The organism is Arthrobacter sp. ISL-30 (assembly GCF_018613855.1).
GTDB lineage: Bacteria > Actinomycetota > Actinomycetes > Actinomycetales > Micrococcaceae > Arthrobacter.
In genome coordinates, this window is sequence record NZ_JAGGPK010000015.1 from 1 (window position 1) to 57671 (window position 57671).

Below are 57671 nucleotides of genomic sequence, written 5' to 3' on the forward strand. Positions count from 1 at the left end.
CCCCGAATCGGCCCACCAGGTCACCTGGCTCATGGGTGACCGCGGCCTGCCCGCTTCCTGGCGCGAAATGCAGGGCTACGGCTCGCACACCTACCAGTGGATCAACGCCGACGGCGAGCGATTCTGGGTCAAGTACCACTTCAAGTCCAACCAGGGCGTGAAGACCATGACCGGTGATGAAGCAGAGGCCCTGGCCGGCTCCGACGCCGACTACTACATCCGCGACCTGCAGGAAAACATTGCCGCCGGCAACTTCCCCTCCTGGGACCTGCACGTGCAGGTCATGCCGTACGAGGACGCCAAGACCTACCGCTTCAACCCGTTTGACCTGACCAAGGTGTGGCCGCACGCGGACTACCCGCTGATCAAGGTCGGCACCATGGAACTGAACCGGAACCCGGAGAACTACTTCGCGCAGATCGAGCAGGCCACCTTCGCGCCGTCGAACTTCGTCCCGGGCATCGCCGCTTCACCGGACAAGATGCTGCAGGCACGCATCTTCTCCTACGCCGACGCACACCGCTACCGCGTGGGCACCAACCACGCCCAGATCCCGGTGAACCAGCCCAAAAACCAGGTCAACAACTACAGCCAGGACGGCGCCGGACGCTACCTGTTCAACGCCCCCTCGGTCCCGGTCTACGCACCGAACTCCGTCGGCGGCCCGGCTGCCGTTGAGCCGCAGAACCCGGCCGGCGGCTGGGAGAACGACGGCGAGCTCACCCTCGCCGCGCACTCCCTGCACGCCGAGGACAGCGACTTCGGCCAGGCCGGAACCCTGTACCGCGAAGTGTTCGACGAGGCCGCCAAGGCCCGCCTGCTGGAAACCATCACCGGTGCCGTGGGCGGCGTGAAGAGCCCGGGCATCAAGGAACGCACCATCCAGTACTGGACCAACGTCGACGCCGAACTCGGCGCCAAGCTCCGGGCAAACCTCGGCGCAGGCCAGGGCGAATCCGCTGCAGAAGCAGCCAACAAGCTCTAAGCCCCAGAGGCTCCTGAAGCAAAGTCAACACCCCGTCACGGATTTTCCATGGCGGGGTGTTGCCGTTTCCGGGCGCGATTTCCACATAGGGCGATGAACCACTTTCCGCGTCCGTCGCCCCTCCCTACGATCCATTTATGGACACTTTCTCAGGGATCCCGGGCGAAGCCTTCCGCTTCTACTCAGAGCTCGAACAGAACAACAACCGCGACTGGTGGCTGGAACACAAGGACATCTACGAATCCTCCATCAAGGAGCCACTGATGCTCTTGCTGGCGGAGTTGGAGGAAGACTTCGGCCCGGGAAAGGTATTCCGGCCCAACCGCGATATCCGCTTCTCCCAGGACAAGTCTCCCTACAAGACCTATCAGGGGGCGTTCGCGGCCAAGAAGGAAGGGACCGGCTATTACTTACAGCTCAGTGCGGACGGGCTGCTGATCGGCGGCGGCTGCCACACCCATTCCCCTGCGCAGATCGCCCGCTACCGTGCCGCCGTGGATGCACCGGAGAGCGGAAATGCCCTTCAGCTAATAGTGGATGAGGTGGCTGCGGCGGGCTTCGCAATCGAAGGTGAGAAGCTCAAGACCGTTCCCCGTGGACTCGATAAAGACCATCCCCGCGCGGAGCTCCTCAAGCACAAGTCCCTCTCGGCCGGGATGACGCTCGGAGAGCCCGACTGGCTGTCCACGCCGGCCGCGGCCAAGGAGGTTCGAGAGCGCTGGGAGAAGCTACGTCCGCTGGTTGAATGGATGAGCGAACATGCAGCGCCGTAGTCGAGCGCTCTAGAAGGAAACAAACCCAAAATGGAAGAACCCCTCATACGGAAGAACCCCCTCGGGCAGGGGCCCGAGGGGGTTGATCTTCCCACAGTGCTGATAGCAACCAGTAGGAAGCTTGCTAGACCTTCGTGAGGTCGGAATCGTCCACGTCGTCGGATTTGTTGACGGCGGCTTTGGCTTCGGCGAACTTCTCGTTGAGGCGTGAGTGGCGCTGTCCATAGGAGAAGTAGATTGCGACACCGATGACCAGCCAGATAGCGAAGAAGATCCAGGTCTCCACGGCCAGGTTGGTCATGAGGTAGATGCAAAGCAGGGCTGACACGATCGGCAGCACTTTCCCGAACGGCACCCTGAAGGCCGGCTTCAGATCCGGGCGCTTCTTGCGAAGCACCAGGATGCCCAGGCTGACCATGACGAACGCGGAAAGCGTTCCGATGTTGATCATTTCCTCGAGGAGGTCCACATTCGTAAGCCCGGCCACGAGGGCCACGGCAGCACCACACAGGATCTGCAGGCGTACCGGGGTGGAACGCTTGTCGCTGGTCTTTGAGAGGGCGCGCGGGAGCAGGCCGTCGCGGCTCATTGCCAGCACCACGCGGGACAGGCCCATGAGGAGCACCATGATGACGGTGGTCAGACCCACAAGGGAACCGAAGGCGATGACCTTCGCAGCATCCGTGTTGCCGACGGCCTCGAATGCCGTGGTGAGGGTCGGGTTCTTGACCTCGGCCAGCTGCGTGTAGGAAACCATGCCAGTGAGCGCCAGCGAGACAAGGATGTAGAGCAGCGTGACCAGGGCCAGGCCGCCGAAGATTCCGCGAGGCAGCGTCTTCTGCGGGTTCTTGACTTCTTCGGCGGATGTGGCCACGACGTCGAAGCCGATGAAGGCGAAGAAGACCAGGGCCGCGCCGGCAAAGATGCCGAGGGTTCCGTACTGGGCAGGGGCGGCGCCGGTCAAGAAGCCGAAGAACGATTGCTTCATGACGTCGGCGGCGCCTGCGTTGGCTGTGGGCTCGGATGTTGGGATGAAGGGCGTGTAGTTGGAGAACTTGACATAGGTGAAGCCCACAACGATCACGAAGAGCACGACGCCGATTTTGATCAGCGTGAAGATGTTGCCGACGCGGGCGGACAGCTTGGTCCCCAGGACAAGCAGCACCGTGAAGATGGCAACAATCAGGAACGCGCCCCAGTAAAGATCTACTCCTGCAATATTGATGGCCGGAGGCATCTCTACGCCCATGAGGCCGAATACCTTGCTGAGGTAGATGCCCCAGTATTTGGCGATGACGGCCGCGGCGGTGAATAGCTCGAGGATCAGGTTCCAACCGATGATCCAGGCCAGGACCTCACCCATGGTGGCGTAGGTAAAGACGTAGGCGGAACCTGCCACGGGGATAGCTGTGGCGAATTCGGCGTAGCACATGATCGCCAGGGCGCAGGTTAGGGCGGCTACGGCAAACGAGATGGTCACCGCGGGGCCTGCGAAGTTGGCTGCGGCCTTGGCACCGACGGAGAAGATCCCGGCGCCGACGGCGACGGCGACTCCCATGATCATCAGGTCCCAGGTGCTCAGGGAGCGTTTGAGCTTGCGTCCCGGTTCATCGGCGTCAGCGATTGACTGCTCGATTGACTTGGTCCGGAAAAGGTTCATAAAGGGTCCACAATCTTGAGGGGTGTTTTAGAAACGGACTCATCAAGATTAGTGTCCAATTGGTGGACGGCCACATTTGTCCCAGGATGTGAGACGCTGCGCTCACTTTGAAAGTGATTCGAGTGCCGACGGGCAGGCTAGCCGCAGTGAGTCAGTAGCTTGCTGAATACCCCGCAACGAGGGAGCCGCTAACGGACTCTGTGAGCACCGTGTTCAGAGTCGCTTCAACTGGAACGGGATGCAGTTCTGGTACCGGATGCAGTTCTGGTACCGGAGGCAGTGCGGGAACCGAAAGCGGTACAGGAACCGAAGGCAGTACGGGAACCGGAGGCGGTACGGGAACCGAAAGCGGCACAGGAACCGGAGGCAGTGCGGGAACCGAAAGCGGTACGGGAACCGAAAGCGGTACAGGAACCGGAGGCAGCCCAGATACCGGAGGCAGTGCGGGAACCGGAGGCAGCCCAGATACCGGAGGCAGTACGCGGGCAGGTGTCGGAGCGGGCACAGGAGCCGGAGCAGGCGCGAGTTGCGGGACGGGGTCTTGCAACGGAGTCGTCGTGTTTTGAGCCTCGGCGAGCAGTTGTTCGGCGGCAGGATCATCAGGCAACGGCGGCTCGCCGGCTATTGGGGCCGTCGTCGTCACGCCAGGCTGCTCCTCAAGGGCGCGTTCCGATGGCACAGGGAGCACCGGGCCAAGGCCTTCCATCGGAGGAAGCGCCGACGGTGAGGGTGACGGGGCGCTGGCCTGCGCTGAAGGCAGTGGCTCGCCTGCGCTCGGTGGGACATAGCTCGGGGCCGCAGCATGGGGAACGTTGTCGTTCTCCGGACCGGGTGGGGGTTCGCCCGGGCCCAGCTGGACGCCTACAAACAACGTCGTTCCGACCATGACCGCAGTGCCGGTGGCACCACCCACACCAGCGTGGGTTCGTACCAGATCCAGGCCCCTGGCCACGCCCAGCCCTAAACCTGCCACGCCCTGCTGTGCTCCCGCCAGGATACCGACGGCGGCACCCCCGGCCGCCGCCTTGCCCGCAATCGGAAACGCAACCCCGGCCACAAGGGGGAAGACGATCCCGCGGATGCCGGCGCCTACGTCCTGGATCTGAAGATAGAGGCCGAGGCATTTCTTGCATCCATCCAGGTGCTCGCGCACCTGGGTCGCCTGTCGATCCGTCAGGCCATTCCGGGCGTAGGCTCCCAGCTTTGCCGAATACCGGGCGCAGTCGGAGTCGGCAAGCGAGTGCGCAATGTGCTGCTGGAGGTACGCCTGGCGAAGGCCTTCCCGGGCTCGAACCGCAAGTGCCGATACGGCGTTGGCAGACAGTCCGAGCATGGGCGCAACGGCTGCCGGCTGCATGCCGTCGACTTCTGTGTACCACAGCACGGCCTGCCAGCGCTCAGGCAAGGAGCGGAAGGAGGCGGCCACGGTTTTTGATTCGAAAGACTCAAGGACCGGGTCCGTGAAGCCGATGGGAGCCTCGAAGGTAGCCAAGTCCTCGCTGAGGCTCTGGCGCCTGTCCTGACTGCTCTTGTGCGCAGCGAGCCTGGCGATGGACGTGAACAGGTAGGCCCGGAAAAATGCGTCGGGGCCGCCTCCCGATTGGAGTGTGGCGAGGACGTTGGCAAATGCCTCCGCGGTGAGATCCTCGGCGTCGGACCAGTTCCTGGCGTACCGCCGGGCCAGTCCTGTGGCGGCTCTATTGTGCCGCTCAAAGAGCTGGGCGTACGCACCGGTCTCTCCGTCGCGAACCCTTGCAATGAGCTGGGCGTCACTGGGATCGGCCGGTTGGCTACTTTGTGCTGTATCGCTGGGCATGATGCATCCTCCACGGAATGCCACGTTCCCCAGCGCTCAACGGACACTTCTTGTCCAGTTTAAGGGCGCGCTAAAAGTTCCGGCAGGGAAAGTTCTCCAAAAAATCAAAAAAATCGCGTCATAAGAACGCGGCCGCCACCTCTTAACCGGTAAGACGCCGGAAGCTCGGTAACAAGCGTCGCCCGGCATGCTGGGGGTGCCGGGGAACGCGGAACGAAACACGGGGCCCCTGTACAGGAATGGCATGTACAACAGGGGCCCCGCGGCCGATTTAGGGTCGATCGATTAAGATTCGGGCGGTCCAGGGCCGATCAATCAAGGTTCGGTCGGTCCAGGGCCGAGTGAGGTGCGATCAATCCGGCCAATCCATAAGGGTGGAGCGGATTAGGAAGCGCTTGCCCTCGGGGGACTCCACAGAGAATCCGCTGCCTCTGCCCGGAACCACGTCAACGGTGAGGTGAGTGTGGCTCCAGTAGTTGAACTGCTCACGGGACATCCAGAACTCGAGGGGCCGCGGCTCGCCCGCCTCACCGATGTCGAAGAGTCCCAGCAGCACGTCGGAGCCTCCCGTAAGGAACTCCCCGGCCGGGTAGCACATGGGCGAGGATCCGTCGCAGCAACCACCGGACTGGTGGAACATTAACGGGCCGTGCTGCACCCACAAGCTCCGGAGCAGCTCAACCGACGAGGCGGTGAGCGCCACCCGGGAAAAATCTTCCCCGGGCAGCGTCACAGCGGCATCCAGCCTGGTCGCAGTCACTAGAACCTCAGCACCACGCGGCCGTCGATCTTGGCATGCTTCATCTCTTCGAACACGGCGTTGACTTCGGATAGTTCACGGGTGGACACCGTGGGATGGATCTTGCCCTGGGCATAGAAGTCCAGCGCCTCCTCAAGGTCCTGGCGGGTGCCAACGATTGAGCCGCGCACCGTCAGGCCTTTCAGGACGATCTCGAAGATTGGTGCCGGGAAGTCGCCGGGTGGAAGGCCGTTGAACACAATGGTTCCACCACGGCGAGCCATGCCGATGGCCTGTCCGAAAGCCGAGGGGTGAACGGCAGTAACCAGGACGCCGTGCGCGCCGCCCGTCTCGCGCTGGATAACCTCGGCGGGGTCTTCCTCCAGGGCGTTGACGGTAACCTCGGCGCCGTGTCGCCTGGCAAGCGCCAGCTTGTCATCGGCAATATCGACTGCGGCTACCCGCAATCCCATGGCGACGGCGTACTGGACGGCGATGTGTCCGAGGCCTCCGATGCCCGAGATGACCACCCACTGCCCCGGCTGGGCCTCCGTCATCTTCAGGCCCTTGTAGACAGTGACGCCGGCGCACAGCACGGGGGCAACCTCTACAGGATCCGAACCAGCCGGGATCCGGGCGGCGAATTTCGTGTTGACCAGCATGTATTCGCCAAAGGAGCCATCCACGCTGTAGCCGCCGTTCTGCTGCGACTCGCAGAGGGTTTCCCAGCCTGTGCGGCAATACTGGCAGTCCCCGCACGCGGACCAGAGCCACGCGTTGCCCACCAGGTCCCCGACCGCGACGTCCGTTACGCCCTCACCGACCTCGACAACCTCACCCACGCCTTCGTGGCCCGGGATAAACGGCGGCGCCGGCTTGACCGGCCAGTCACCTTCGGCCGCATGGAGGTCCGTGTGGCACACCCCGGAGGTGATCAGGCGCACCAGCGCCTCGCCGGGACCCGGCGTCGGCCGTTCCAGTTCCTGGATCTGCAGTTCGCGGCCGAATTCCGTTACTACTGCTGCGTTCATCGTCGTCATTGGCGATTCTCCTTGAAAAGTGGTGTTGCCCTGCATTTGTGCTGGCCTAGAAGAAGCCGAGCTTGTTTTCGGAGTAGCTGACCAGGAGGTTCTTGGTCTGCTGGTAGTGGTCCAGCATCATGGCGTGGTTCTCACGTCCGATGCCGGAGGACTTGTAGCCGCCGAAAGCGGCGCCCGCCGGATAGGCGTGGTAGTTGTTGACCCAGACGCGACCAGCCTGGATTTCGCGGCCCGCGCGGTAGGCGACGTTGCCGTTGCGGGACCAAACGCCGGCGCCGAGGCCGTAGAGGGTGTCGTTCGCGATCCCGATGGCGTCGTTGTAGTCGCTGAAGCGGGTCACGGAGACCACCGGGCCGAAGATTTCCTCCTGGAAGATCCGCATCCTGTTGTGGCCCTCGAAGATGGTCGGCTGGACGTAATAGCCGTCAGCGAGCTCGCCGGGCAGTTCGGCGCGGGCGCCGCCGGTAAGGACACGGGCGCCTTCCTGCTTTCCGATGTCGATATAGGAAAGGATCTTTTCGAGCTGGTCGTTGGAGGCCTGGGCTCCAACCTGGGTGTCCGTGTCCAGAGGGTTCCCCTGGATGATCTTCCGCGTTCGGGCCAGGGCATCGGCCATGAAGGTATCGTAGATGCCTTCCTGGACCAGGGCCCTGGACGGGCAGGTGCAGACTTCGCCCTGGTTGAAAGCGAACAGCGTGAAGCCCTCAAGGGCCTTGTCATAGAACGCATCGTTGGAAGCGGCGACGTCGTCGAAGAAGATGTTCGGGCTCTTGCCGCCGAGTTCCAGCGTGACGGGGATCAGGTTCTGGCTTGCGTACTGGCTGATCAGCCGGCCTGTGGTGGTTTCGCCGGTGAAGGCGATCTTGCGGATCCGGGGGCTGGACGCGAGCGGCTTTCCGGCTTCGACGCCGAATCCATTCACCACGTTGACCACTCCAGCCGGCAACAGGTCGGAGATCAGTTCCATGAGGACCAGGATCGACGTCGGCGTCTGTTCCGCCGGCTTGAGGACGACGGCGTTGCCCGCCGCCAGCGCCGGGGCCAGCTTCCACACGGCCATCAGGATCGGGAAGTTCCAGGGGATGATCTGGCCTACGACGCCGAGCGGCTCGTGGAAGTGGTAGGCGGTGGTGTCGTCGTCGAGCTGGGAGAGTTGGCCTTCCTGGGCGCGGATGGCGGAGGCAAAGTAGCGGAAATGGTCCACTGCGAGCGGGATGTCGGCGTTGAGGGTTTCGCGGACAGGCTTGCCGTTGTCCCAGGTTTCGGCAACGGCGAGCAGCTCCACGTTCTCTTCGAGCCGATCGGCAATCCGGTTCAGGACGGCGGCTCGCTCTGCCGCCGAGGTCTTGCCCCACGATGGCGCAACCTTGTGCGCGGCATCCAGCGCCAGTTCGATGTCCTCGGCGGTTCCACGGGCAACCTCGCAGAAGGCCTTGCCCGTGACCGGCGTGATGTTTTCGAAGTAGTGGCCCTTGACCGGGGCCACCCATTCGCCGCCGATCCAGTTCTCATAGCGGTCCTTGAACGTGACCTTCGAACCTTCGGTTCCGGGCTGTGCGTAGACGGTCATTGCTAGCTCCTTTGCTGTGCATGATGGTGGCTTTCGCCGTCGCCTTCAGCCTAGGAGCGGGCAGGTTGCAGTCAGGTTGCAACCTTGTGGGTTATCCGCCGAGGTGCGAGTTCTCGGCGCTTTCGCTGGATGAAAGCCGCGAGAGCTCGCACCTCGCCGGGGGTTATCGGGCGGCGAGCTCGGATTCGAGGCGCTCGACATCCGCCACGAGGGCTGCGCGCTTGGGCGAGCGCGGCGGAAGGAGCCGAAGGGCCGCAACCCGAACTTCGACGTCGTCCCTGGCCTCGGGCAGCTCAAGGTACTTCAGCAGGGACTCCACACTGCCGTCCGCCAGGAGCGCTTCACGCAGCAGCCCGGAAACACGAAGGCGCAGCTGCACGACGCCGGGCGCCTCCGAGCGCGGCAGCACTGAGCCTTTGTAGATTTCCAGCGCGATGCGGTGCGCCCCGCGTTGCAGGCACGACAGTACCTGCCCGGCGTCGGGGGCGAGGTCGAGGGTCAGGCGGTAGGGCCTGGATTCGGGGACGGCGGCGGGCTCCAGCTGCTGCAGCACCTTGCGCAGGCGCACCATTTCAGCTCGAAGGGTCACGGTTGAGCCCTCTCCGGGGTACAGGAGTTCGCACAGTTCCTCCACGTTGAGGCCCTGTGGATGGCTGCCGAGGATGGCAAGGATTTCGCTGTGCCTGGCGGACAGCGGCACGGTTCGTCCGCCGAGGCTCAGCAGCGCCTGGTCACGGCCCAGGAGCTGCAGGCTATTCCGGTACAGGCTCGCACGCGCTTTGCCGTCCGCTCCGTGAGCAGCCGCCTGGGAAGCGCCGACGTCGGCTCCCGGGCTCCGCCGTCGGGCACGCCTGCTGACCTCCGCCGCTGCCACCTGGAGCCGCTCCACGCGCAGCTGCGCCTGGGCAGCTGCCACAGTTGCCTCGACGAGCGTGAGGGTGTGGGCGGCAACTGCTGTTTCCGTGCCCGTGATGTCCACGACGCCGAGCAACGCGCCGGAGTCGGGGTCATGGAACGGCACGGCCGTGCAACTCCAGGGGTGGACGGACCGCTTGTAGTGTTCGGCGCCGGAGATCTGGATGCCGCGTCCCAAGGCGAGCGCGGTGCCCGGGGCACTGGTTCCGACGGCGGCCTCGGACCAGTCAGCGCCGGCCACGAACATCATGCCTTCGGCCCTGCGCTGTAGCACTGGATCCCCTTCCACCCACAGCAGGCGGCCAATCTCATCGCCGACCGCCACCAGGAGCCCGCTATCGTGGCTTGGCTGGACGAGCAGCTTCTGGATGACGGGCATGATGGTGGCCAAGGGGTGCTGCCGGCGGTACTCCTCAAGCTCTTCCCGGTCCATGACCAGCGGGGCCTCGGGCTGGTCGGGGTTTGCCTGCAGCTGTGCGGAACGCTGCCAGGACTCAGCAATCAGGTTCCTGAGGCCCGGAGGTAAGCCGAATACATCCTTGCTGGCACCCAGGAGTTCATGGCCTGCGAGGGCGTGCCGCTGCAGGGACGCAGCAGATGCGGAGTGGCGGGCATTCATCATTGAACTTCCTTGTCGAAGTGAACTTCCCTGGCAGAGGTTTAGCCGACGGGGCGTTGTGAGGCCACTTTAGCGTCTTCAACAAATCTGACCCTCTTTGGCAGGAAAATTGCCGAAAAAGCCCGGACACGGCAGCGTGTCGATGTTCAATCTCAAAGAGGGTCAAAAGTGTGCGGACCCGGCAAGCCAGCCAACCCAATGCCCTTCGTGTCTCGGGGAACTATTCTCGTGAATCCCTCGAAATTTCGATCATTTCCTCACGTGGAACCACCTTGACGCGCTCACGCACGATGCCTGTTTCGACGTTGGATTCCGACCAGGCGCTTCCGAGCGAGGCCTCGTGGGCATCGAGCTTGTTCCAGCCCTCCCAGGTGGTGTATTCAACTCCGCGTTCTTCCAAGAGGTCGATGATGGCCTGCGGATCCGGGTTTTCCGCCATGGGCAGCGTCAGGCGATCTTCCAGCAGGAAACCCACAGTTTCCAGGGCGTCGCCCTTGGTGTGGCCGATCAGTCCCACGGGGCCGCGCTTGATCCACCCGGTGGCGTAGACCCCGGGCACGGGCTTCCCGGAGGCGTCGAGCACCCGGCCGCCTTCGTTAGGGATGACGCCGCGGCGCGCGTCGTACTCCAGCTCCTCCAGCGCAGAGCCGTGGTAGCCAATGGCCCGGTAGACGGCCTGAACCTGGTAGTCGACGTATTCGCCTGTTCCCTTGACGTTGCCGGTGCCGTCCAGTTGCATGCGTTCAAACTTGATCCCGATGACCCTGCCCTCGCTGTCGCCCTGGATTTCCACGGGGCTGTGCAGGAAGTGCAGGTGCAGTCGCCGGGAGGACGGCTTCTCCGCCTCCGCGTGCTCCTCGACGAGCCAGTTGGTCAGGGTGTTGACCATGGTCTTGGTCTGGTTGTTGGTCCGGATTGCTTCCTCGGACGCTTCGTCGAACTCGAAGTCCTCCGGGTAGAGCACGATGTCCACGTCCTTCGAATGCGACAACTCGCGCAATTCCAGGGGAGTGAACTTCACTTGGGCGGGGCCGCGGCGGCCGAACACATGGACGTCGGTCACCGGCGAATTCTTCAGTGCCTGGTAGACGTTGTCCGGAATTTCCGTGACCAGGAGGTCGTCGGCGTGCTTGGAGAGCATGCGGGCAACATCCAGTGCTACGTTGCCGTTGCCGATCACGGCGATTTCCTTGGCGTCCAGGGGCCAGTCACGCGGAACGTCGGGATGCCCGTCATACCAGGACACGAAGTCGGCGCCGCCGAAGGAGCCTTCGAATTCGATCCCGGGGATGTCCAGTTCCGCGTCCCTGATCGCTCCTGTGGAGAAGATGACGGCATCGTAGAAGGCGCGCAAATCGTGCAGTGTCAGGTCGCGGCCGTACTTCACGTTGCCCAAGAAACGGATGTCGCCGCGGTCCAGGACCTTGTGCAGGGCGTTCACGATGCCCTTGATGCGGGGATGGTCGGGGGCAACGCCGTAGCGGATCAGGCCGTAGGGTGCCGGGTAGGCCTCGAACAGATCAATGCTGACCTCCACCTCCCCGTCCTTGACTTCGCTGGACTTGGTGAGGATGTCAGCCGCATAGACGCCGGCCGGCCCTGCGCCGACGATGGCGACGCGCAGTGGTCGTTGGGTTGTAGTTTCGGCTGAGTTGGACACTGTGAGCCCTTCTGGAACTGGAATCGGCGCCGTTGCATGGGGACGCAGTCCTTAATTCTAATTGTCGCCCGGCTGAGCGTGTCCTATTCATGGCCGGAGTCACAGGAAACCGGAGTCACAGGAAAACACGCCCTGGTGGAATACCGGCGGGGAGGATGGTGTTATTGGCTTTGTGCCTACGCCCGATGGAAACCTCACAGCCCCATCCGCAGCCACCCCGGGTGCCACCAACCTTACGGAGGGTCCTCCGACGTCCAATCCCGTGGGGTCCAATCCCGTGGGGTCAACTCCCGCAAAGGGGTCCAACCCTGTGAAGACCACTGCAGCGGTTAAGAGCGAGACGACGGCGGGCATCCTCTTCGGCATCGGCGCCTACGGCCTGTGGGGACTACTCCCCTTGTACTTCCTCGTGCTGTTGCCGGCCGGTGCGGTGGAAATCGTGGCCAACCGCGTGGTGTGGTCCCTGATCTTCTGCGCGCTGCTGATCACCATCACACGCACATGGCGAATCCTGGGCGGGGCAATCAAGGACCGCTCCATCATGGGGCCATTGACTATCGCCGCAGGACTTATCGCGGTGAATTGGCTGACCTACACATATGGCGTCACCACCGGCCAGGCGGTGGAGGCATCGCTGGGCTACTTCATCAATCCGTTGGTGTCGGTGCTGCTGGGCGTCTTCGTCCTTAAGGAAACGTTGCGCCCGCTGCAGTGGGCCGCCGTCGGAATCGGTTTCGTCGCCGTCGTCGTCCTCACCGTGTCGTATGGAAAACTGCCTTGGATCGCATTGACCCTTGCAGTGAGCTTCGGGCTCTATGGCTTCGTGAAGAAACGCGTGGGTCCCCGTGTCGACGCCATCACCAGCCTGACCGTGGAAACAGTCGTGCTGACGCCGCTCGCCGCGATCACTATGGTGGTGCTCGGCGTCACCGGAGCCGCCACACTGACGAGCAACGGGGCGGGGCACTTCTGGCTCCTGGCTGCTTCCGGCATCATCACGGCCGTGCCGCTGCTCTTCTTCGGCGCATCTGCCCGTCGGCTGCCCATGACCACGATCGGGCTCCTGCAATACTTCGCTCCACTGCTGCAGTTCATTGTGGCGGTGGCCATCTTCCGTGAGGCCATGACCCTTGATCGTTGGATCGGTTTCGGAATTGTGTGGCTAGCCCTCCTGGTGCTCACCGTGGACATGCTCGCGGTCGCCCGGAAAAATTCAGTGGCAAGGCGGCTCGCGCGGCAGGAGGCCTAGCCGTTTAGGAGGCCTGGCCGGTTAAAGCGAGAGGGTGGACACAGCATTGCTGTGTCCACCCTTTCCGGTTCTTAGGACCTACGCGTTCGCCTTGATGGCCTTCGCCAGGACCTCCAGGCCGTCGATCAGCAGTTCGTCACTGATGACCAGCGCCGGCAGCAGCCGGATGACGTTGCCGTACGTGCCGCAGGTCAGAATGATGACACCTTCCTGCAGGCAGGCGGCGGCCACAGCCTTGGTGAGTTCCGGGTTGGGTTCCTTGGAACCTGCCTGGACGAGTTCGATGGCGAGCATGGCGCCGCGTCCGCGGACATCGCCCACCACGCTGGTCTCGGCGGCCAGCTCGTTCAGGCGGCCGAGGGCGATCTCCTCGATACGGCGGGCACGGCCGTTGAGGTCGTGCTCCTCCATGGAGCCGATGGAGGCCAGGGCAGCGGCGCACGCGACGGGGTTGCCACCGTAGGTGCCTCCCAGGCCGCCCGGGTGAACGGCGTCGAGCAGGTCTGCGCGGCCGGTGATCGCGGAAAGCGGCATGCCGCCGGCGATGCCCTTCGCCATGGTGATGATGTCCGGAACGACGCCCTCGTGGTTGACGGCGAACCATTCGCCCGTGCGGCAGAAGCCGGACTGGACTTCGTCGGCAATGAAAACGATGCCCTTTTCCTTGGCCCAGGCCGACAGCGCCGGGAGGAAGCCGTCGGCCGGGACGATGAAGCCGCCCTCGCCCTGGATGGGTTCGATGATGATCGCGGCCACCTGGTCGCCGCCGATCTGCTTCTCGATCATGGTGATGGCACGCTTGGCGGCCTCGGCACCTGTGATGGCCGGGTTTTCCTCGCGGAACGGGTAGCTCATGGGCATGCGGTAGACCTCGGGCGCGAAGGGGCCGAAATTGGTCTTGTACGGCATCGCCTTGGCGGTCAGCGCCATGGTCAGGTTGGTGCGGCCGTGGTAGGCGTGGTCGAAGGCGACGACGGCGTCGCGGCCGGTAGCGAGGCGTGCCACCTTGACGGCGTTTTCCACGGCTTCGGCACCGGAGTTGAACAGCACCGTGCGCTTCTCGTGGTCGCCGGGGGTGAGGCGGTTCAGCTGCTCGGCGACGGCGACATAGCCCTCGTACGGCGTGACCATGAAGCAGGTGTGGGTGAAGTGCGCGACGGCGTCCTGGACAGCGGCGACGACCGCGGGGTCGGAGGCGCCGACGCTCGTGACGGCAATGCCCGAGCCGAGGTCGATGAAGGAGTTGCCGTCGACGTCGCGGATGATGCCGCCGTCGGCGTCCTCAACGTAGACGGGAACGCCGGAGGAAACACCGGCGGCGACGACGGACTTGCGGCGCTCGTTCAGGGCCTGGGACTTGGGGCCGGGGAACGCGCCGTTGATTTTGCGCTTCTGCTCCAGGCGGTAGGACAGTTCGGGGGCGGTTGCAGTCATGGAATGAATCTTTCTCAGTTGGTTCGTTACGCGTCGAGGGCGGTCATCACGTGCTTGATGCGCGTGTAGTCCTCGACGCCGTACATGGAGAGGTCCTTGCCGTAGCCGGACTGCTTGAAGCCGCCGTGAGGCATTTCAGCGGTCAGCAGGATGTGGGTGTTGATCCACACTGCTCCGAAGTCCAGGTCGCGGCTCATCCGCATGGCCGTGCCGTGGTCCGTAGTCCACACGCTTGAGGCGAGGGCGTATTCGACGTCATTGGCCAGTTCCACTGCCTCGGACTCCGTGGTGAATTTCTGGACAGTGATGACCGGGCCGAAGGTTTCCTTCTGGACGACGTCGTCGCTTTGCTTGGCTCCCGTGATGATGGTGGGCTCGAAGAAGTAGCCCTTCTCCCCGGCACGGTGGCCACCGGTTTCGATCCGGCAGTTCTCCGGCAGGGCTTCCACCACGGCGCTGACGGCCTTGAAGTGGTTGACGTTGTTCAGCGGGCCGAAGTAGTTGTCTTCGTCATTCTGCGAGCCGGTGTGCAGGGTCTTGGTGTGCTCCACCATGGCCGCCACCATCTCATCGTGAATGGAGTCCTCGATCAGCACGCGGGTGATGGCGGTGCAGTCCTGGCCGGCATTGAAGAAGGCGAATTCAGCAATGGCCGCAGCACTCTTCTTGATGTCCGCGTCCTTGAAGACGATGGCCGGAGCCTTGCCACCCAGTTCCAGGTGGGCACGCTTGAGGCCCTTGGCTGCGCCGCTGGCGACAGCGATGCCCGCGCGCACGGAGCCGGTGATGGACACGAGGCCGGGAACCTTGTGGTCCACCATCATGGCGCCGGTCTCCCCGGTGCCCAGCACGACATTCAGCACGCCGGCAGGGAAGATGTCCTTGGCCAGGCGAGCCAGCACCAGCGTGGATTCCGGTGTGGTGTCCGAGGGCTTAAGCACCACGGTATTGCCGGCCGCCAGGGCAGGGCCGATCTTCCAGATGGCCATGAGGAACGGGTAGTTCCAGGGAGCTACCTGGGCGACGACGCCGATCGGCTCGCGGCGCACGAACGAGGTGTGGCCCTCGAAGTACTCTCCGGCCGACTTGCCCTCCATGATGCGGGCAGCACCGGCGAAGAAGCGGAGCTGGTCCGCGCCGGCAGCCACTTCCTCGGAGGCGATGAGGGAGCGAACCTGGCCGGTGTTCCGGTGCTGGGCCTCGACAAGTTCGTCGCTGTTGGCTTCCACGGCGTCAGCAAGCTTGAGCAGCATCAGCTGGCGCTGCCCTGGAGTGGTGTGCTTCCAGGACCTGAAGGCCTCGCTGGCGGCAGTCATGGCGGCATCGACGTCGGCCTGGCCCGAGATGGGCGACTTGGCGACAACCTCACCATTGGTGGGGTTCACGATGTCAAGCAGCGACCCGGTGCCGGCGGGCGTCACGAACGCGCCGTTGATGAAGTTCTGCAAGGTTTGAACCACGGTGTGCATCCCTCTTTCATGTTTCTTGGTGTTAGCTGCAGCTGACTCGAGCCTATGCCAGCCCCCATGTGCAGGGAATAGTCAGCTGCACACCTTCCGCCATCTCCTTTCGTGCGGTTGACCAGCGCCGCGCTATCCTTTTTTCATGGCCATGACCCTCACCTCGCTCATCGACGTGCGCTCCCTCGGGCTCCGCAAAGTGGGGCAGGCCCAAACTACCTTGGACGCTGATATCCACTGGGTCGCGGTCACCGAACAGGAGGACCCCCAGCGCTTCCTCAATGGCGGAGAGCTGGTCCTCACGACGGGCATGCGCCTCCGCACGGCTGCCGAACAGCGCCGGTTCACGCGCCAGGTCCAGCGAGCTGGCGCCGTCGGCATCGGCTTCGGCACTGGACTGACACATGACGCCGTCCCGCCGGCCCTCATCGCCGAGGCCGACCGCTGGGGCCTGCCGGTGGTCGAAGTCCCCTATCAGACGCCGTTCATCGCCATCGGAAAGCTGGTGGCCGATTCCCAGTCCGCCGATCATTACTCCAAGCTCGAACGCCTGATTGCCGGCCACCAGATCCTGGCGCGGGCACTCCTGACAGGCGGCGGCCTGGCCGAACTGCTGAAGCAGCTCGGCAGCATGCTGCGGACGGACATCATCCTGACCCAGTTCAGCGCACAGCTGTACAACAGCGTGCCCGGCAGCCCCTCCCCCACGGCCCCGGAGTGGGCCTCCTACCCGATCCCCACCGGCCGGCGCGACGCATGCACGCTCTGGGTTCGGCAGCCATTCGGGGATACCGGCATCATCGGCTACGCCCAGAACCTGATCAGTGTGGAACTGAACAACATGGTCAAGCAGCGCCAGTCGCAGCGGGCGCTGGCAGGGCAGGTCCTGGACGACGTCATCCACGGAACCCTCGAAACGTCCGAGGCCCAGCGCAGGCTGGCCGGCGTCGGAATCAACAGCACCCGCAAGAACGTGGTGCTGCTCGCCGAATCGCAGGCCCATTCCAAGCAACTGGCAAGTACCTCACTGCCGAAGGTCCTCGACGACGCGGTGACCGCCGTCGTCGGGAAGGACCTCATCACCGTGATCCCGAATGACGGCACGTCCTCGAGTTCGCTAGCGAAGGCGCTGAGCGACCATCTGCTCGAGGCCGGCATCCATGCGGTGATAGGCATCGGCGGCGCCTACACCAAACCGAACGGCCTTCGCTGGAGCTACTTCGAAGCTCGCGACGCCGCGGCGCACGGGCTTCCCGTCAATGAGCCGGAACGGCTGAGCCTCACCTCGCTGCTGCTGGCGAGCGAAGACGTGCCGCTGGCCGACATGGCTAGCGAGTCCCTCACCCCTCTGCGCAAGTTCGACGCCGCGCATGGGTCCGAACTGCTTGCGACGTTGGAAAGTTATCTGAACCACAACGGCTCCGTGGCAGCCGTGGCCGAGGCGCTGACCCTGCACCGCAACACTGTGAGGTACCGGCTGGCACAGATCACTGAGCTGACCGGCTACGACCCCTCGCAGACGCAGGACCGGGTGCAGCTGTGGCTGGCCCTGGCGGTCCAGCGGTTGTCTTCCCGGCAGCCTCGCTGATTTCTACACGCTTCTGCGTCGCATAACTCCTGGAAGCCCGGAGGAGAAATTCATCACAAAAGGTTAAACATCAAACGTCTAACGTCTAACCTCTAATCATGGCCACTGCTCTTCCCGCTTCCTCCGACTGCCCGTCCGCGATGAATAGCTCTGCACTTGCCAAAGGCTCGGCTGGGGCAGCAGCGACGCCGGATCGCTCCCGCTGGATGTTGGTCACCGGCGTCATTGCGATCGTTCTCGTTGGGCTGAACCTTCGGGCCGGTATTGCCGGAGCATCCACACTCTTCCACGACCTCCAGCAGCTCCTGGGCTACGGAGCCCTTGTGGCCGCGATCCTGCCATCCATCCCGACCCTGTGCTTCGCCCTCGCCGGCGCTGCCACCCCGCTGCTGACCCGCCGGATTGGCGTCGAAAAATCCATTCTGTTCGCCCTGGCGCTGCTGACTGCCGGGCTCCTGGTGCGCGGCATCCCCACAACGGGAATGCTGGTGCTCGGCACTGTGGTGGGCATGTCGGGTCTGGCCATTTGCAATGTTGCCATGCCGTCGCTCATCCGGGAGCACTTCGCCCGGCGCACGTCCATGATGACTGCCCTGTACACGGTCAGCATGACTGGCGGTGCCACCGCGTTCTCCATGGCCATGGTGCCCCTCTCGCAGCAGCTGGGTTCGCCGTCGCTTGGCATCGGCGCGTTGGGACTCGTGGCAGCTGCGGCCTTCCTGGCCTTCCTTCCAGTAGTGCTCCAGAACCGTCGGGCACAGAGCGCGGAGCCGCGACAGCATGTCTCTCCGTGGCCGCTGCTGCGCACACGCCAGGGGATTCTCCTCACCGGCATCTTCACGCTTCAGGCCCTCCTGGCGTACGCGGTGATGAGCTGGTTCCCTTACATCCTCACGACACAGGGACTCGGCGCTTCCGAAAGCGGCATCCTGTTTGGCCTCCTGCAGCTCATCTCGGTTCCGGCCGGCATGGTGCTGCTTGCCATCGGTTCCCGACCGTCCCGAACCCGCCTTGGCATGTATCTGGCTTCCGTGTCGATGGTTCTTGGCCTCGCCCTCATGCTGTTCACGCCGCCGGCCCTTGCCGCCGTACCGGCGGTGCTGCTCGGCGTCGGTCTCGGGATCTTCCCGCTGGTCATGGTCCTGATCAGCCGCAGTGGAACGTCGACGGCGGAAACCACCGCCATGTCCACCCTTGCCCAGTCAGTGGGCTACTTTTTCGCTACAGTAGGACCGTTCGGCATGGGACTCCTGCACGCCGCCACCGGCGGATGGACCCTGCCCTTCGTGCTGCTGCTCGCAGTGGCATTCGGCCTGGTGGCCGTGGGGCACCTGCTGACCGCCGGAAACAGAAAATCCGGAAGCCAGGATTCAGTCCGCCAAGCGTCCTGGCAGAACATCCTGCCTTCCAGCACCAGGAGCACCAAGTGACCCTCACCGCCTCACACCGTCCCGCGTTGGCGGAGGAAATCACGGACAAGCTGCGCGGCATGATCCATTCGGGGGAATGGCCCCTGCAGCAGCGCATCCCCGCGGAACCTGAGCTCATGGCCACCCTTGGCGTCTCCCGGGGAACCCTGCGCGAGGCTATCAAGGCCCTCGCCCATAGCGGCATGCTTGAGGTCCGCCGCGGCGACGGGACCTATGTCAGGGCAGTCAGCGAGATCTCCGGAGCAGCCCAGCGAATGTACAAGGAGCACACCCAGGAGCACATCCTCGAGGTCCGGATAGCCCTGGATACCCAGGCCGCCCGTCTCGCAGCACGCCATGCGACCGCCGAGGATGTCGACCGGCTGAGGTCCCTGTTGGCAGTGCGTGAGGAGGCCTGGCATGCAGGCGATTACCCCACGTGGGCACGGGCGGATTGGGATTTCCACGAGAGACTGGCCCAGGCCTCCGGCAACCCCCTGCTCCATGAGCTCTATGTAAGCTTCGGCGGCGTGTTCCATAACGACCTGCTGAAGCAGCAGCGCAAGGAAGGCTTCAACGGCCTCCCCCGCGAAGGCCACGAGGAACTGGCCGACGCCATTGAAGCCCACGACGAGGACGCCGCCGTCGCCAGCGTCCACCGCAACCTGAACTCCTGTGCGGAGTGGATCCGCAGGTAGGGACAGGCAGTCGGGCAGGCGGTCGAAGGCAGCCGCCAGGACACACCCTTACTAAGTACGCTTATTAGTTCATGGCCTTCCCCGGCTACACTCAATCCATGAGCTCAGCGGGGACATTATTCGGCTGGGCCTTCGGAGACATCCCGAGGGCCGATGAGCCGGGCTACATGGAGAGATTGCAGGAACAGGCCTTGGAGAACGCGCGGAAGGATGCGGCTGCCAAGGGTGTCGAGGTCGAACCGGGCTCGGAAGACTTTACGGTAGTGCGCAGGGGACATTCCCTGATCGACGCCGACATGGCTGTGGGAGGACTCATCGTCCGCTGCATGGTTCACGTGCAGGGCGCGAAGGCCTGGAAACTTCACGCCGAAGGCCCCATGAACGGCTGAGGCGCCGGGGTTGAAGCTGATGACCGACAGTGAAGATACCGCCAAGGCCGCGGATGTTGTCGAAGCTATTTCCAACACCCGCTCCCTGGACATTGCGGCCAGGGTCGGCTTTGCGGTGATGGCACTGCTGCACATCATTGTGGGCGCCATCGCGCTTACCTTGGCCTTCGGACAACCCGGCGAAGCCGATGCCACCGGCGCGATCGAACGCCTTGCCGACCACCCCTGGGGACTCGTTTCACTGTGGACGGGATTCATCGGCTGCCTGGCCCTGGCCGTCTGGCAATCCAGCGAGGCCACCTTGAGGGCGCGCCGCCTGCCCACCAAGCAGCGGCTGTCCAAGCTCGTTTCGTCCGGGTTCCTCAGCATCGCCTATGGAAGCGTCGGCATCACCTTCGGTTCGTTCGCCGTCGGAATCCGCAGTGACTCCAGCGAAGCCACACGGGACTTTAGCACCTCAGTCATGCGTACCGGCTTTGGTGCGCCCGTGCTCATCGCCGTCGGCATGACCGTCCTTGGCATTGGCATCTACTTCATGGTCAAGGGCGTCCGAATGGGGTTCCAGGAAGAACTCTCCCACTTCGAGGGCCGGCGTCGAGGCAGGCTCATAGATGGACTGGGTGTTGCGGGGCACATTGCCAAGGGCATTGCGCTCGGGCTGGTCGGAATCCTCTTCATGGTGGCGGCCGTAAAGAACAATCCCGCCGAATCGACCGGCCTGGACGGCAGCCTCAAGGCACTCCGGGACCACGACCTCGGTCCCTACCTGCTCACCGCCATTGGCGCGGGATTCATTTGCTACGGAGTGTTCGCCCTGATCAGGTCCCGGTACGGGCGGATGTAGGAGTGCAGCAAGTACAAAGCCACCGACATGACATTTCGCAGAATCCATCCGAGGAGGAACGCCATGGCCACAGTGACCAAGCTCTTCAGGAGCAGTGCCAATGACATCTGGGCAGTCCTGGCCGACGGCTGGCTCTATCCCGGCTGGGTAGTGGGGGCGTCACGGATGCGCGCCGTCGACCCCGAGTGGCCTGCTCCAGGTTCGGTCTTGCACCACTCTGCCGGTGTGTGGCCGCTGCTGCTCAACGACAGCACACGGGTGACCGACTCGAAGCCCGGGCAAATGCTTGAACTCATTGCCAGGGGCTGGCCGTTGGGTGAGGCCCGGGTCCGGATCAGCCTGGAGGACGCGATTCCAGGGGACGCGATTCCGGAGGACCGTGGCAGGTGCCGTGTCACGATGGTGGAAGATGCCATCAAGGGACCGGGCACCTTGATTCCGGGGTTCCTGCGCTCGCCTTTGATCACTGTGCGCAATCAGGAGTCACTGAAGCGGCTCGAGATGATAGCCAAGGGCAAAGCCGGCAGCGTCTGACGGATTCTGCCGGATCAGTTCAAGCGAGCGAACGGACGAGCTGGACTCCTGCTGCTTCCGCTTCCCCGAGCCGGGCATCAATCAGGACCACGTCGCGCCCGGCCCGCTTGAGCAGGCTGGCCGCGACGGCGGCACGATAACCGGACGTGCAGTGCACCCAGGTCTTGCGGTCGGGGATGTCATCCAGGTTGGGCAGCAGTTCGTGCAGCGGCACGTTCAGGGCCCCGGGCACGTGGGAACGGGTGAATTCCTCGGTTCGGCGTACGTCCAGGATGGCGTCCCCGGGGCTCAGTTCCGAGAGGAACCGGTCCCAGCCGACGCGCGGAAAGGATTCAATCGGGGTCCCTGGTGCGAGGGCTCCGGGATCAAGGCCCATGGCAGCGTCCGGGGATTCGATGCCGATCCTGGAAAGGTCGCGAATGGCGATCTCCACTTCATCCCGGGGACCCACCAAGGTCAGGGGCTGGTTCCACGGCAGCACCCAGCCCAGATAGCTCGTGAATTGCGAGCCCGTGCCGTATTCAAAGGACAGGCTTCCACGGAGATGGCTGGCGGCGAAGGCAACCCGACTACGCAGGTCAACCACCCATTCCCCGGCTTCGAGACGCCGTTCCAGCTCCCCCGGTTCTACAGATTCCGGGACGGTTAGTTCAGCTCGGCCGGGTCCCTCAGTGTTCAGGGGACTCATGTGGGCGTAGTAGGAAGGGTAGGCCGTGATGTTGGCGAGGAGTTCGTCAACAAAGTGCGCCTCGTCAGGGTCGGTCAAGGCATGGTTCGTGGCGGCCTGCTCCCCGATTGTTGAGGCGGGAACCCGGCTGGTCGGCCCGCTAGAGCAGAATGAACCGAAGCCGTGGGTCGGGTAGAGGGCCGCGTCCGAATCGGCTTCTTCCACCAACCGGCGCACCGAGGCGTACTGCTCGTGGGCCAGGCCGGTGGTGTCTGCGGGACCAAGGAGATCCGTCCGCCCCACCGAGCCATAAAGCAGGCTTCCACCGGAAAATACCGCCTGCCGGATGCCAATACCAGGCTCGCTATCCTCCACCAGATAAGAAAGATGAGTGTGCGTGTGGCCGGGCGTGGGCACAGCCTTCACGCTCAGCCTGCCCACTTGGAAAGCCTCGTCCGGTGCGACGGCATCGTGTTCGAAGGCCACCTGCTCCGCACTGTTCAGGACGTAGTGGGCCCCATGCTGACGGGCCAGCACCAGGCCGCCCGTGAGGTAGTCGTTGTGCAGGTGGGTTTCGGCCACATGGGTGATCCTGACACCGGCGAGTCGCGCGGCGTCGTCTACGCGATCGGTGTCGCGCTGCGGGTCAACCACTAGGGCAACCGAGCCGTCATGCACGAGGTAGCTTCGATCACCTATGGCGGTGGTTTCAATGACCACGACTTCCATGACGCGAGTCTATCCCCACCACCACAAAAGCAACGCAGGTCACTTAGCGCCCATTCCGATGCTCCGGATGGGCGCCAAGTGACCCTCCCCACCCGCGCCCTAACCTCGCAAGCTCGGCCAGGGAACCCGGGGCGTGGGCCTCCGTTGCTATTAGGAGGGGTTCAGACCTGGGCGGCTACGCCGTCACGCGAAATGGCAACCATTTCCTCGCGGGGAACAACCTTGACGCGTTCACGCTTGACCTCGACGCCGTGAGTGGTACCGGCATCGGAGGCCGCTGCACCAAGCGCCAGTTCGTGGGCGTCCAGCGCCAGCCAGCCTTCCCAGCTGGTGTACTTCACCCCGCGGGTTTCAAGCAGTTCGACGACGGCGTCTGCCGCCGGGACCTCGGCGAACGGCAGGTTTTCGCGGTCTTCCAGCAGGTACGTCACGGTTTCCAGGGCGTCGCCCTTGGTGTGGCCAATCAGGCCCACCGGTCCGCGCTTGATCCAGCCGGTGGCGTAGAGGCCCGGGACGTGCTGGCCCGAAGCATCCAGGACGCGGCCGCCGTCGTTAGTAATGACGCCCTTCTTGTGGTCGAACTCGACGTCGGGCAGTGCCGAACCGAAATAGCCGACGGCGCGGTACACGGCCTGGACCGGGTAGTCGATGAATTCGCCGGTGCCGCGGGCGTTTCCGGTACCGTCCAGTTCGGTGCGCTCGAACTTGATGCCCGTCACCTTGCCCGGGTTCTCGGCGTCGTCGTAGATTTCCACCGGGCTGTGCAGGAAGTGCAGGTGCAGGCGGCGGGAGGCCTTGAACTCGGACGGGTCTTCCGGCTGCTCGGCAATCCAGTTGGTGAGGGTGCCCACCATGGTCTTGGTCTGGTTGTTGGTCTGTACCTGGCGGTCGGACTCTTCGTCGAACTCGAAGTCCTCCGGGTACAGGACGATGTCAACGTCCTTGGAGTGCGACAGTTCGCGCAGTTCCAGCGGGGTGAACTTGACCTGGGCGGGACCACGGCGGCCGAAGACGTGGACGTCGGTAACCGGGGAGGCCTTCAGGCCGGCGTAGACGTTGTCCGGGATTTCGGTAACCAGGAGGTCGTCGGCGTGCTTGGACAGCATGCGTGCAACGTCGAGGGCTACGTTGCCGTTGCCGAGGACTGCCACTGAGGTGGCGTTGAGCGGCCATTCGCGCGGAACATCGGGGTGTCCGTCGTACCAGGATACGAAGTCGGCGCCGCCGAAGGAGCCCTCGAGTTCGATGCCGGGGATGTTCAGGTCCGCGTCCTTGATGGCGCCGGTGGCGAAGATAACGGCGTCGTAGTGGGTGCGGAGGTCCTCGATGGAGAGGTCGGTTCCGTAGTCGACGTTGCCGAAGAAGCGGATGTCGCCACGGTCCAGCACCTTGTGCAGCGCGTTCACGATGCCCTTGATGCGGGGGTGGTCAGGGGCCACGCCGTAGCGGATCAGGCCGTAGGGTGCCGGGTAGCGGTCGAAAAGGTCGATGCTGACAGTGAGTTCCCCGCTCTTGACGGCCTCGCTCTTGGTCAGGATGTCAGCGGCGTAGACGCCGGCAGGACCCGAACCGATGACGGCGACGCGCAGCGGGCGCTCAGCAGTTCCTACGGTGGTGCTTGTTGACACGGCTGTGTTCCTTTTCTTCGGTTCCGCCCAACTGACTCGCACTTGTTGTCGTTATGAGGGCTCAAAACGACAACTACTGCCAGTCAGTTGGGTTGGGGGTTAGTTGGTTACGACGCGGGGCTTGTTGGGGCTGGTGGTGCTGTAGTCGGCGGTCTTGAAATGGGCCGGTGCATAGGGGCTCACCCGGACGACGTCGCCGATCACGATGACGGCCGGATTCGACACTCCTGTGGCTTCCGCCTGGGCGGCGATGGTGCCAAGAGTGCCGATGGTGACGCGCTGATTGGGCAAATAGCCGTTTTCTACGATACCAACCGGAGTGTCCAGTGGCAGACCGGCCAGGGCAAGGGCAGCCGCGGACTCCCGCAATTGCGAGACACCCATCAGCAGCACCACGGTGTGGTCAGGCCTCGCGGGAACCTCGGAGAGCTCCTCGTGGCCCGTAACAACGCTGAACCCCTTGGCGAGCCCGCGGTGGGTCACGGGAATGCCGGCGGCGGCCGGGACAGAGATGGCGGAGGTGACACCGGAGACCACTTCAACCTCGACGCCGTTTCGACGGCAGAACTCGGCTTCCTCGCCGCCGCGTCCCAGTACGTAGGGGTCGCCGCCCTTGAGCCGGACCACGCGGTGCCCGGCGAGGGCTTCGTCGACCAGGATCCGGTTGATCTCGGCCTGTGGCACCGGGTGGTGTCCGGGAGTCTTGCCGACCTCGATGACACGTACGTCGGGGGCGAGTTCGTTCAGCAGTTCGCGGGGCCCGAGGCGGTCTGCGACGACGACGTCGGCCTGGCCCAGGAGCCTGCGACCGCGCACGGTGATGAGCCCGGAGTCGCCAGGGCCTCCGCCGACAAGGGCAACGCTTCCTGCGGCAGTGACCGTCGGGACCCGACGGCGGCGCAGCGGGAGGTCTCCGGTTTCAAGTGCAGTGGCGACAGCGTCACGGAGGGCCATTGCACGGCGGGGGTCTCCCCCGGCGTTAACGGCGATCTTCACGTCGTCCACTTCGGCGACGGCCGGGGTCCAGGCAGCGGACGCTTCATGGTCGGAGGCGTTGACGCACCAGACGCGGTTGGCTTCGGCGTCGGCGGAAACAAGGCTGTCGACGGCGGGAACTCCCGTCGCGGTCTGGGCGAACCACATCCCGTCCATATCGGAGGAGCGGTATTCGCGCGGCTCCCAAGCCAGCAATCCGGCGTCAGAGAGTGCGTGGAGTTCCGGAGAGGCAACAGGCGCGACAACGGTGACCTTCGCACCGGCGTCGAGCAGTCCCTTGGCGCGGCGCGCAGCCACCCGGCCGCCGCCCACCACCAGCACCGGGCGGCCAAGCAGCCGCAGCGCAGTAGGGTAGATGTCCTGTATTGCCATGAAAAAACTGTAGGGCCGGGCGGGAACGTGCATCAAAGGGCCAGCAACACCAGTTCACGCTAGGTAACGGGGCGTCACATTCGGTTCACGAGGATTGGGCCTTTCACAAAGGCTGGGCCTTTACGAGGACTGGGCGTCCCAGCCGATGGCCGGCGCAATGTACTTCGCGATGTTGCCCAGCAACTTGGCGTTGTAATCCACGCCCAGCTGATTGGGGACGGTCACGAGGACGGTGTCTGCGGCCTGCACGGCGGCGTCGGCAGCCAGTTCCTCCGCCAGCTTGTCCGGTTCGCCGATGTAGCTCTTGCCGAAGCGGGAGAGTGCGCCATCAAGAATCCCTACCTGGTCCTTGTTATCCACCTGCGCCCTGAGGCCAAAGTAGCGGCGATCCTCATCGTCCACCACCGGAAGGATGCTGCGGCTGACGGAGACCCGGGGTTCAAATTCGTGGGCTGCAGCCCTCCACGCCTCACGGAACATGCTGATCTGTTCGGCCTGCAGCTGGTCGAAAGGTACTCCAGTATCCTCGGTCAGCAGCGTGGAACTCATGAGGTTCATGCCCTGCTCGGCTGCCCAGACGGCGGTCTTGCGGGTGCCGGCGCCCCACCAGATCCGTTGTGGCAGCCCCGGCGAAAGCGGCTGGATCGGTAGCAGGCCGCGGCCACCACCAACATAGGCCGGATCTGCCTCCGCCACTCCATGACCGGCGATAGCATGCCGGAAGACCGCCGTGTGCCGACGCGCAAGTGCCGCATAATCCTCGCCCTCGTCGGGTTCGTAGCCAAAGGTCCTCGCCCCGTTCAAGGCTGGTTCGGGTGAACCCCGGCTGATGCCCAACTGGAGTCTTCCGCCGCTGATGAGGTCGGTTGCCGCCGCTGTTTCGGCCATATACAGCGGATTTTCGTACCTCATGTCGATCACGCCGGTGCCGATTTCGATCCGGCTGGTGCGGGCCGCGATGGCAGCCAACAGGGGGAACGGCGATGCCTGCTGGCGGGCGAAGTGGTGCACCCGGAAGAACGCGCCGTTGATACCCAGTTCCTCCACCGCGACGGCCAGTTCGATGGCCTGCCGCAGAGCCTCCCCTGCCGAGGGCACCAGCGAACCCTGGCTGGGGCCCCAGTGGCCGAAGGACAGAAAGCCGATTTTCTTCATGTCCGGGTCAACCATCCCGGCGCTGCCGTAATTCCTGTGGGCTGAAGAGGCCCGTGCTGAGATAGCGGAAGCCGGAGTCCACAATGACCGTGACTACCGTTGCGTCCGGCCCCAGCCTTTCAGCTACCCGCAATGCGGCAACAACGTTTCCTCCGGAGGAAGTGCCGGCGAAGATTCCTTCTTCGCGGGCAAGCCGCCGGCTCATGGCCATGGCGTCATCGGATGACACCACTTCGATCGCATCAACCTGCTCGGGCTCCCACAGCGGCGGAAGGAACCCGATCCCTATCCCCTCGATCCGGTGCGAGCCGGTGGCGCCCCCGGATAGCACGGATGACTCGGCGGGCTCGACGGCGACTACCTTCACACTGGGCCGGTGGGCACGGAGGGCCCGCGAAGCACCATGGATCGAGTGTGCCGTGCCGACGGACTGCACAAAGGCGTCGACCTGCCCGTAGGACTGCTGCCAGATCTCGTCTCCCATAGCGAAGTAGCCGGTGATTGCGTCGCGGTTGTTGAGCTGGTCGCAGGCCCAGTAGGAAGGCTGCTCACTCAGCTCGCCTGCACGGGCAATCATCGCCTTGATCAGTGGTGCCGTGATACGCCCGTGGTCGCTTGGCACGTCTTCGACAGTTGCCCCAAATGCCTCCATAGTCCGGCGTTTCTCATCGCTGAACGCGTCCGAAAATACCACGTGGAGCCCGTAGCCCTTGGCGGCGCATACCAGTGCAAGTGAGATGCCGGTTGTACCAGCCGTGTATTCCACCACGGTATCCCCGGGGGAAAGCTCACCTCGCGCTTCGGCCCCGCGAATCGCCGCCAGCGCCATGCGGTCCTTCATGCTGCCAGTCGGGTTGGCCCATTCGAGCTTGACAAGCACACGGGCCGATCCCGGTGGCACCAGCTTGCGTAATTGGATGAGTGGTGTGGAACCGATCCCGGCAAGTACGCCTTCGTCTGAACCAAATGCAGGTTTCATGAATTGCCCCCGCTAGCGCTACCTGTGCTGACATGACTCCGGTCAGGTCAAGCTATACCCTCCGCCACGGGAACGCGAGCGGCAACGCGGGGTCACTTACGGCCCGTCCAGGGGGCCGCATGGGCCGCAAGTGACCCCGCGTTGCCCCTAGGAAAAGGTGAGCGGAAGCTAGCGGGTGCTTCCCGCCAGCAGGCCACGGCGTTGCAGGAGGCGCCGCTCGATCGGAGCGAAGACAAGCAGCTCGATCAGGATGCCTACGGCCAGGATGGCCAGGATCGCGGCCATGACCGTGGACATGTCGGACAGGATTCGTCCCTGGTCCAGGAGCGAGCCGAGGCCGAAGCCGATGGACCCGCCAACGGCAATGATTTCTGCGGCCATGAGGGAGCGCCAGGAGAACGCCCAGCCCTGCTTGAGGCCGCCGAGGTAGCCGGGTAGCGCCGCGGGAAGGATGATCTGCAGCGCCATCTGCAGCCGGTTGGCGCCCAGGACGGTGCCCACGCTGCGGTACTGCGGGGGGATCTGGTCGACGCCCGAAATGAGGCCGTTGATGATGGAGGGGATGGCGCCCATCAGCACCACGAAGTACACGGTGCCGTCCGTGAGCCCGAACCAGATGATGGCTGCGGGAACCCAGGCCACGGAGGGCAGGACCTGCAACCCGGAGATCAGCGGACCGAAGGCTCGACGCAGCGGCCTGACCTGCGCCAGCAGCAGCCCGAGCGGCGTGGCGACAACGACGCTGATCAGGAAGCCCACGACGCCGCGTTGCAGCGAAGTCCAGACGGCTTCCTGGATCTTGCCCTCGCCCCAGAGGACGCCCATCTGGCCGAGGACATCGAGGGGACCCGGCACGAGGTCGCGACGCTTGAAGCCAAGGGACACGTAGAACTGCCACGCCAGCACCAGCACCACGAGCGCCGCGACCGGCAGCAGGACCCTGCTCCAGTCGATCCCGGCCTTGCGGACGGCATCGGACTGCAGCTTGTCCAGGCCCGCCTCGAGGTCACGGAGCTCATCCGGATTGCCCTTTAGCGACGGCGAGGTGATGTGGCGGGACTCGGCGGGCGGCGCTGCGAGGCGAGTGTCATCAGTTGGCATGGCGGCGGATCTCCTCGCGCAGTCGGCGGGTAATGGTTCCGGTGAGCTCACCGGCGCGGCCGGCGTCGGTCCGGTGTTCCTCGGTGACGTCCCATTCGGCCACCACACGGCCTGGCCGGGAAGACAGCAACAGCACCCGCTGGCCAAGCCTGACGGCTTCGCGGACGTTGTGCGTCACGAACACGATGGTGCGGCCGGTTTCCTTCCAGATCCGTTCCAGTTCATCGTGCAGGAGGTCGCGGGTAATGGCGTCCAGGGCGGCGAACGGCTCGTCCATGAGCAGCAGCTGCCGGTCCTGGGCCAGCGACCGGGCAAGGGCCACGCGCTGGCGCATGCCGCCGGACAGTTCGTGCGGCCGCTTGTCCCCGGCTCCGGCCAAGTGGACCAGCTCGAGGAGCTCCTGTGCCCTGGCGGCCCGGGAGGCCCTGGTGGTGGCTTTGGCAGCGTCGGCAAGCTGCAGGGCCAGTTCGATGTTGGCCCGGGCCGTCAGCCAGGGGAACAGCGCGGAGTCCTGGAACATAAACGCCGCGCCGTCGCTGGGCACTTCCAAAGCGCCCGACGTCGGCTCTTCCAGTCCCGCGAGGATGTTCAGCAGGGTGGACTTGCCGCAGCCCGAGGCGCCCAGGAGGGCCACGAACTCGCCCTTGGCGATGGTGGCGTTGACGTCGTCAAGCACGGGGGCGCCGTCGCCGAAGCGTTTCCCGAGGTGTTCCAGTACGACTGGCATGGTCCCGTCCTAGGTTTGGAGTAGTGGTTGTGTGGAAGGCGGGTGGCCGTTAGTCGGCACCCAGTCCGGCGGCTGAGTGCCTGCTGCCTGTGGCCCCGGTAACCTCGTTCAGCGCGCGGAGGTCGAAGAGTCCGTTGAGGTCGGCCGCCTTGGTGGTTCCGGCGTCGATCCCGTCTTGCAGGAGCTTGGGATAGGTGGCGGCCAGGGGGTCCATCGTGAAGGTGATGTTTGCCAGTGCACGGTTGATCACGTCGTCGGCAAGGGCCGAACCGGCCGACTCCTTGAGCGCCGCGTTGATGACGCCGGCCTTCTCAGCGGCCGGGGCTTCATTAAGCCAGTTCACGGCTTCAACGTGGCCCTTCAGCAGCGCCTTGACCGTGTCCGGGTGTTCGGCGGCGAACTTCTTGTTGACGATCAGGACAGTCGTGGAGAATTCGCCGTTCTCCCACAGCTCCTTTTCGTCCACCAGCACCTTGGCTCCGGCCTGGAGTACCAGGCGGGAGGCCCAGGGCTCGGGGAGCCACGCGCCGTCGATCTTTCCGTCCTGGAAAAGCTTCAAGGCCTGGGCGTTCTCGGTGGGGTTGATCGCGACGTCGCCGCCGCCGTCGACCGTGGTCTTGAACCCTTGGTGGGCCAGCCACGTGCGGAGGGCAACGTCCTGGGTGCCGCCAAGCTGGGGCGAGGCAAGGGTCTTGCCCTTAAGGTCTGCTGCAGAGGTGATCTCAGGCTTCACGACGAGCTGTGCACCGCCGGAAGCTGCGCCCGCGATAATACTGACGGAATCTCCCTGGCTCTTCACAAAGGAGTTGATGGCGGGATTCGGCCCGATGTACGTGGCATCGATGGCACCGGCGTTGAGGGCCTCGATAGCGGCCGGTCCCGCGTTGAAGGTCTGGGTGCTGAGCTTCGTCGCGCCCAGGTTCCTGGCGATGATCCCCTTGTTGACTCCCACCAGGGCCGGGGCGTGGGTGACGTTCCCGAAGTAACCGAGGCGGAGCTCCCCTGCTGGGCCCGCGGCTGCGGACGAAGCCTGCGCGTCATTGTTCCTCGACACAGCCGACGCTACGACAGCCCCTGCAGCAATCAGCAGTACCAGGCCAATGGCGATCAGCACCTCGACCGTGCGTTTGTGCTTGGGCTGCCTGCTCTCGCCTGCGACAATCCGAACGGTGCCGGGCTCGCGGCCGGGCGTCGTTGCTTGTCGGGTGCTCATGGGGGAAGTCCTTTTGCTGCGTTACGGAGCGGGCTGTTCGTGTCGCGATGTTTCTCGTATGGCGGTATTCGGGCAGCCTTCGGAGCCGCGCCATGGATTCACGATAGGGACCCACACATTTCCGGTTCAATAAGTCGGAAACCGGGGGTCACGCAGGTTCATGCAGCGTCACAAAACGCTATGTGACTTACTCCGCTGACAGCCTAGCCACGGCGGCAATATCCCGCGGTGTGGTACGGCAGCACCCGCCGACAGCCCGGGCGCCAAGTTCACGCCAGATGCCGAATCCTTCGGCAAGGCTTGCAGGCGGTTTGCCGCCCGCTTCCGAGCCGTCCCCCTCTGCCACCGGGCCCCACGTCTTGGTGACGGGGTCGTAGCTTTCGCCCGAATTCGGATACGCGATCAAGGGCGTGTCAGTGGCTTTGCGCAGGGTCTCAAGCGATGGCGAGACCAGATCCAGCGGCACGCAGTTCACACCGATCGCCGCGACTCGCGGCTGCGCTCCACAGAGCCTTGCCACCTCGGCCAGGGGCGTACCGTCGCTGATGTGCCCACCGTCGCGCAGTGTGAAGGTAAACCAGGATTCGACGTCGAACTCCTCCACGAGTGCCAACAGGGCCTCGGCCTCGGGAAACGACGGCTGAGTCTCACACGCGAGGAAATCCGCTCCGGCGTCCACCAGTGCGGCAATCCGAGGTCGATGGAACTCCATGAACTCCCTACGGCTGAGGGCGTAGTCGCCGCGGTACTCCGAGACATCCGCGAGGTAGGCGCCGTAGGGGCCGACAGACCCGGCAATCAGCAAGGGGCCCGCGCCCGGGTTTTCAGCCAGGTACTCTCGCCGCGCCTCGTCGGCCAGGCGCACACTCAGTGCCATCAGTTCCAGGGCCTCCGCCTCGGAAATGCCGCGCTGGGCAAATCCCTGGGGCGTCGCCTGATAGCTCGCCGTGATGGCCACTGCTGCTCCGGCATCGAAGTAATCGCGATGTACCTGTTTGATCAGCTGCGGTTGTTCCAGGAGCACCTTGGCCGACCACAGCGCGTCCTCCAGATCGCAGCCGCGCGCTTCAAGCTCAGTGGCCAAGGCACCATCCACCACCACGCTCCTGCTGGCGTCGAACATGCGGGACAGGGTGGCGTTACGGGGCATGCTCTACGGCTCCAGGTAGTAGAAAAGAGCACCGCACGGCGCCGTTGGGCTTCCAACGTAACCGTGCGGTGCTCTTCATGAATAACAGTCTGCCAGCAAGTGGCGGCAACGCTAGATGACGTAACGCTCGTCCTCGTGGTCTCCCGGGTGGTCCTTGACCAGGCCGGCGGCCAGGGTGTTTCCGTCGATCGGATCGATCACCAGGAACGCGCCCGTACGGCGGTGGTGCAGGTAGTTCTCCAGCGGCAGCGGCGCAGCAAGGCGCAGCTGGGCGTGGCCGATGTCGTTCAGCTCCAGGCCGGAGGCGGCCTCCAGGTTGAACGTGGCGAGATCGAGCTTGCCCGTGACGTTCCGGACCAGTGCCTGGACCGTGCGGGTGCCGTGCTTGATGAGCACCCTGGCACCCTCGCGCAGCGGCTTGGGCGAGAGCCAGCACAGGGCGGCGTACAGGTCGGCGGAACTTTCGCGGATGGTTCCGGCGGCGGCAATCGTGTCACCGCGGGCGATGTCGATTTCCTCTGCCAGGCGGATGGCCACCGACTGCGGCGCGGCGGCCTCGGTCAGTTCCCGTCCGGCGAAGTCAATACCCGTAACCGTGGTGGTGCGCGGCTCGTGCCCGGGGCTGAGCACGGTGACCTTGTCGCCAAGCTTCACGGAGCCTTCGGTAACCTGCCCGGCGTAGGCACGGTAGTCGCGGTACGCCTCGACGTCGAGCCCTCCAGCAATGGCGTCCGGCGCCAGGGCACCCTGCGGGCGGATGACCAGCTGGACCGGGAAGCGGAAGCTTTCCAGGTGGCTTTCGAGCTCGTCGGCGGCCGGGAGCGTTTCCAGGACCTCGAGCAGGGCAGGACCGGTGTACCAGGGGGTACGGTCCGAGCGGTCCACGACGTTGTCGCCGTCGAGCGCTGAAACCGGCACCACGAAAAGATCGGAAATCCCGGCGGTGCTTGATCCAATGCCCAGGCCCAGCTCACGCGCAACCTGCTGCACCTCGGATTCGATACCGCGGAAAACATCCTCGCTGAAGTCCACGAGGTCGATCTTGTTCACGGCCACGATCACGTGAGGCACGCGCAGCAGCTGCAACACAGACAGGTGGCGGCGGGTCTGCTCCAGGACACCCTTGCGTGCGTCGATGAGTACGACGACGGCGTCCGCAGTGGACGCGCCGGTAACCGTGTTCTTGGTGTACTGCACGTGGCCGGGGCAGTCCGCCAGGATGAAGCTGCGGCGGTCGGTGGCGAAGTAGCGGTAGGCGACGTCGATGGTGATGCCCTGCTCACGCTCGGCACGCAGGCCGTCGGTCAGCAGCGCCAGGTCAATCGCTTTCGTGCCGGTCGCCCCGGCTCCGCCGAAGCCGCGGTCCGCGGAGGTGCGGGCGACGGCGTCGAGCTGGTCGGCGAGGATCGCCTTGGAGTCGTGCAGGAGGCGGCCCACAAGGGTCGACTTGCCGTCGTCGACGGACCCGGCGGTGGCGAAACGGAACAGCGTGGATTCGCGCAGGCCGGTTTCCAGCAGTGCGGTTTCAGTGCTCATTAGAAGTAGCCGTCCTTCTTGCGGTCTTCCATGGCGGCCTCGGAGATGCGGTCATCGGCCCGGGTGGCGCCACGTTCGGTCAGGGTGGAGGCAGCGACTTCAACTACGACGTCGGCCACGGTGCGTGCGTCGGACTCGACGGCACCGGTGCAGGACATATCGCCCACCGTGCGGTAGCGGACCAGCTTGGTGATAACGTCCTCGTGCGGCTTCGGCTGGGAAACCTCGCCCACGGCACGCCACATACCGTCACGCTGGAACACTTCGCGCTCGTGGGCGTAGTACAGGCCCGGCAGTTCGATGTTCTCGCGCTCGATGTAGCGCCACACATCCAGCTCAGTCCAGTTACTGATGGGGAACGCGCGGACGTGCTGGCCGACAGTGTGGCGGCCGTTGTACAGGTTCCACAGCTCGGGGCGCTGGTTGCGCGGGTCCCACTGGCCGAATTCGTCGCGGAGGCTCAGGATGCGCTCCTTGGCACGAGCCTTGTCCTCGTCGCGGCGGCCGCCGCCGAAGACGGCGTCGAACTTGTTCCGCTGGATGGCGTCCAGCAGCGGCACGGTCTGCAGCGGGTTGCGGGTGCCGTCGGCGCGCTCGGCGAGCTCGCCACGGTCGATGAACTCCTGGACGGAGCCGACGACGAGCTTCAGGCCCAGTCGCTCCACCGTGCGGTCACGGAAGTCGATGACCTCCGGGAAGTTGTGGCCGGTATCTACGTGCAGCACGGGAAAGGGGACCTTGCCGGGCCAGAACGCCTTGGTGGCCAGGTGGAGCATGACCACGGAATCCTTGCCGCCGGAGAACAACAGCGCGGGCTTCTCGAACTCGGCAACAACCTCACGGATGATGTGGATGGCCTCGGACTCGAGGGTGTCGAGGCTGGACAGACGCTCGGTCTGCTCCACGATCGCTTCGCTCACCACAGTCGACTCCTCAGTTGTGTAAGTGCTCATACGTGTAGTCCGCATTCTGTCTTGTCGGAGCCGGCCCAGCGGCCCGAGCGGGGATCCTGCCCCGGGGCCACTTTCTTCGTGCACGGCTGGCAGCCGATGGACGGGTAGCCCTGGCTCAGCAGGGGGTTGACGGGCAGGATGTTGTCTTCGGAGTACTGGACCAGCTGGTCGAAGGTCCACGCGGCCAAGGGGTTCACCTTGACCAGGCCGTTGGCCTCGTCCCAGGTGACCAGCGGCGTGTTGGTGCGGGTGGGGGCCTCGTCGCGGCGGACACCGGTGAACCAGATCTCGTAACCGGAAAGCGTGCGGCGCAGCGGGGCGACCTTGCGCAGGGCGCAGCACTGGGCTGCGTCGCGGGCGAACAGGTCCTTGCCCAGGAGGCGGTCCTGCTGCTCCACGGTGTTCTCAGGCAGGACGTCCACCACGTTGACGCGCAGGCTCGCGGCCACCTCGTCACGCGTGGCATAGGTTTCCGGGAAGTGGTAGCCGGTCTCCAGGAACAGGACGTCGACGCCGGGAAGCTGGTCCGCGACAAGCGCCGGCAGGACGGCATCAGCCATGGAGCACGCGACGGCGACCGCGGGAAGCTCGAAGTTCCGGGTAACCCAGGCGATCACGTCGCGGGCCGGGGCGTCCCAGCCGAGCTCGGCGGCGCCGGCCTCGGCAAGGGCCTTGAGCTCGTCATAGGTGCGGAGCTTGGCGGGCGATGTGCTCATTGCAGCAACCCTTCGTCGGCGGTGTGTGCCCACTCGGCGAACGTCTGGCCCTCGGCGCCTTCGGCGACGAATGTCCGGACGACGCGCTCAACGTAATCGGGCAGGTCTTCAACGGTGACCTTCAGGCCACGGACGGTGCGGCCCAGGCCGGCCTCTTCGCGCTCCGTGTTGGCCAGCCCGCCGCCAAGGTGCACCTGGAAACCCGGGGTGGGGTCGCCGTCGGGCGTTGGCAGCATCATGCCCTTCAGGCCGATATCGGCCGTCTGGATACGGGCGCAGGAGTTGGGGCAGCCGTTGATGTGCAGCGACAGCGCTTGCGGGAGCTGGCCGCTGTCCGCGAGGTCGGCAAGGCGGCGCTCGAGTTCGGCGATGGCCGTAGCAGCGGTGACCTTGGTCTCCACGATGGCCAGCTTGCAGAATTCGATGCCGGTGCAGGCAATGGTGCCGCGGCGGAAGACCGACGGGCGGGCGGAGAGACCGAGGGCGTCCAGCTCGGCTACGAGCGGTTCAACCTGGTCCTTGGCGACGTCCAACACCACGAGCTTCTGGTGCGGAGTGGTGCGCAGGCGGTAGGAGCCGTGTGCCTCGAGCGTCTCGGCGAGCTTGACCAGGATGGAACCGGAAACGCGGCCCACAGTAGGGGTGACGCCGATGAAGAACTTGCCGTCCTTCTGCTCGTGGATGCCGATGTGGTCGCCCGGAGCCGTGGGCTTCGGGGCGGCGGGGCCGTCCGGGAGCTTCTGGCCGAGGTATTCGTCCTCGAGGATCTGGCGGAACTTGGCCGGGCCCCAGTCGTTCATGAGGAACTTCAGGCGGGCCTTGGTGCGCATGCGGCGGTAGCCGTAGTCACGGAAGATGCTGGTGACGCCCAGCCATACTTCGGCGGCGATCTCCGGGGAGACAAACACGCCCAGTCGCTCGGCGAGGCGCGGGTTGGTGGACAGGCCGCCGCCCACCCAGAGGTCGTAGCCGGCACCCAGCTCGGGGTGGACCACGCCCACCAGGGCGAAGTCATTGATCTCGTGCACCACGTCCTGGGACGGGTGGCCCGTGATGGCCGTCTTGTACTTGCGCGGCAGGTTGGCGAGCTCAGGATCGCCGATGAAGCGCTCGGACAGCTCATGGATCAGCGGCGTGGGGTCGATGATCTCGTCCTTGGCGATGCCGGCCACCGGGGAGCCGAGGATAACGCGGGGAACGTCGCCGCAGGCCTCGGTGGTGGACAGGCCAATCGCCTCGAGGCGGCGCCAGATCTCAGGGACGTCTTCGACCCGAATCCAGTGCAGCTGCACGTTCTGGCGGTCCGTGAGGTCGGCGGAGTCGCGGGCGAACTCGTGCGAGATTTCGCCGATGACACGCAGCTGCTCGGTGGTGAGTGCACCGCCGTCGATCCTGACGCGCAGCATGAAGTACTTGTCTTCGAGCTCGTGCGGCTCAAGCGTTGCGGTCTTGCCGCCGTCGATCCCGGGCTTGCGCTGGGTGTACAGGCCCCACCAGCGGAAGCGGCCGTGAAGGTCGGTGCCGTCGATCGAGTCGAAGCCGTGCTTGGAGTAGACAGACTCGATACGCTCACGGACGTTTAGCCCGTTGTCTTCCTGCTTCCAGGTCTCGTTGGCGTTGAGCGGCGTGGTGCCGTCAACCTTCCACTGGCCATGCGGCTTCGCGGCGGGACGGGACGGGCGGGCCGCGCGCTTGGGGGCAGCCTGCTCCGCAGACACTCCGGCTAGAGCTGTATCAGTCATGCATCGACTGTAGGGCCGCCCGGAGAGGGGTCACAAAGACCCGGGAAACGGAAAGTCACCTAGGGAAATATTTCGTCACTTAGCCCGGAGCGCCCTTGAACTACACCCCCCGACTGTGCATTTCCGGAGGGGTCTGGTTCTGGCTTAGGAGACCGCGGCGATGACGGCGTCGTACCGTTCCAGGGCGATCTCGGCGAGCACCGGGGAGGGCAGCAGCGGGGCGGTCACGACGTCGGCGCCGGCCTTGGCCAGCTGGTCATGAAAGTAGCCCGTCGCCAGCAGGTAGGAGGACACGATGACGCGGCCCTCTCCTGTTTTGTCCGCCGCTAGTTCTTTGCGGAGGGCCGCAACACCGTCCGGCACGTTCGGCTCTGCGCTGGCGCCATAGGCCACCCGCACCGGATTGGGCAGCAGCTCGGCCAGCTGGCGGGCCTGTTCCTCGGAGTCCACCGAGCCGTCCGGGAGGGAGGACCCGGCGGCGGCGAGCAGCACGCCGTCGTTCTCTTCCAGGCCGGCACTGTGCAGGTGGGTTGCCAGCAGTTCCGCCAGCCGGGGGTCCGGGCCCAGCGGCCGGGCGGCCACGACTTCCGGGCGGCCCTTGATCGCCTTGGGGATGTCAACCTTGACGTGGTAGCCGGTGCTGAGGAGCAGGGGAACGACGACGGCGGGCGTCCCCTCGGGCAATCCCGCCACCACGCCCGAGAGCTCCGGTTCCTGCACGTCTACGTACGCCTCCAGGACCTCAAGGCCGGGACGCAGGGCCTCGATTTCGGCCAGGACGCGGCGGATGGCGGCCTGCCCTTCGGGGTTCCGTGTTCCGTGGGCGCAAGCGATCAGGACGGGGGTAGTCATGCAAGCTAGCGTAACCTTGAGGCTGCATCATCCGCCTCCCGCCGACTCCGGCCCTTGCCAACGAAGGCACTCCATGACGTTTTCCCTTGACCTTGCCCTGCTATGGCTGGATCTGGCGGGAGTGTTCTTCTTCGCGGTCTCAGGTTCGCTCCTGGCGGCCCGCAAGCAGTTCGACATCGTCGGCTCCCTGCTGCTTGCTTCGCTCGTGGGCCTGGGCGGCGGTGTCATCCGCGACATCATCATCAACGCCGGCCCGCCAGCCGCCTTCGGCAACCCGATCTATCTGCTGCCGCCCCTGCTCGCGACCGTGCTGGTGTATTTCCTGTTTTCCAGCGTCCAGCGGTTTACGTCCCTGCTGACCCTGTTCGACGCCGGTGGGCTGGCCCTGTTTTGCATCACCGGAACGCTGAAGGCATTGACCGCCGGCCTGAACCCGATCGCCGCCGTGCTCCTAGGCGTGACGACGGCCGTGGGTGGAGGCCTGCTCCGGGACGTCACGGCCAACGAGGTGCCGCAGCTGTTTGACGCCCGCGACCTCTACGCGCTGCCGGCATTCCTGGGGGCGGCGTTGACGGCGACCTTATGGCACTTCGAAGGCTTCAACGGCTGGACCGCGGGACTAGTGGCGGCAGTGGTTTTCGCCTTCCGTGTTACAGCCTGGCGTAGGAGCTGGTACGTGCCTTTGGCGGTGCGCGGCTGGCATCGGCTGGGGGCCGAATCGACGGGGAATTTGAGGGCCCGCGATTAGCTAGGATGGGAACCATGACTGACATGTTCCTCGAGAAATTCCGTGCGCTTGTTCCGAAGTATCTCGAAGACGAATGGCAGGAAGAGGACGGGCTTTCCGTCGAGGAACTGGACGAGGCCCTGTCCGAACACAAATTCACCATCCCCCTGGTACTGCGCGAGTTCTACCTTGCCGTAGGCGGCTGCCAGGACCTCATGGAGGCCTACCACTACTTCTGGGACCCCGAGGAACTTGAGGTCGACGACGAAGGCTTCCTCATGTTCATGGAGGACGAGGAAGAGCAGTACACCTGGGGTTTCCGCACCGGCGACCTCACCATCCCCGACCCCATCGTGTACCGCCGCAACAATGCCCGCGGCCAGTGGAAGAGCGAGGACGGAACCTTCTCCGAATTCGTCTTTGACATGTTCGAGTGGGCGTTCGAGGACGACGAAGACTGACTTTCTGCGTTCTGGGGGTGGAGGCCCGACGCTAACTCCCCACCTTTGAACCAAGGTCGTCCTGGGCTGCCGCGGAATTCCGGGATTCCTTTGGCTATACCGGCGCTCTCGGCGTCCAAAAGCGGGGAGTTTCAGCGGCCTCCTCGGGAAGTGAGCACCTTGAGAACCTCCGCAAGGACTCTATCGGGGCTGTACATGAGCGCCTCATAGTCGTAGCGGAGCAAAAGGAAGCCCCCGATCGTGCTCGCGTTGTTCCGGAATCGATCTTTTTTAACCTGGCGGGGCTCCAGATGGCTTTTGCCGTCGATCTCGACGATGAGGATCCCCTCGAGGAGGAAGTCCACGATCCCGATGCCAGCTAATTCGACCTGGGCTTCCAGTCGAATGCCAGCGCTCCAGAAGAGCAACCTGGCCACAACTTCAATGGGGGAATCCGCCGAGCCATCCACGAGTTCCAGGACTCGGCGGGCGGCTCCATTCCTGTTTCCCGGGACTCTGGCTCTGAGAAACTCCAGCGTCGTGCGTCCCTGCGTCACGGCACTCTCAACCATGACTGCGGCTTCTACCTCCGGCAGGCAGCGGAGCGCATGAAGCAATGTGTCCGCGAGGCTGGTTACAGCATGCGGTCCTTCTGTAGGCACGTAGCTTTCGCGGTGCACAACGTACCCTTTCGCAGCCCCGTGTCGGCAAAAGAGGTGTGGCACTAAAGGTTCGTTGAGCACCCAAAGCCCATGGTGTCGCCCGGCCGAAACACAGGTCAGACGTCCATTTGCCACGAGGGCCGAAACCAGGTCCGTTGGCGCGTCAGGCAGCACCAGCACTCCCCTGCGCTGCCTGATGATGATCCTGTTTTTGACCGCAGACCGGATGACCCGATCAGAAAATCCTGCCTTTCGCAGCGTTGCCGTCGTTGCAGCCCACCCTGCATATTTCATAAAGCGAACAAGGGATGCGTAGGAATTGCCATTCATCGTGCCATCCAATAGGTGGCCAGGAGTTGGCAGGGGTGCATAAGGGGCCTATGTGGAAAACGTGGGTCTCGTTTGCCCGCTGGAACTCCCCGGTTTTGATTGAGCGAACCATGGGAAAAGGCCGTATTTCCAAGGATTTTCGACGGATACCGCAAGAAGGATTTACCAAAAGCGGGGAGTTAGCTACATGAAGTTGACCAAGAAAGTTGCACTTGTGACAAACCTGTCATAGGCTGTTTACCGGATCCACTAAATGCCTCCGGTGGGTCTGATGCGAACGGAGAAACGGCCCCGGTTCGTTGCAGCGTATGACTCGTAACGCGGCAAAGGATCGGGGCCAATCGTTTAAGAGGGGATAAGCCGGGTAGCCATTGGGGGGTTATCCGGCCAAAAAGCAAAGGCGTCCGGCTCGGAGAAAAACCCGGGCCGGACGCCTTTGTGAAAGCTGCGAGAAAAGAAACCTAGCTGCTGCGGTCCACTACTGCATGCGCAAAGTTGGTCAAAGAATCCTTGACCACACCTTCGGGAAGTGGCGCCAGGGCAGCCACGGCCTCGTCGGCCCACCGGCGCGCGATCACCCAGGAGTCCGCCGTAACCGGGTGCTCGCGCAGTCCGGCCACAGCTTCGGCAAGCGCCTCGTCCGACGTAAGGTCACCATCCACCAGGGAGAGAAGCTCGACGGCGGAGGAGTCGCCGTCGGCCGCTGCCTTTCGAAGGAGCAGCACCGGAAGCGTGGGCACCCCTTCGCGGAGGTCTGTACCCGGCGACTTTCCGGACTTGACCTTGATGCCGGTTACGTCGATGACGTCGTCGGCGAGCTGGAACGCCACGCCCACCTTTTCGCCGTAGGCCACCAGGACGTCCTCAAAGGTCTCGTCAGCGCCAGCGAAAATCGCGCCGAGCTGACCCGAGGCAGCCACCAGGGAACCGGTCTTGTCCGCAATGACGGAGAGGTAGTGCTCCACGGGATCCTCGTCCTCGCGCGGTCCCACAGTCTCGTGCAGTTGGCCGAGGCAGAGTCGCTCGAACGTGCGGGCCTGGATCCCGAGGGCCCGCGGACCCAGCTCGGAGACAAGGATCGACGCGCGGGCGAAGATCAGGTCGCCGGTGAGGATGGCCACGGAGTTGCCCCACACTTCATGGGCCGTCGGCGCACCACGGCGGAACGGCGCGGAGTCCATGACGTCGTCGTGGTACAGGGTTGCCAGGTGGGTCAGTTCAACCACGACGGCGGCCTGGACCACCTCCGGACGGGAAGCGTCACCGAGGTGTGCGCACAACAGCGTGAGCAGGGGTCGGATACGCTTTCCGCCGGCTTCCACAAGGTGACGCGACGTTGCGTCTGCCAGGGGATCGGAATTGGCAATGGCCTCGCGCAGTTTTTTCTCCACGCGGGCGAGGTTCGTGGTGATCGCGGGACCCAACTCTGCGTCCTGGGCGATGGCGGCAAACCCTGCGGGCAGCTGGAGGCCCGTAGCGATCGCGGTGGTGTTCAAATCGGGCTCCGCGGAGTCAGGAAGGCCGCGACCGGCATGGGTCCAGCTGTGTTCGGGGATGTTTGTCACGGGTTAACCCTAACTTTTAGTTGCGGAAACCGCGGACTCGGTACTGGCACCCTGGGAAGCGCCAATAGAAGAAGTGTTGGAAGTCGCCGGCACCAGCATCTCCAGCACACGGATCACCCTGTCCTCGAAGCCCTTCGCCGACGGGTCCGTCAGGTTGGCCAGCATCCGGACCACGAAGCGCATGAGCAGCGGAACCGGCATTCCCGTGCGAAGCGCGAGCTTCATGACGGCGGGCTTGCCAATGAGTGTCGCGAAGGCCCGGCCCAGCGTGAAGTGCGAACCCCACTGTCCGCGCACATAGTCGGCGTACCGCGCGAGGTGGGCATCGGCCGCTCTGGAAGTCTCCGCCCCGGACGCCCCGGACGCCCCGGATCCCCAGCCTCCGGCACGCGAACGGGAGGCGGCGTCGACGATGAACTCGGCGGCGAAGCGGGCCGACTCCATCGCGTAGGAGATTCCCTCGCCGTTGAACGGCGACACCATTCCCCCGGCGTCGCCCAGCAACAGGAGTCCCGGTGAGTAGTGCGGGGTGCGGTTGAACCCCATGGGCAGCGCGGCACCCCGGATCTCGCCCACCTGGTTCTCTTCGCTGAAGCCCCATTCGGAGGGCATGCCGGCGGTCCATTCGCGCAGGACCTGCTTGTAGTCGAGCTTGCCGAATTCCTTGGAGGAGTTCAGGATGCCGAGGCCAACGTTGGAGGTGCCGTCTCCGACGCCGAACACCCAGCCGTAGCCGGGCAGCGGCTTTCCGGACTTCCCGGGGAGTTCCAGCCAGCCCTCCATCCAGTCGTCGTTGTGCCGTGGAGACGTGAAGTAGGTGCGGACAGCGACGCCGAGCGGACGGTCGTCGCGCTTGTGCAGGCCGAGGGAAACGGCGGTGCGGGTCGAGTTTCCGTCGGCGGCAAGGACGACGTCGGCCTGGAAGTCGCGCGTCTCCCCCGTCTTGCGCCCGGACTCGTCCAGGAGGGCGGCGCGCACGCCGGTGACCCGGCCGTCGTCGTTCCTCAGGGCTTCGGTGACGCTGTGCCGTTCAAGGACGACGGCGCCCGCGGACTCGGCGTGACGGGCCAGAGACTCGTCGAAGCCAAGGCGGGTTCGGATCAGCCCATACGTGGGGAAATCCGCAACCTCGGGCCACGGAAGTTCGATGGTGCGGCCGCCGGCAATGAGGCGGAGGCCCTTGTTGCGGCGCCAGCCCTCGTCCTCTGAGTGCGGCAGGCCGAGCTTCTGAATCTCCCTGACAGCGCGCGGCGTCAGTCCGTCTCCGCAGACCTTTTCACGCGGGAAGCTGGTCTTCTCCAGCACGGTGACAGGGATGCCAGCCTTGGCCAGGTAATACGCGGCGGTGGACCCGGCCGGGCCTGCTCCGACGATCAGTACGTTCACGATGTCCTAGGTGAGGGCTGAGGTCAGCGGGGGGTGCGCTTGATCTGGCGGCGCAGCTTGGCGACGGGCACGCTGTTGTTTTCGCCCTTGGCTCCCGTCTGGCTGCCAGGCTTCTCGGCCCCCGGCTTCTGGGCACGGTGCACCGCCACGATGCCGCCGCTGAGGTTGCGGTACGTGATGTCGGTCCAGCCGGCCTCCGTGAGCCACTGGGCAAGGTGGTCCTGGTCAGGCCAGGCGCGGATGGACTCGGCGAGGTAGACGTAGGCGTCCGGGTTGGAGGAAACCTTGGTGGCGATCGCCGGCAGCGCGCGCATCAGGTATTCGGTGTACATGGTGCGCCACAGCGGAACCACGGGCTGGGAGAACTCTGCGATGACCAGCCGGCCGCCGGGCTTGGTGACCCGCAGCATTTCCTTGAGGGCCTTGTGGGGCTCGTTGACGTTGCGCAGGCCGAAGGAGATGGTGGTGCCGTCGAAGGAGTTGTCGGCGAAGGGCAGGTTGGTGGCGTCTCCGGCGATGAAGTCGATATCCGGGCGGCGGCGCTTGCCCACCTTGAGCATTCCGAGTGAGAAGTCGCAGGCCACAACGTCGATCCCCGCGTCCGCGTAGGGTTCGCTGGAGCTGCCGGTGCCTGCCGCCAGATCCAGCACACGCTGGCCGGGCTTCATATCCATGGCTTCGACCACGATTTTGCGCCACCGCCGCGTCTGCCCCATGGAGAGGACGTCATTCACGACGTCGTATTTTGGGGCGACATCGTCAAACATCGTCGCTACTTCGTCCGGACGCTTTTCCAAGGATGCTCGGTTCACCCTGCAATTGTCGCAGACATCGTTGCAACGCCTTGCACCGACTGGCACTCGACCGGGCACCCACAGTTGCTGCGCTCCACCCTGTCGGCACGGCAACTTCAAGTAAGGTTGACCAATAATGACCAGCACGCTCCGCACCCTCACTGTCCCCCTCGATGACGAGCCGCTACCGACTGGGCTGCCGTCATTCCTGGTCCGTGACGACGTTTTCTGCTGGAGTCGTCGGGAGAACGGGCTGGTCGGCTTCGGAGAGGTGGCGCGGTTCACGTCCAACGGCCCGGAGCGGTTCCTGGAGGCGGACATCTGGTGGCGCCACCTGGTCCTCGAGGCCGACGTCACCGACCCCCTGGAAGTTCCCGGCACCGGTCCCGTAGCCTTTGGATCCTTCGCCTTCTCCAAGCTCTCCCCCTATCAATCGCGGCTCGTCATCCCCGAGATCGTGGTCGGCATCCGGGACGGCCGTGCCTGGGTCACTCAGTTGACCCTCGACGACGTCGAACTCACCGAGGCGGGCGTCCTCGCGTCCCTGCGGCGCTGGCTGGCGACGGCGGAGGGTTCCGTTCCCACCGAAGGCGGCACCGGCGTCGAACGTTCCCACGGTGCGCTTGCCGAAAGCGGCCGCCGAGCCGAACTGCGCAGCGGCTCGCTGAGTGAGGCGGACTGGATGCAGGCCGTTGCCGACGGCGTGGCTGAGATTCGCGCGGGGAAGCTGGAAAAGCTGGTCCTCGCCCGCGACGTCGTGGCCTCCATGCCAGACGGCGTCAGCGTCGCCCAGGTGCTGCGCGAGCTTGCCGGACGCTACCGCGAATGCTGGACGTACGGCGTCGACGGTTTGGTAGGTGCGACGCCGGAGATGCTCATCCAGGTTGAAGGGCGCACGGCGCAGGCGCGGGTGCTGGCTGGCACGCTGGACCGGCGGGATGCCGAGGGTGTGGAGGGCTCGCCCCTTGCCTTCGCCGAGCGGGTGCTGGCGGGTTCCGAGAAGCAGCGCCACGAGCACGAGATCGCCATCCAGTCGCTCACGACGCAGCTGGCGCCGTTCTCCGAGGCCATGAACGCGCACAGCGAGCCGTTCATCCTCGAGCTGCCCAACGTTTGGCATCTGGCCTCGGACGTCAAGGCGGAATTGGCGGATATTGAAGGCCACATTCCCACGTGCCTGGCCCTGATCAACGCACTCCACCCCACCGCTGCCGTCTGCGGAACACCCACGCTGATGGCCGGGGCCCTCATCCGGCGGCTGGAACACATGGACCGCGGGCCCTATGCCGGACCCGTCGGCTGGCTGGATGCGGCCGGCAACGGCGAATGGGGCATCGCCCTGCGGGGAGCCGTGGTTGAAGACGCCCACACCGTGCGGCTGTATGCCGGCTGCGGCGTGGTGGAGGGTTCCCAGCCAGAGGCGGAACTCGCGGAAACCTGGGCCAAGTTCCGGCCCATGCTGGAGTCGTTGGGGATCAACGACCAGCCCGAATGGTCCGTCCAGAGCGCTTCCTAGAATCCGGGATTAGAGACAGTGCCTCAGTTTGCTGACTTGATTTTCTGCGTCTCGAGTTATCCAATGGTGAAACTTAGTTTACTGTGATGTACATCTCCCCGATCACCGCTACACTATAAACCGATTTGATTCCGCATCCCCCTGCAACAAAAGGTAAAGAAATGCAGATCTCCCCTTCGCTCCTGGGTAACCCCATGCTCAAAGCGGCCGCCGTTCTCGCAGTTGGCGCCCTGGCTTTGACCGCTTGTGGGACTCCCTCAGGTGGCAGCGCTCCCGCCGCATCCGGCGTGCAGCTGATCGAGTCCGGCAAGCTGACCGTTTGCTCCGACATCCCCTACGAGCCCTTCGAATTCGTCAAGGACGGCAAGAACGTCGGCTTCGACATGGATCTGGCATCCGAGATCGCTAAAGACCTCCAGGTGGAACCCAACGTGTTGACGGTTCCGTTTGAGGGCATCCAGTCCGGCCAGGCCCTGAGCACCAACCAGTGCGATGTCGCCATCTCCGGCATCTCCATCACCGATGCCCGCAAGACGGTCATGGATTTCTCCACCCCGTACCTGGATGATGACCTCTCCTTGCTGACCACGAAGGCTTCGGGCCTGACGAAGCTCGACGAGCTCAAGGGCAAGAAGGTCGGCGTCCAGCAGGGCACCACCGGCGAGGAATACGCCAAGGAGAAGGGCCTGGAGACCATTCAGTACGAAAACACCGGCCTCCTGATCCAGGCGATCAAGACCGGCGGCGTCGATGCGGCCATCAACAACCAGTCGGTCCTCGGCTTTGCCGCCAAGGGTGATGACAGCCTGGTCTTCGCCGAGACGTACAAGACCGGCGAGCAGCTCGGCATCGCGGTCAAGAAGGACAACAAGGCCATGCTGGATGAGGTCAACAAGACCCTCAAGCGCATCACGGATGACGGCACCATGGACAAGCTGAAGACCACCTGGTTCGGCGAAGCCGTCAAGTAAACCGTCCGCTAAACCATCCACAGAGCCGGGTGGTGCCGGCGTCGGAAGCTCATCCGTTTCGGCATCCGGCGCCACCCTGCTTCATGTCAAAGGCAAATTAAATGGCAATGACTGTCCGCCAACGGGCCCGCACCAGCAGGTCCATCCAGTACGGCCTCCTGATGCTCGCCGTCGTCCTCTTCGTCTTCTTCGCGGACTGGAAAGCCCTGGGCGCCGCGTTCTTCAACTGGGAATCGGCGGCCAACCAGTTCCCCGACATCATCACCCTGGCGCTGAAAAACACCCTCATCTACACCGCGCTGAGCTTCCTCGTGGGCATCAGCGGCGGCCTGGTGCTGGCGCTGATGAAAATGTCCTCCGTGGCGGTGTGGCGCTGGCTCGCGACGCTGTACATCGAGTTCTTCCGCGGCGTGCCCGCCCTGCTAGTGTTCATCGCCTTCGGCTTCGGCATCCCGACGGCGTTCGGCATCCGCTTCGACATCTACGTCACCGTAATGCTGGCCCTGGGAATGGTGGCCGCCGCGTACATCGCAGAAACCCTGCGCGCAGGCCTGCAGGCTGTGCCGAAGGGGCAGCTTGAGGCGGCGCGTTCGCTCGGTATGCCGCACTGGCGTGCCATGGTGTCGATCGTTATCCCCCAGGCTTTCAAGATCGTGCTCCCGCCCCTCACCAACGAGGTCATCCTGCTCACCAAGGATTCGTCCCTGGTGTACCTCCTGGGCCTGGCCGCGTCGCAGTACGAACTCACCAAGTTCGGCCGCGACGGCATCACCCAGCCCAACGCCGGCCTGACGCCGCTGGTTATCGCCGGTGCCTGCTACCTCATCATCACCGTCCCGCTGGGAATTCTGGCCCGCCGCTTTGAATCCCGCACAGCGAAGACGAAGCGCTAGGAGACCCTCATGAGTGAAACATACAATTCCTCCATGACAGCGGGCACAACTTCGCCTCCCGGGAGCGGGCACGTGCAAGCTGCGGGGGTTTCCATCAAGGACCTTCGCAAGTCCTACGGCTCCAATGAAGTCCTCAAGGGCATCAGCCTGAATGTGGAACCTGGACAGGTGGTGTGCCTGATCGGCCCTTCGGGCTCCGGCAAGTCCACGCTCCTGCGCTGCGTCAACCTGCTGGAGAAGCCCAACGAGGGCACCATCCATGTGGGTGCGTTCGAGGCGACCGATCCCGACGTCGACCTGGACCGCATGCGCCGCAGCGTCGGAATGGTGTTCCAGCACTTCAACCTCTTCCCGCACTTGACCGTGCTGGATAACTGCACGATCGCCCAGCTCAAGGTGCTCAAGCGTTCCGCCGAGGAGGCACGGCAGGTGGCGCACCGCAACCTTGAGCGCGTGGGCCTTGGCCACCTGGCCGAGCGCTACCCCGACCAGCTCTCCGGCGGCCAGCAGCAGCGCGTTGCCATTGCCCGGTCGCTGAGCATGGACCCGCAGCTCATGCTGTTCGACGAGCCGACCTCTGCCCTGGACCCGGAAACCGTGGGCGACGTGCTGGCGGTTATGCGGTCGCTGGCCAAGGACGGCATGACCATGCTGGTGGTGACCCACGAGATGGGCTTCGCCCGCGAAGTGGCGGACCGCGTGGTGTTCATGGACGGCGGCGTCGTGGTGGAGGAAGGCCCGGCGGAGAACGTCATTAGCGCCCCGACGCAGCCCCGCACCAAGGAGTTCCTGCGCCGGGTCCTGGACCCGACGCACATCGAAGTCGCGGAGTAGGACACCCAGATTCCCTCAGGACGCGGAAACGGCCTGGGGACGCCTAGATCCGGGCATCCCCAGGCCGTTCCTGTGTCTCCAGCTCACGTTCGCGGCCCCGCAGATGCCCGACGGCGGCCCGGAACTCCCGCCTTCCGCAGCTTCCGTTCGAGTTCGCCCGGATTGTTCAGATCCGCCCAGACCCAGCGAACCACGCCGCGTCCCGTCGCTCGAATGCGGTCTTCGCGGAGCTTCTCGTCCACGACCACCTGGCTCGGCATCCTCCCATTGGAGTACTCCGGCTTCTGGTACTTCTGGATGCCATCGAATTCACCGACTGTCCTTGTTTCTTCCCAATAGAAGTCGGCAAACACGGCGCTCCCTGCCACGTCCGGGATCCGATATTGCAGAACCGGACGAGCCAGCCCTGCAGCATGAATGAGGCCGCGACTGTAGGACTCTCCCGCCGAGGCCGATAGGGGATCAGCAAATTCAATGGCGGCTCGGACGCGTCGTTCCACCGTTGGTGGGTACCGGCCTTCCAGCGCCTCCAGGAGTTGAGCTTTTGTCAAGGCCGGCAGGTGGCACATTAGGTCGGGCTTGATCACATGGTCCAGGGGAACAATCGCCTCGGCGAAGGGCACGTAGGCTGCAAGGTCCAGGACAGTGACCACTCGTCCCGTAACCAGCAGGCCGTCCCGCTCCACGAAATCCAGCCGGCCCCCTTCTACGAGATGCCTTTTCACCCCGGCTCGTGAACGTCCTCCGCCCCGAAACGTCGTAATGGCATGGACGGGCTGGCCTCGCAGGATCGTAGGGATGCCCCACACAGCACCTGCGGAATGGCGTGAAAATACAGTCGGTTTGCTAAGCGCTTCGGCTGCAGCCTCTACCCTTAGCCGATACTGCTGCCAAGGCTGAAGCTGCCGCCATTCCGACGTCGAAACGTAAATTCCCTGGCGGATTCTCGTCAGCGCTCCGGCTCGGGAAGCTTCAGAGAGCGCCTTGGTGCTGGCCCCGAGAAGGCTTAGGTCCTTGGCAAGGACCAGTTTGGGCAGTCGTGTCTCGGCTGGTTGACTCATGAAGCTACGGTTCCAGACCGGCAGAAGCGTTTTCGAGGCGTGGACTTGCCTATGTGGATAACGCGGGAGGACACGGACATGGGCCAGGGATACAGAAAGCGCCGGAGGACACGCGGATCCGGGCGTCCTGGCGCCAGATCCCTGTCCTGATGCAGGGTCAGTGTCCTGGCGCAGCTAGGGTGTCTCCAGCACCTTCGCCACCGTTTCGCCTACCGCCGCCTTGATGCGCGCATGCAGCGCACGGAGCCGGGACCGGTCCGTGCGCACTTCAACAATGGTGCGGCCCTTCAGCGGCGAGGCCAGGGCGGCAGCGAGTTCCGCCGTCGTACTTGCCACGCTATGCCCGACGCCGTAAGCCGCCGCGAGCGCGGACAGGTCCACCGAGTGCGGGGTGCCGAAGAGGCGTTCGACGGCGGTGCCGTAGCCTCCGTTGTCGTCCACCTGGCCGTGTTCCAGCAGGCCGAAGATGCCGCCGCCGGAGTCGTTGAGGACCACTATGCGCAGGTCGGGGGCCGGTTCGCCCGCCCCGAGGAGGAGTCCGCCGGCGTCGTGCAGGAAGGTCAGGTCGCCCACCAGGAGAGTGGTTTCCCGGCCGCCGCCGAGCGCGATGCCCGTGGCCGTGGAGATTGTGCCGTCGATCCCAGCGAGGCCCCGGTTGGCATAAACCGTTGCAAGGGGCTCCGGAACGGGCTGCCCGGCGAGGTCGACGTCGCGGATCCCGTTGGAGGAGCCCAGAACCAGCTGCCCGCGGGCGTGCGCCCACACCAGGGATCCCACGGAAGGGCCGCTCGGGACGGACGTGGAGCCCAGCACTCCATCCAGGGCATGCTGGGCGGCGGCCCCGGCCATGAGCCAGGCGTCCAGCCATTCAACGGAACCCCGGCCGGCAAACTCGCCCAGCTCATCGAGTGAGGCAATGGGGGTCTCCCGGCGTCGGCCCTGCTCATACCAGGCCACGGGCACGGGCTCATACAGGGCCAGCGGCAGGTCGTGCCGGGCGAGCAGGGCAGCAACCGGCCGGGAAAGGGTGGGCCGGCCAAACACCACCACACGCTCAATCGGCATGGCAGCCCGTGGGCCGAAGTACTGCAGCAGGAGCCGGTAGGGGCCCACGGCGTTGGGGCCGAAACGGGCATTGGACGACGGTTCAGCCAGGAGCGGCAGGCTGTGCGCCCGCGCGAACGCCTCGGCGACCGGACCGGCGTCGTGCCCGGCGAGGACCACGGTGTTGCGCTGGGGCAGCCCGGGGTCGGCGGGCGGAAGCGTGAGGGCCTGCGGGCCGGCGTCGTAATGGAAGGGACGCTGCCCGAGGTTAGCCGCGGCGGGCAGCGAGTCCGAGGCCTCGGGGATCAGCGGCTCGCGGAAGGCAAAATTGAGCTGCACGGGCCCCGGCGGTGTGTCTTCGAGGGCGCCGGTGGCGGCGTACAACGCGGTGGAGATGGCCCGTTCCGGATCATTCCCGGCCGGGATGTCGACGGCGAACCTCACCTGATCGCCGAAGATGTCCAGCTGGATGGTGGTCTGGTTGGCACCGGTTCCGCGCAGTTCCTCGGGCCGGTCCGCCGACAGGACGATCAGCGGGACGGCCGCGTGGTTTGCCTCCATGACGGCTGGCAGGAGATTCCCGACGGCGGTCCCCGAAGTAGTGAGCACGGCGGCCGGGGCCCGCGTGGACAGGGCCAGCCCCAGGGCCGTGAAGCCGGCAGACCGCTCGTCGATGCGGACCAGCAACTCGATCCGACCCGCGGCTTCGGCCTCTGCAAGGGCATAGGCCATGGGCGCCGAGCGCGACCCCGGGGCCACCACCACGTGCCGCACACCGCCGTCGAGCAGTGCGTTGACGGCGATCCGGGCGGCGGCGAGGGAGGTCAGGGCGTCGTGCGAGGTCACCGCACCAGTCTATTGGCGCCCGTGCTCCCTCCGACGCTCACTCACCTCCCCGCCCGGACGCTGCAATTGCTGTAGGACACACTAACGGCCCAGGGACACCGGAATCCGGTTGTCCCCAGGCCGTTTGCGTGTCGCCCGGCTAAGTGCGTGTCGCCCGGCTACGAGTCCGTCCGGAACACCTGCACGACCGAGGGGCGAGGTGCGCGGGCCTGGCCGGGTGCCGGGGTGGTGCCGGCGGCAACGTAGTCCGGGAACAGGGAGTTGGGCGCCTCGAACGTACCTTCCTCGCCCGGATGCTGCACGGCGACGAACACGTTGCGCTCCTCGTCGTGGATGATGGGGCCGCAGGTTTCGGCGTCGCGCGGCACTGCCAGGAACTGTTCCACCTTGCCGCGCTCAGCACCCTCAAGGGTGACCTTGAAGAGGCCATCGTTTCGGCCGATGCCCGAAGGCGCGCCGTCCGTGGAGATCCAGAGGTTGCCTACGGAGTCGAACGCCAGGTTGTCCGGGCAGGAGATCGGCGAGACCTGGTCCACCGGGAAGCCGGAAAAGTAGGTGACGTCGCCTTGGGCCGGATCGCCGCAGACCATGAGCAGGTTCCAGGTGAACGTGGTGGAAGTCTGGTCACCCGATTCGACGATTTCTACAATGTGCCCGTCGCGGTTGGCGTTGCGGGGGTTGACCTCCGTGGCGCCTTCCTTGCCCACCTTGCCGCGGTCCGAGTTGTTGGTGCACGCAACATAGACCTTGCCCGTGAACGGGTTCGGCTCCACGTCCTCGCAGCGGTCCATCTTGGTGGGGCCTACCTTGTCGGCGGCCAGGCGGGTGTACACCAGGACCTCCTCGACGGACATCCCGGGAACCGCGGAAGCACCGTTCACAACCAACGGCAGCCACTCGCCCGTTCCGTCGAACGCGCCGTCGGACGGTACCGCACCGGATCCGTCAATTTCGGCAGCCGGGGAGTCGCCGGTGAACTTGGCAACGTAGAGGTCACCCGCGGAGAGCAGGGTCATGTTGTGCTTGCGGTCCCCTTCCCGGTACTTGTCCTTGGAGACGAACTTGTACAGGTAGTCGAAGCGCTCGTCGTCCCCTGAGTAGGCCACCACGTGGCCGGACTCTGCCACGATCACGTTGGCGCCTTCGTGCTTGAAGCGGCCCAGCGAGGAGTGCTTCTTGGGGGTCGACGTCGGGTCGAAGGGGTCCACTTCCACGATCCAGCCGAAGCGGTTGGCTTCGTTTTTGTAGCCGGGGTTGCGGGTGTCGAAGCGCGGGTCGTCCAGTTCCCACTTTCGGGCCGTTGCCGACGACGTCAGGCCGTAGCGCTTATCCCCTGCTGAGGTGCCGGGGGCGACGAAGTAACCCTGGAAGTTTTCCTCGCCCGAGAGGATCGTGCCCCAAGGGGTCGTGCCTCCGGCGCAGTTGCCCAGGGTGCCCTTGATGGCGCGGCCGGACGGGTCCGCCACGGTCTTGACCAACGCCGAGCCGGCTGCCGGACCGGTCAGCTCATACGTGGTGCTGTTCAGGAAGCGGCGGTTAAGGGGCGCGCCCTTGACATAGGTCCACGGCTTGCGCTCGTTCTGGCGCTCGAGTTCGACGACGGAGAGTCCGTGGGCGGCCTGCCCCACCGCCCGCACCTGCTCGGCAGGCATGGAGGCCGGGAACATGATGGCGTCGTTCGTGTACTCGTGGTTCGAGAACAGGACGGCCCGGTTACCCTTGCTGCCCGGGAGTTCCAGGATGTCCGTGTAGTCGTTGTTGTAGCCGAACTGGCGCTCCTGGGCGGCAGCCGTCTGCTTGTCCAGGTCGAACACCGGAGCATCGTTGAACATGGGGTCGCCCCAACGGATGATCGGCAGCCAGGTGAAGCCGGCCGGAACGGTCATGGCGTCCACATCGGCGGGAATGGAGGCGATCGGAGTGAACTCCAGCTTCGACGGCCGGAAACCGGTCTTCGCGGCGGCGGAAAGCCCCGAGCCGCCGTCGGCCACTGCCTTTTCTGCCGAACCCAGCCCACCAAGGACGACGGCGAGCGCACCGGCGGCGCCGAAGCCCAGGGCGGCGCGGCGGGACATGGTGGCCGAGGCGATGTCGCGGAAGTAGCTGTTCTTGCTGGTGTTGCAGACGTCGCCGGCGCAGGCGTTGTCGCACTTCAGGGCACAGGTGACGGGGCTGCGCTTGCCTTTGGTGTGGCCAAACATGGGCAGGAGCGCGAACTTGCGAGGGGTGGTTTCAGACATTCGGGTGCCTCCAGGGTTGAACGTGGGTCGCGCCCACCCTGTCAGCGTTAACCAAATCCGAGAGGACACTCTGGTTAAGTTCCGGTGAACTCACTGCAGCGGCAGTATCTGAGGGAGCGTCCCAAGAAAAGCGGCAGAATCTGAGGGAGCGTCAGTGCCCGGAAAGTTCGGCGTGCACCCGCCGGAGCCGCCCGAGCCACCAGTCCCTTCGCTCAGCAGGCGCCGCGAACCGCTCCAGCAGCTCGTCGTCGGGGGCGGCGTCTCGCAAAGGAATGCTGCCGTCGTCGGGCATTAGCGGCTCCCGGACGACATCGCCCATCAGCAAGGACACCGTTCCCAGGCCGCAGGCGTAGGGCAGTTCGGGCAGGGCGGCGGCGAGCGCGAGTCCGGCGCGGATGCCCACCGAGGTGTCCAACGCAGAGCTGACGACGGCGGGCAACCCGGCTTCCGCGACGATCTCGAGGGCGCGGCGTACCCCACCCAGAGGCGCCACCTTGACCACCAAGAGGTCGGCCGCGCCCGCCCTCGCGACGCGCACGGGGTCGTCCTCCTTGCGAACGCTCTCGTCGGCCGCGATCAGCACGGGCATGCCGTTGGCTCGGAGTCGGCGTCGTACCTCCGCAAGGCCTTCAATCGAGGGCACGGGCTGCTCGGCGTACTCCAGCCCGACGGCGGAGAGCCGACCCAGCGCTTCCACCGCCCCGGGCACGTCCCAGCCGCCGTTCGCATCGACCCGGATGGCTGCGTCGGGGAGTTCGTGGCGCACGGCGGTGACACGTTCGACGTCGTCCGCCAGTTCCTGCCCGCGCTCAGCAACCTTGACCTTGACGGCGTCCACTCGGCCGAAGCGGGCGAGGACGTCCGGGACGCGGTCTGCCGACACAGCGGGGACCGTTGCGTTCACTGGAATCGTGTCCCGGACTGGCTCCGGAAACCCGAGCCAGGCGGCTTCAATGGCTGCGGCGAGCCAGCGGGAGGCCTCGGCGTCGCCGTATTCCGGGAACGGGCCGAACTCGCCCCAGCCCGCCGGCCCACGGAACAGGAGGGCCTCGCGCTCGGTGATGCCCCGGAACTTCACCCTCATGGGCAAGGAGACCACCCGGGCAGTGTCGAGGATTTGCTCAAGGGGCGGGACGGAGCTGGCTATCGGGCTGGGATTGGGCACGATAGCCAGCTTAGGTCAGCGGTTCAGTCGATGTCCCTTGAGGTGCCCTCGGGGGTGAGTCGCACCGCTGCGGCGGCTCCCAGCATAATCAGTACCCAGAAAGCCGTGATCAGCCAAATTCCCCCACCCGCCGCAAGGCTAAGTCCGGCCACAATCATTGGAGTGAAGCCGGCACCGATCATGGAGGCACCCTGATAGGCGACGGAGGCACCCGTATAGCGGTTGCGTGCTGGGAACTGCTCCGCCACGTAGGCGGCGATTGGCCCGTAAAGGAAGCCCTGAACCAGCCCGTTGCCGAGAACGATCGCGAGGGCAAACCCCCAGACTGTTCCGTCGTTAATAAGCACAAGCATGGGGTAGGCCAGAACGGCTCCCAGCAGGGATGCTCCGATCAGGACCTGGCGCCGGCCGATGCGGTCGCTCAAGCGGGCGGAATAGAAGCACACGATCAGCGTCAGGACGGCAGCCCCGGCCTTGATGTTCAGGACACCATTCTTGTCGGCGCCGTTTTCGATCGCTACGGAAACTCCCCAAACCGTGGTCATAGCCTGGCAAACGAAGAATGCAGTTGTAGCCGCAAGGCCTAGCAGAACAGCGCGGGGGTTGTTCCGGAGAACGTCCACGAGGGGCACCTTCTTTTTCTCCCCGGCCTCCTGGAGCCGCTGGAAGGAGGGCGTTTCCGCTACCTTGAGGCGGATGACCAACCCGACGACGATCAGTAGGGCACTGAGCAGGAAGGGCACCCGCCAGCCCCACACCAGGAAGTCGTCGCCGGACAGGGCGGCAAAAAGTGAGAGGGCAAGGGTTCCCAACACTGCGCCGGCCGGGCCGCCTGCATTGGCGAAGGCGGCTGCGAAGCCACGGTGTTTCCGGGGCGCGTGTTCTATGGCCATGAGTGCGGCGCCGCCCCACTCTCCACCGACGGCAATGCCCTGCACCAGGCGGAGGAGGACCAGGGCAATGGGAGCCGCGAGGCCGATCTGCGCCGTCGTCGGCAGGAGCCCGATGGCCGTGGTTCCGACGCCCATAATCAACATGGACAGCACCAGCATCTTCTTGCGGCCCAGGCGGTCCCCGAAGTGTCCGAAAACGACGCCGCCCAGCGGCCGTGCAATATAGCCGGCGGCGAGCGTCACAAACGAGGCGAAGAGCGCAAACCCAGGTCCCAGGTTGGCGAAGAATACTTTGTTGAAGACCAGGCTGGCTGCCGTTGCATAGAGCATGAAGTCGTAATACTCAATGGCGCTGCCGACGAAGCTGGACGCCAGGATGCGGCGCATATCCTTGGTATTCAGGGACTCAGCCTTGGCGGGCGCCGGAGAGACGGCAGGCGCGGAAGCGACGGCGGCTTCTTGGGGTTTTATGGCGATACTTGGCTCTGCAGGATTCATCTTTGGTCCTCTGTCTTTCTAAAGCTATTGACGGCGGCTGTCAACGCTGACGGCCGAAGGGGATGCTGTCCAGGTCGCGGGGCAGGGAGAAGGGGCCGGCGAAATGCTCCGCCGCTTCATTCCAGATCCGGTCGCTGGCGAAACCCGGGACCAGGTGGTGCAGTGCCAGCCGACGTGCGCCTGCCGCCTCTGCCGCCTTGGCGGCGTCCCGGACACTGGTGTGCGATTTGTAGTGGTGGTCCCTGGCGGCCCGATTCGCGGGATCGTCCTGGTCTGCGTAGAGGGATTCCACCCAGTCAAAATCGATGGCTTCGTGCAGGAGGAGATCCGTGTCCCGGGCGAGGGTTACAAGGTTCTGGGTGAAGGCCGTATCGCCCGAGATCGTCACTGATCCATCGGCGGTATCGAAGCGGAAGGCGAAGGCCGGTGCCACTGGAGGGTGTTCAACCAGGATGGCCGTCACTGTCACCAGTTCATCCTCGTAGACAGGAAAAGGTTCCATGGCCGGCGTGGGATTGTGGTTGGGGTGGTAGCCGGATCCTGCCGGTATGTCGATGTCCTCTGCCTGGAATAGGTCAAGGGGGCTTGGCTTGAGGCTGTCGAGGATACGGTCGTTAAGGTCCGTTGCATGCGCCTCCATGAGCTGGGTGAACATTTCCCGGGTACCGGGAGTGGGAAGCCGGGGCGCCAGCGGTAACGGCGCGACGGCGGCCCGCGGCGATACCGGTGGCAGGATGCCACGGTTGCCAGGCCCGATAATCCGAACGGGATCGTCGAGCCGGTCGGCCAGCGCGTACATGCCGAAAAGCCCGAGCCCAGCGAGGTCGTACACATGGTCCGAGTGCAGGTGGGTGATGAAGAGGGCCCTTAGGTCTTTGAGCTCGAGGCCGGACTGGGCCAGCCTTCGTCCGGCACCCTGCCCGAAATCCACGAGATAAAACGATCCACCCACCACAACGGCAGTGGCAATGCCCGTTCGTTCGCCCGCATCGGAGGCGGCCCACCATCGAGGCCCGCCGGCCGTGCCAAGAGTGATGACGTGGGGTTCAAGATTGGAATTGGAAGTCATGGAGGCTCCTTCGGCTAGATGACTTCCCCCAGTGTGTCGGGCCTCACTCCATTTGTATAATCAATTCTTCAGCTCCTTATCTTCAGGAAAATTGATGATCGATTTCACTTTGCGCCAGCTCGAATATTTCGTTGCCGTGCTGGATCACGGCTCGCTGACCGAAGCGGCCAAACGGAGCAATATCTCCCAGCCCGCAGCATCCATGGCGGTCGCGCAGTTGGAGAAGTCCTTGGGTGTCGACCTGCTGATCCGCACGCGGTCCAAGCGCCTCGTCCCCACGGGCGCGGGAAATGAACTTGCAGCCCGCGCGCGGCGTATCCTCGCGGATGCCGCCGAAGTGCCTGCCGCGCTAAGCCAAGGCATGGATGAGATGAAGGGCTCGGTTCGGGTGGGGTGCATGACAGCCATCTCCCCTCGCCTCATTCCTGCCCTTATCGAGTGGTTCGCGGAAAAGTGGCCCGACGTCCTCATCGACTTTGTCGAAGGCCCGGCCGAGAGGCTGCAGACTGCTGTGGCCGAAGGCGCACTCGACCTGGCATTCATCTATTCGCTGCAAGCAATTCAAGGTGTCGAGCTTCAACACATTGCCGACGCACGGGCCCACATCATGATCGCAACAGATCATCCCCTGGCGGCGCAGAACTCCCTTCGATTCGCTGATCTGGAAGATGAAGACGCTGTCTTGCTGGACGTTCCGCCCAGTGCCGAGAAGGTCTTGGCCATGTTCCATACTGCTGGGGTCGAACCCAGGGTCCGCTGGAAAAGCGTGGTGGCACAAACTATTCGTGGACTTGTGAGTTCAGGCCGCGCCTACAGCGTGACCAACGTCTGGCCTGGGG

The 57671-nt window shown here is 64.7% G+C and carries 49 protein-coding genes (1 of these 49 running past the window's edge); 16 read left to right on the forward strand and 33 right to left on the reverse strand.

Translation table 11 applies throughout. The features are described 5' to 3' along the window. Positions 1 to 985: catalase (locus J7E82_RS06655; protein WP_214861801.1), on the forward strand; the 985-nt coding region annotated here is incomplete at its 5' end. Positions 986 to 1122: 137 nt separating this feature from the next. Beyond that, the gene (locus tag J7E82_RS06660) at positions 1123 to 1758 is read left to right on the forward strand and encodes a DUF2461 domain-containing protein (RefSeq protein WP_214861803.1); all 636 of its coding nucleotides are present in this window, start codon (positions 1123 to 1125) and stop codon (positions 1756 to 1758) included. Between the two features lie 124 nt (positions 1759 to 1882). Here J7E82_RS06660 and J7E82_RS06665 read toward each other — a convergent pair whose 3' ends face one another. The 7 genes from J7E82_RS06665 to J7E82_RS06695 all read right to left on the reverse strand — a co-directional run bounded on the left by J7E82_RS06665 (position 1883) and on the right by J7E82_RS06695 (position 11777). After that, a complete protein-coding gene (locus J7E82_RS06665) occupies positions 1883 to 3418 on the reverse strand; it encodes an amino acid permease (protein WP_214861805.1) in 1536 nt (511 codons plus the stop codon). 151 nt (positions 3419 to 3569) lie between these two features. Then, positions 3570 to 5234, reverse strand: coding sequence for a sigma-70 family RNA polymerase sigma factor (locus tag J7E82_RS06670; protein WP_214861807.1), 1665 nt, complete (start codon positions 5232 to 5234; stop codon positions 3570 to 3572). 352 nt (positions 5235 to 5586) lie between these two features. Continuing rightward, positions 5587 to 5994, reverse strand: coding sequence for a DUF779 domain-containing protein (locus tag J7E82_RS06675; protein WP_214861808.1), 408 nt, complete (start codon positions 5992 to 5994; stop codon positions 5587 to 5589). Then, positions 5994 to 7004: an alcohol dehydrogenase AdhP gene (gene adhP, locus J7E82_RS06680; protein ID WP_214861898.1), complete on the reverse strand. Its 1011-nt coding sequence runs from the start codon at positions 7002 to 7004 to the stop codon at positions 5994 to 5996. Before adhP ends, J7E82_RS06675 begins: the two co-directional genes overlap by 1 nt. A 55-nt stretch (positions 7005 to 7059) precedes the next feature. Beyond that, on the reverse strand, positions 7060 to 8583 hold the full coding sequence (locus J7E82_RS06685; protein WP_214861815.1) for an aldehyde dehydrogenase family protein: 1524 nt from the start codon (positions 8581 to 8583) through the stop codon (positions 7060 to 7062). Positions 8584 to 8746: 163 nt separating this feature from the next. Next, entirely contained in the window at positions 8747 to 10120 is a 1374-nt protein-coding gene (locus J7E82_RS06690) for a helix-turn-helix domain-containing protein (protein ID WP_251041550.1), read from the reverse strand. A 217-nt stretch (positions 10121 to 10337) separates the two neighbouring features. Next, positions 10338 to 11777, reverse strand: a complete 1440-nt coding sequence (locus tag J7E82_RS06695; RefSeq protein WP_214861817.1) for an FAD-dependent oxidoreductase — start codon at positions 11775 to 11777, stop codon at positions 10338 to 10340. 310 nt (positions 11778 to 12087) lie between these two features. Between J7E82_RS06695 and rarD the strand changes: the two genes are divergently transcribed. Beyond that, on the forward strand, positions 12088 to 13026 hold the full coding sequence (rarD, locus tag J7E82_RS06700; protein ID WP_308113658.1) for an EamA family transporter RarD: 939 nt from the start codon (positions 12088 to 12090) through the stop codon (positions 13024 to 13026). Between the two features lie 78 nt (positions 13027 to 13104). Here the strand turns inward: rarD and gabT are convergent, their stop codons facing one another. Then, a complete protein-coding gene (gene gabT, locus J7E82_RS06705; protein WP_214861825.1) occupies positions 13105 to 14460 on the reverse strand; it encodes a 4-aminobutyrate--2-oxoglutarate transaminase in 1356 nt (451 codons plus the stop codon). Between the two features lie 26 nt (positions 14461 to 14486). Further along, positions 14487 to 15929 (reverse strand): gamma-aminobutyraldehyde dehydrogenase, encoded by a 1443-nt coding sequence (locus J7E82_RS06710; RefSeq protein ID WP_214861833.1) that lies wholly within the window; start codon positions 15927 to 15929, stop codon positions 14487 to 14489. A gap of 136 nt (positions 15930 to 16065) precedes the next feature. Between J7E82_RS06710 and J7E82_RS06715 the strand changes: the two genes are divergently transcribed. The 6 genes from J7E82_RS06715 (at position 16066) to J7E82_RS06740 (ending at position 21382) form a co-directional block, all read left to right on the forward strand. Continuing rightward, entirely contained in the window at positions 16066 to 17508 is a 1443-nt protein-coding gene (locus J7E82_RS06715) for a PucR family transcriptional regulator (RefSeq protein ID WP_214861835.1), read from the forward strand. Positions 17509 to 17606: 98 nt separating this feature from the next. After that, positions 17607 to 18938: a CynX/NimT family MFS transporter gene (locus J7E82_RS06720; protein ID WP_214861837.1), complete on the forward strand. Its 1332-nt coding sequence runs from the start codon at positions 17607 to 17609 to the stop codon at positions 18936 to 18938. Continuing rightward, positions 18935 to 19615: a FadR/GntR family transcriptional regulator gene (locus tag J7E82_RS06725; RefSeq protein WP_214861839.1), complete on the forward strand. Its 681-nt coding sequence runs from the start codon at positions 18935 to 18937 to the stop codon at positions 19613 to 19615. The genes J7E82_RS06720 and J7E82_RS06725 overlap by 4 nt, the downstream gene beginning before the upstream one ends. A 98-nt stretch (positions 19616 to 19713) precedes the next feature. Further along, on the forward strand, positions 19714 to 20004 hold the full coding sequence (locus tag J7E82_RS06730) for a hypothetical protein (protein ID WP_214861841.1): 291 nt from the start codon (positions 19714 to 19716) through the stop codon (positions 20002 to 20004). 19 nt (positions 20005 to 20023) lie between these two features. Then, the gene (locus J7E82_RS06735; RefSeq protein WP_214861843.1) at positions 20024 to 20848 is read left to right on the forward strand and encodes a DUF1206 domain-containing protein; all 825 of its coding nucleotides are present in this window, start codon (positions 20024 to 20026) and stop codon (positions 20846 to 20848) included. Positions 20849 to 20911: 63 nt separating this feature from the next. After that, positions 20912 to 21382, forward strand: coding sequence for an SRPBCC family protein (locus J7E82_RS06740; RefSeq protein WP_214861845.1), 471 nt, complete (start codon positions 20912 to 20914; stop codon positions 21380 to 21382). A 19-nt stretch (positions 21383 to 21401) separates the two neighbouring features. On the opposite strand, the gene J7E82_RS06745 is transcribed toward J7E82_RS06740, so the two are convergent. The 14 genes from J7E82_RS06745 to J7E82_RS06810 form a co-directional block, all read right to left on the reverse strand. After that, complete coding sequence (locus J7E82_RS06745; RefSeq protein ID WP_214861847.1) at positions 21402 to 22778, reverse strand: rhodanese-like domain-containing protein; 1377 nt, start codon at positions 22776 to 22778, stop codon at positions 21402 to 21404. Positions 22779 to 22939: 161 nt separating this feature from the next. Beyond that, entirely contained in the window at positions 22940 to 24406 is a 1467-nt protein-coding gene (locus tag J7E82_RS06750) for an FAD-dependent oxidoreductase (RefSeq protein WP_214861849.1), read from the reverse strand. A 99-nt stretch (positions 24407 to 24505) separates the two neighbouring features. Further along, on the reverse strand, positions 24506 to 25774 hold the full coding sequence (gene cobA / locus J7E82_RS06755; protein WP_214861851.1) for a uroporphyrinogen-III C-methyltransferase: 1269 nt from the start codon (positions 25772 to 25774) through the stop codon (positions 24506 to 24508). Positions 25775 to 25894: 120 nt separating this feature from the next. Next, entirely contained in the window at positions 25895 to 26929 is a 1035-nt protein-coding gene (locus tag J7E82_RS06760) for an LLM class flavin-dependent oxidoreductase (protein ID WP_214861853.1), read from the reverse strand. A gap of 7 nt (positions 26930 to 26936) precedes the next feature. After that, positions 26937 to 27908 (reverse strand): PLP-dependent cysteine synthase family protein, encoded by a 972-nt coding sequence (locus tag J7E82_RS06765; protein WP_214861855.1) that lies wholly within the window; start codon positions 27906 to 27908, stop codon positions 26937 to 26939. A 168-nt stretch (positions 27909 to 28076) separates the two neighbouring features. Beyond that, the gene (locus J7E82_RS06770) at positions 28077 to 29009 is read right to left on the reverse strand and encodes an ABC transporter permease (protein WP_214861857.1); all 933 of its coding nucleotides are present in this window, start codon (positions 29007 to 29009) and stop codon (positions 28077 to 28079) included. After that, positions 28999 to 29736, reverse strand: coding sequence for an ABC transporter ATP-binding protein (locus J7E82_RS06775; RefSeq protein ID WP_214861859.1), 738 nt, complete (start codon positions 29734 to 29736; stop codon positions 28999 to 29001). The genes J7E82_RS06770 and J7E82_RS06775 overlap by 11 nt, the downstream gene beginning before the upstream one ends. Before the next feature lie 49 nt (positions 29737 to 29785). Beyond that, the gene (locus J7E82_RS06780; RefSeq protein WP_214861861.1) at positions 29786 to 30949 is read right to left on the reverse strand and encodes an ABC transporter substrate-binding protein; all 1164 of its coding nucleotides are present in this window, start codon (positions 30947 to 30949) and stop codon (positions 29786 to 29788) included. Between the two features lie 187 nt (positions 30950 to 31136). Next, the gene (mmuM, locus tag J7E82_RS06785; protein WP_214861866.1) at positions 31137 to 32099 is read right to left on the reverse strand and encodes a homocysteine S-methyltransferase; all 963 of its coding nucleotides are present in this window, start codon (positions 32097 to 32099) and stop codon (positions 31137 to 31139) included. 111 nt (positions 32100 to 32210) lie between these two features. After that, on the reverse strand, positions 32211 to 33635 hold the full coding sequence (locus tag J7E82_RS06790; protein WP_214861867.1) for a sulfate adenylyltransferase subunit 1: 1425 nt from the start codon (positions 33633 to 33635) through the stop codon (positions 32211 to 32213). Next, positions 33635 to 34588, reverse strand: coding sequence for a sulfate adenylyltransferase subunit CysD (cysD, locus tag J7E82_RS06795; RefSeq protein WP_214861868.1), 954 nt, complete (start codon positions 34586 to 34588; stop codon positions 33635 to 33637). The genes J7E82_RS06790 and cysD overlap by 1 nt, the downstream gene beginning before the upstream one ends. After that, complete coding sequence (locus J7E82_RS06800) at positions 34585 to 35304, reverse strand: phosphoadenylyl-sulfate reductase (RefSeq protein WP_214861869.1); 720 nt, start codon at positions 35302 to 35304, stop codon at positions 34585 to 34587. The genes cysD and J7E82_RS06800 overlap by 4 nt, the downstream gene beginning before the upstream one ends. Then, entirely contained in the window at positions 35301 to 37046 is a 1746-nt protein-coding gene (locus J7E82_RS06805; RefSeq protein ID WP_214861870.1) for a nitrite/sulfite reductase, read from the reverse strand. The genes J7E82_RS06800 and J7E82_RS06805 overlap by 4 nt, the downstream gene beginning before the upstream one ends. 144 nt (positions 37047 to 37190) lie before the next feature. Beyond that, complete coding sequence (locus J7E82_RS06810; protein ID WP_214861871.1) at positions 37191 to 37898, reverse strand: sirohydrochlorin chelatase; 708 nt, start codon at positions 37896 to 37898, stop codon at positions 37191 to 37193. A 73-nt stretch (positions 37899 to 37971) separates the two neighbouring features. Between J7E82_RS06810 and J7E82_RS06815 the strand changes: the two genes are divergently transcribed. Continuing rightward, complete coding sequence (locus J7E82_RS06815) at positions 37972 to 38646, forward strand: trimeric intracellular cation channel family protein (RefSeq protein WP_214861872.1); 675 nt, start codon at positions 37972 to 37974, stop codon at positions 38644 to 38646. A gap of 14 nt (positions 38647 to 38660) precedes the next feature. Then, positions 38661 to 39086 carry a hypothetical protein gene (locus tag J7E82_RS06820; protein ID WP_214861873.1) on the forward strand — a complete coding sequence of 142 codons (426 nt, stop codon included), beginning with the start codon at positions 38661 to 38663 and terminating at the stop codon, positions 39084 to 39086. Between the two features lie 131 nt (positions 39087 to 39217). Here J7E82_RS06820 and J7E82_RS20585 read toward each other — a convergent pair whose 3' ends face one another. The 4 genes from J7E82_RS20585 to J7E82_RS06840 all read right to left on the reverse strand — a co-directional run bounded on the left by J7E82_RS20585 (position 39218) and on the right by J7E82_RS06840 (position 43820). Beyond that, a complete protein-coding gene (locus J7E82_RS20585; protein ID WP_308113661.1) occupies positions 39218 to 39745 on the reverse strand; it encodes a DUF559 domain-containing protein in 528 nt (175 codons plus the stop codon). A 773-nt stretch (positions 39746 to 40518) separates the two neighbouring features. After that, positions 40519 to 41622: a polyprenyl synthetase family protein gene (locus J7E82_RS06830; RefSeq protein ID WP_214861874.1), complete on the reverse strand. Its 1104-nt coding sequence runs from the start codon at positions 41620 to 41622 to the stop codon at positions 40519 to 40521. A 9-nt stretch (positions 41623 to 41631) separates the two neighbouring features. Further along, positions 41632 to 43008 carry a geranylgeranyl reductase family protein gene (locus J7E82_RS06835; protein WP_214861875.1) on the reverse strand — a complete coding sequence of 459 codons (1377 nt, stop codon included), beginning with the start codon at positions 43006 to 43008 and terminating at the stop codon, positions 41632 to 41634. A 23-nt stretch (positions 43009 to 43031) separates the two neighbouring features. Next, complete coding sequence (locus tag J7E82_RS06840) at positions 43032 to 43820, reverse strand: demethylmenaquinone methyltransferase (protein WP_214861876.1); 789 nt, start codon at positions 43818 to 43820, stop codon at positions 43032 to 43034. A gap of 118 nt (positions 43821 to 43938) precedes the next feature. On the opposite strand from J7E82_RS06840, the gene J7E82_RS06845 reads away from it, so the two are divergent. From J7E82_RS06845 to J7E82_RS06860, 4 genes are all read left to right on the forward strand, one after another. Beyond that, positions 43939 to 45318 (forward strand): isochorismate synthase MenF, encoded by a 1380-nt coding sequence (locus tag J7E82_RS06845; protein WP_214861877.1) that lies wholly within the window; start codon positions 43939 to 43941, stop codon positions 45316 to 45318. Positions 45319 to 45479: 161 nt separating this feature from the next. Continuing rightward, positions 45480 to 46289: an ABC transporter substrate-binding protein gene (locus J7E82_RS06850; protein WP_214861878.1), complete on the forward strand. Its 810-nt coding sequence runs from the start codon at positions 45480 to 45482 to the stop codon at positions 46287 to 46289. A 101-nt stretch (positions 46290 to 46390) separates the two neighbouring features. Beyond that, positions 46391 to 47182 carry an amino acid ABC transporter permease gene (locus J7E82_RS06855; protein WP_214861879.1) on the forward strand — a complete coding sequence of 264 codons (792 nt, stop codon included), beginning with the start codon at positions 46391 to 46393 and terminating at the stop codon, positions 47180 to 47182. A gap of 33 nt (positions 47183 to 47215) precedes the next feature. Continuing rightward, positions 47216 to 48016, forward strand: coding sequence for an amino acid ABC transporter ATP-binding protein (locus J7E82_RS06860; protein WP_214861902.1), 801 nt, complete (start codon positions 47216 to 47218; stop codon positions 48014 to 48016). A gap of 83 nt (positions 48017 to 48099) precedes the next feature. Here the strand turns inward: J7E82_RS06860 and J7E82_RS06865 are convergent, their stop codons facing one another. From J7E82_RS06865 to J7E82_RS06890, 6 genes are all read right to left on the reverse strand, one after another. Beyond that, positions 48100 to 49077: a hypothetical protein gene (locus tag J7E82_RS06865; protein WP_214861880.1), complete on the reverse strand. Its 978-nt coding sequence runs from the start codon at positions 49075 to 49077 to the stop codon at positions 48100 to 48102. A 174-nt stretch (positions 49078 to 49251) separates the two neighbouring features. Next, positions 49252 to 50967: a 2-succinyl-5-enolpyruvyl-6-hydroxy-3-cyclohexene-1-carboxylic-acid synthase gene (gene menD / locus J7E82_RS06870; RefSeq protein WP_214861881.1), complete on the reverse strand. Its 1716-nt coding sequence runs from the start codon at positions 50965 to 50967 to the stop codon at positions 49252 to 49254. Positions 50968 to 51125: 158 nt separating this feature from the next. Further along, the gene (locus J7E82_RS06875) at positions 51126 to 53207 is read right to left on the reverse strand and encodes a PhoX family phosphatase (protein WP_214861882.1); all 2082 of its coding nucleotides are present in this window, start codon (positions 53205 to 53207) and stop codon (positions 51126 to 51128) included. 151 nt (positions 53208 to 53358) lie between these two features. After that, positions 53359 to 54372: an o-succinylbenzoate synthase gene (locus tag J7E82_RS06880; protein WP_308113663.1), complete on the reverse strand. Its 1014-nt coding sequence runs from the start codon at positions 54370 to 54372 to the stop codon at positions 53359 to 53361. A gap of 23 nt (positions 54373 to 54395) precedes the next feature. Beyond that, positions 54396 to 55763: an MFS transporter gene (locus J7E82_RS06885; RefSeq protein ID WP_214861883.1), complete on the reverse strand. Its 1368-nt coding sequence runs from the start codon at positions 55761 to 55763 to the stop codon at positions 54396 to 54398. 40 nt (positions 55764 to 55803) lie between these two features. After that, positions 55804 to 56832: an MBL fold metallo-hydrolase gene (locus tag J7E82_RS06890; RefSeq protein ID WP_214861884.1), complete on the reverse strand. Its 1029-nt coding sequence runs from the start codon at positions 56830 to 56832 to the stop codon at positions 55804 to 55806. Between the two features lie 94 nt (positions 56833 to 56926). Here J7E82_RS06890 and J7E82_RS06895 point away from each other — a divergent pair, with 94 nt between their 5' ends. Then, a protein-coding gene (locus J7E82_RS06895) for a LysR substrate-binding domain-containing protein (RefSeq protein WP_214861885.1) crosses the window boundary here: on the forward strand, positions 56927 to 57671 show its 5' portion. It continues 191 nt past the right edge of the window; the window shows 745 of its 936 coding nt (coding positions 1-745); the start codon lies at positions 56927 to 56929; its stop codon lies beyond the right edge, outside the window.

Coding starts and splice junctions, on each gene's coding strand:
- J7E82_RS06850 (WP_214861878.1), top strand. CDS start 45,480: ATGCAGATCTCCCCTTCGCTCCTGGGTAACCCCATGCTCAAAGCGGCC.
- J7E82_RS06805 (WP_214861870.1), bottom strand. CDS start 37,046: ATGACTGATACAGCTCTAGCCGGAGTGTCTGCGGAGCAGGCTGCCCCC.
- J7E82_RS06665 (WP_214861805.1), bottom strand. CDS start 3,418: ATGAACCTTTTCCGGACCAAGTCAATCGAGCAGTCAATCGCTGACGCC.
- J7E82_RS06760 (WP_214861853.1), bottom strand. CDS start 26,929: ATGAAGAAAATCGGCTTTCTGTCCTTCGGCCACTGGGGCCCCAGCCAG.
- J7E82_RS06745 (WP_214861847.1), bottom strand. CDS start 22,778: ATGGAAGTCGTGGTCATTGAAACCACCGCCATAGGTGATCGAAGCTAC.
- J7E82_RS06710 (WP_214861833.1), bottom strand. CDS start 15,929: ATGCACACCGTGGTTCAAACCTTGCAGAACTTCATCAACGGCGCGTTC.
- J7E82_RS06660 (WP_214861803.1), top strand. CDS start 1,123: ATGGACACTTTCTCAGGGATCCCGGGCGAAGCCTTCCGCTTCTACTCA.
- J7E82_RS06715 (WP_214861835.1), top strand. CDS start 16,066: ATGGCCATGACCCTCACCTCGCTCATCGACGTGCGCTCCCTCGGGCTC.
- J7E82_RS06765 (WP_214861855.1), bottom strand. CDS start 27,908: ATGAAACCTGCATTTGGTTCAGACGAAGGCGTACTTGCCGGGATCGGT.
- cobA (WP_214861851.1), bottom strand. CDS start 25,774: ATGGCAATACAGGACATCTACCCTACTGCGCTGCGGCTGCTTGGCCGC.
- mmuM (WP_214861866.1), bottom strand. CDS start 32,099: ATGCCCCGTAACGCCACCCTGTCCCGCATGTTCGACGCCAGCAGGAGC.
- J7E82_RS06855 (WP_214861879.1), top strand. CDS start 46,391: ATGGCAATGACTGTCCGCCAACGGGCCCGCACCAGCAGGTCCATCCAG.
- J7E82_RS06685 (WP_214861815.1), bottom strand. CDS start 8,583: ATGACCGTCTACGCACAGCCCGGAACCGAAGGTTCGAAGGTCACGTTC.
- J7E82_RS06800 (WP_214861869.1), bottom strand. CDS start 35,304: ATGAGCACATCGCCCGCCAAGCTCCGCACCTATGACGAGCTCAAGGCC.
- J7E82_RS06820 (WP_214861873.1), top strand. CDS start 38,661: ATGACTGACATGTTCCTCGAGAAATTCCGTGCGCTTGTTCCGAAGTAT.
- J7E82_RS06780 (WP_214861861.1), bottom strand. CDS start 30,949: ATGAGCACCCGACAAGCAACGACGCCCGGCCGCGAGCCCGGCACCGTT.
- J7E82_RS06720 (WP_214861837.1), top strand. CDS start 17,607: ATGGCCACTGCTCTTCCCGCTTCCTCCGACTGCCCGTCCGCGATGAAT.
- J7E82_RS06810 (WP_214861871.1), bottom strand. CDS start 37,898: ATGACTACCCCCGTCCTGATCGCTTGCGCCCACGGAACACGGAACCCC.
- J7E82_RS06875 (WP_214861882.1), bottom strand. CDS start 53,207: ATGTCTGAAACCACCCCTCGCAAGTTCGCGCTCCTGCCCATGTTTGGC.
- J7E82_RS06790 (WP_214861867.1), bottom strand. CDS start 33,635: ATGAGCACTGAAACCGCACTGCTGGAAACCGGCCTGCGCGAATCCACG.
- J7E82_RS06730 (WP_214861841.1), top strand. CDS start 19,714: ATGAGCTCAGCGGGGACATTATTCGGCTGGGCCTTCGGAGACATCCCG.
- J7E82_RS06670 (WP_214861807.1), bottom strand. CDS start 5,234: ATGCCCAGCGATACAGCACAAAGTAGCCAACCGGCCGATCCCAGTGAC.
- J7E82_RS06815 (WP_214861872.1), top strand. CDS start 37,972: ATGACGTTTTCCCTTGACCTTGCCCTGCTATGGCTGGATCTGGCGGGA.
- J7E82_RS06690 (WP_251041550.1), bottom strand. CDS start 10,120: ATGATGAATGCCCGCCACTCCGCATCTGCTGCGTCCCTGCAGCGGCAC.
- cysD (WP_214861868.1), bottom strand. CDS start 34,588: ATGAGCACTTACACAACTGAGGAGTCGACTGTGGTGAGCGAAGCGATC.
- J7E82_RS06740 (WP_214861845.1), top strand. CDS start 20,912: ATGGCCACAGTGACCAAGCTCTTCAGGAGCAGTGCCAATGACATCTGG.
- J7E82_RS06865 (WP_214861880.1), bottom strand. CDS start 49,077: ATGAGTCAACCAGCCGAGACACGACTGCCCAAACTGGTCCTTGCCAAG.
- gabT (WP_214861825.1), bottom strand. CDS start 14,460: ATGACTGCAACCGCCCCCGAACTGTCCTACCGCCTGGAGCAGAAGCGC.
- J7E82_RS06890 (WP_214861884.1), bottom strand. CDS start 56,832: ATGACTTCCAATTCCAATCTTGAACCCCACGTCATCACTCTTGGCACG.
- J7E82_RS06845 (WP_214861877.1), top strand. CDS start 43,939: ATGACCAGCACGCTCCGCACCCTCACTGTCCCCCTCGATGACGAGCCG.
- J7E82_RS06735 (WP_214861843.1), top strand. CDS start 20,024: ATGACCGACAGTGAAGATACCGCCAAGGCCGCGGATGTTGTCGAAGCT.
- J7E82_RS06770 (WP_214861857.1), bottom strand. CDS start 29,009: ATGCCAACTGATGACACTCGCCTCGCAGCGCCGCCCGCCGAGTCCCGC.
- J7E82_RS06860 (WP_214861902.1), top strand. CDS start 47,216: ATGACAGCGGGCACAACTTCGCCTCCCGGGAGCGGGCACGTGCAAGCT.
- J7E82_RS06885 (WP_214861883.1), bottom strand. CDS start 55,763: ATGAATCCTGCAGAGCCAAGTATCGCCATAAAACCCCAAGAAGCCGCC.
- J7E82_RS06775 (WP_214861859.1), bottom strand. CDS start 29,736: ATGCCAGTCGTACTGGAACACCTCGGGAAACGCTTCGGCGACGGCGCC.
- adhP (WP_214861898.1), bottom strand. CDS start 7,004: ATGAACGCAGCAGTAGTAACGGAATTCGGCCGCGAACTGCAGATCCAG.